This window comes from Flagellimonas hadalis, assembly GCF_007785775.2.
In the GTDB taxonomy this organism is placed as follows: domain Bacteria; phylum Bacteroidota; class Bacteroidia; order Flavobacteriales; family Flavobacteriaceae; genus Flagellimonas; species Flagellimonas hadalis.
This window is the reverse complement of record NZ_VNIK02000011.1, coordinates 1-56,980: the sequence shown is the minus strand read 5'-3', so window position 1 is coordinate 56,980 and position 56,980 is coordinate 1. Positions and strand designations below refer to the sequence as shown.

Sequence of the window (56,980 nt, the reverse complement as noted above, 5' to 3'; positions counted from 1 at the left end):
CACAATTTCCGTAATGACGATCCCGACAACGACCAGGGCAAATACCGCAATGACTATTTTCGATTTTCGGTCCATGCTATCTCGGGATTGAATTTTCTACGGCCTTGAAGCGCAAGTCCGTTTTGGCATAGCCAGATGCATCGATGGGCTGCTCCCCATACCAGATGTTCTCGTACAGGTAAGAAGCCTTTTTGAACTCCAGTTGCAATTGGGTTTGGGCAATTTCCCGTTCATAGTCCACATTGGTCTTTTCAAAATGCCAATCGATGATGTTCTTTTGGGAAAGCAGTTTCAAGATCTTTAGGAACTGATAACGGACGGCAAGCCGATAATCCCCGTTCTTGAGGGCCTCTTCCATCAACGAATCCAAGTCGATGCTCTCAATGTGCTGCTCGGAAAGGTCCAGGTCGATGATGGAACGGGCTTTTTTGGTGAAAATGGCACTGAACCTTTCGTTTACGAACATCCGCACCAACAGATAAATGACCAGGACGCCCATGAGGGCATAAATAATGTATTCCAGGATCAAGAGGGTTTTGGGAGAAATGTCAAACCCAAAGGTGCTACTGATGGCATTCAGGAACCATCGGACAAAGCGGCTGAGCAAGTTGGCGGATTCCCCCGTTTTTACATCATAGTCAAAATCCTCCCCGGTGTATTTTTTGCCAAGGTCTTCCGTGATTTGGCGTTCCGTGAGTACCGAACTGCTGTCTATGGGCAGGGCAATGGAATCCTTCTGTGCAAGACCCAGGTTTGCCCACAACAAAAGGATAAGGATGTAGCTCTGTTTGATCACTGATCGGTCTGTCCTATTTGATCTATTTTACTTCTGGTGTTGATGTTGTATGTTTTCTCGTGCAGGGCATAAAAGAGGATGCCGTTCACGAACTGGGACAGGCATTGGGCATATACCATCAAGATGAGCAATAGGCACAGACCTAGGGTGTAAATGACGGTGGAAATGACAGAGCCGCCCACATCCACATTGTTTTCCACCACATGGAAGGTATAGATCCCAATGATTATGGAAGGGACAATAAGGATGATGAAGAACAACAAGCCATTGAGCAGTCCAAGGATAAAATTGACTCCTACCGATCTCCAAAAATTGTTGATGACCAAGTTCCAGCCTTCCCCGAAACTATCGATCACGCCCTTGGATTGGCTCATCATGCTAAAAAAGGAAACCCCAATCCAAGCAGTCATGGCGAATTGCACAATATATTGTGCGAACATGCCCAGCAACGGGATGAACGCAAAAACGAGTGCCACGATGAAAAACAGGATATAAATGGGGATAAGCAAAATAATGAACAAGAAGGTATTGCCGAAATTGCCCTTCGTGTGTTCCCAGACCTCCTTTTTGTCAAATCCTTGGCCCTTGTGTTCATCATATTTGACCAAATAGGAAGAGCTCAGGCTAAAGTTGAAACCTGCCACCAAAATGAATATGATGAAAAAAATGATGCTGCCCACGATTATATAGGTCCAATAGGTGCCTTCGTTGCTTTCTCCCGAACCCATTCCGTACACATTGGTTCCCTCCGAGATCATGCCCACGAACCCGGATACCATCAAGTAGCTGGTGATTAAAAGACCTACCAAAAAAATGCCATTATAGCTCAGGAACACATTGGTGAACTTTTTGATGTTCTGGCGTAAAAATTCAAAATAAACGGAGAGGATATCGCCAAAATCGCGGTTGATCCTAAGCTCGATGTATTTGTCCTTCATGTAGTCTTCGGTTTAGTAAGATGGGGTATATGATGTAATAAAAAACGATCAGCAACAATGAGCCTCCAATGATGGAGAAGGCCAACCAATCGGGCATATTGGCGTACCGGGTGATGAACCCTTCGATAAAGCCCGCAATGATGAAAAAAGGAATGGTGCTCACCACCACTTTCAATCCGTCCTTGGCCCCTTTCATGAAGGAGACCCGTCTGGAAAAAGTCTTGGGAAAAAGGATGCTGTTGCCCATGATCAATCCGGCGCAGCCCGCCACGATGATCACGGAAATCTCTATGGTGCCGTGCAGCCAGATCTGCCGGTTCGCTTCAAAAAACACCCCTTTGGTATAGAAAAAAGTAATGAAAGCCCCCAGCATCACCCCATTGCTAAAGAGGATATAGGCCGTCCCGATGCTGGTAATCACCCCAAAGGCGAAGGCCAAAAAGCCCACACGGATATTGTTGATGGTGATCCCCAGAAAGGTACCTATCTCACTTCCGCTTTTATAAATGGCCGTGGGTTCCCCATTGGCAATATTGTTCAGGGTCTCGTTCACATAGGCATCGCCCAGGATCAACCTTACAAAGGAGGTGTCGTTCAGTGCGGAAATGGCACCGATGGCCGTGGCCGTGATAAAGATCAGGAACGTGATCCACAACGTTTTGTGGTATTGCCTGAAAAAAAGCGGGAACTCATGCGCCCAGAACTCAATGATCCGGTTGCCCGACTCCTTTTTGTTCCGATAGATTTTTTGATGTGCCTGGGAGGCGAGGGAATTCAGGTACAATAAAGTCTTGCTTTCTGCGTAATAGGTCTGTGCGTAAGCGAGGTCATTGGTAAGCTGGATGTAGCCGTCCACAAGCGCATCCGGGTCAGTATGTGAACCTGATGCGACCGCTTTTTCAAAAGCGATCCATTTTTCCTTATTTTGCTTCACAAAAGCAGCTTCGCGCATAGGTGGAATTTATTTTTCCAAGTTTAAAAATACGTTTATATGGGCAACCTCCAAATCAATACAACGCAAAATGTCAACTTAGATTATAAGATCGTGGGCCTTGGGGAACGGATTGTCGCCTTTCTCATCGATGGCCTCATTTTGTACATGTATGCCTATTTGGTAAGCCTTATCAGCAATGCCATCGGTTTCATTTATGAAGATACTTGGACACAGCGTGGGCTGGCAGCTCTTATTTTTCTGCCGGCCATGTTCTATTCCCTTTTGATGCACAGCCTTTTTAACGGGCAGACGGTGGGCAAGATGTTGATGAAGATGCGCGTGGTGCGTTTGGATGGCGCCCCGGTACATTGGAGCAATCTTTTGGTCCGATGGATGTTGCGCTTGGTGGACATCTGGATATTTTTGGGCTCCATAGGCATCTTGAGCATCCTTTTTTCGGATAAACGGCAACGGGTGGGGGATGCGGCGGCCGGAACCGTGGTGATCAGCACCAAACGAAAGACCAAAGTGTCCCATACCATTTTGGAAGAAGTGGAGGAGGCCTACGAGCCACAGTTCACCAATGTGACCCTGCTCACGGACAAAGATGTCCGATTGATCAAGGAGACCTACCTCATTGCCAAAAAGAGTGGGGATTTCAAGACCCTGACTGCACTCCGCATCAAAGTGGACAGCATTTTAAAGACCAATTCCAATCTGTATGATGTGCAGTACATCGATACCGTGTTGAAAGATTACAACTACTACACCCAAAAAATGTAAGCATGCTCTACCAGACCATTGACATATTGGGGACCATTGCCTTCGCCATTTCCGGGGTATTGGTGGCCATGGAAAAGCGGTTGGACCTTTTCGGCGTACTCATCATCGCCTTTGTCACGGCCATTGGGGGCGGTACCTTGAGGGATTTGCTCATAGGGAACACGCCAGTGGTCTGGATGCGGGACCTTACCTATGTGCTCACCATTTTCATAGCCGTGGTCTTTGCCATTATTTTTGTGAAGCAGTTGAAGTATTTGAGAAAATCCCTTTTCCTGTTCGATACCATCGGGATTGGCCTTTACACCATGATCGGAGTGGAAAAAGGTTTGGAAGCAGAGCTTTTGCCCATCATGTGCATTTTTCTGGGCACCATGACGGCCTGTTTTGGAGGTGTTATCCGGGATATGTTGTGCAATGAGATCCCCATCATTTTCAGAAGAAAGGAAATCTATGCCACCACTTGTATTGTAGGTGGTGCTAGCTACTTTCTTTTTGTTGAACTTCCCATCAAGGAGGGTTATGCCTACATCGCGGCCATAGTTGTGGTGATCACCTTAAGGTTATTGGCTGTAAAATACGATATCCGTTTGCCCAGTGTCTATGAAAAAGAGGGGGAATAGGTCGGTCAACGGCTTTTCCGTTAATTGTTGCTTAGCATGATTAATCCTTGCTTAATCTTTTTTACTCTTTTGTTAGCTTTCCCGTGCCAAGGATAGCACTACTTTGGTCTGTAGTTTTGTAATCTTCATTAAAAATAAGGGCCGTCCCAGTAGTGTCGGCCTTTTTATCAACCAAACGGGACCATTTTATGAAAACACCAAAAATCGTTTTACTGACCTTTTTTCTCTCGGCTTCCTTTCTTGGCATGGATAGCATCAATGCCCAAGGATGTGTCGCTATCCGACATTTTTCATCCTGTGTGGGGAATACCTTGGAGAGTAATCTGTTGGGGGAGGGAGATATCCAGATAGGGAGCAACTATCGCTATTTCAAGTCTTTTCGCCATTTCAGGGGGACGCATGAAGAGCCGGATAGGGTTTCCAACGAGACGGAAGTGATCAACCATTCCCATTCCTGGGATTTTTTCCTCACTTATGGGATCACTGACAGGCTATACACGAGCATAACCATCCCAACCGTGATCAACACGCGCTCTTCTTTATATGAACATGGTCGGGAAGAACGAAATACCACCTATTCAAGGGGACTTGCCGATATCAGGGTAGGTGTGGGTTACTGGCTGTTCGACCTTGAAAAGCACCAAAATGGAAACCTTGCATTGGGATTGGGCATCAAATTGCCCACCGGAAATTTCAATGCTTCTGATATTTTTTATAATGTTGGCCCCGAAGGAGGTCCGGAGACCAGACCTGTTGACCAAAGTATCCAACCGGGTGATGGTGGCTTTGGGGTTACCGTGGATTTCCAATTTTATCAAAAAATCGCCGACAAACTGTTTGCCTATGGTGGCGGATTCTATTTGATCAACCCAAGGGAGACCAACGGAACACGGACGTTTCGGGAAACCTTGAGCCCTCTTCTGGAAAATGAGGCCATCATGGCCGTTCCCGATCAGTTTTCGGTACGAGCTGGGGCCAGTTATGCCATTAGCAATACCATTTCCACTTCATTGGGTGCCCGATATGAAGGCGTTCCCGTGAAAGACCTTATTGGGGGGAACGAAGGTTTTAGAAGACCTGGCAATGTACTTTCCATAGACCCGGGCATCGCCTTTGTGAAGAACAATTTTTCCCTGAACCTCAATGTTCCTTTTGCCGTAAGAAGGGACCGTCCCCAAAGTGTCACCGACCTAGAGACCCAGGAACTTACCGGAGAACCTAGGGCAGGGGATGCCGCCTTCGCCGATTATTTGATCAACGTAGGGGTTTCCTATCGTTTTTCAAACAAAAAGGTGAAAGTAGCCCCAGAATTGATGGGTGAATTCAAGAGCTGATTTTCTTGGACACGGTGTAGGATATTTTAGGTTGCCTTTGGGAACAGTCGCAAAACAGTAATAAAATTTTAAAAATAAATGTACAGGAACGGTAAAGGGCCGTTGGTCCTTTGGGGCTTTATGCTCTTTTTTTTGACAGGGGCATTGGCCCAAGCACAGGACAGAATTAGCGGAAAAATTGTGGACGCGGACAACGGTCAGCCCTTGTTGGGTGCCCAAGTCCTGTTGGTTCCCAGCGACAAGGGAACGGTGACGGATGACTTTGGGAGGTTCTCCATCCTGAAGAATGGGGGGGACCATGCCCTCATCATAAAATATTTGGGGTATGAGGATAAACAGGTTTCGCTTTCTACTCCGGATGTGGATATGGGGGTCATAGGACTCACCCGCTCCAATACCACTTTGGATGAAGTCATTGTGAGTGCATCGGCCAAAAATTTCAAAAGTGAATTTGTGGGGAGCAATTATAGGATCAATCCCGTGGCTTTAAAAAACATGAACCCATTGAATACCGAAGAAGTGCTGCGCACCGTCCCCGGTGTGAACATTGTGGGAGACATGGGTCTGTCCAACCGTCCAAACATCAGTATACGGGGTTCTTGGGGAAGAAGGTCCAAAAAAGTGCTGCTCATGGAAGACGGCACACCTTCGGCACCGGCACCCTACATCGCTCCTGGCGCATACTACAACCCGGTGAGCGACCGAATCACTTCCGTTGAGGTGTACAAAGGGGCCGATCTATTAAAATATGGTCCCAATAATATGTATGGCGCGGTCAACTACATCACAGCACTGCCTCCGCAAAAACCCACACTGCGACTGAAATTGACAGGCGGTCAGCGCAATTATACCTCGGGACTCTTTTCCTACGGGGGGACTTGGAAAAATATTGGTGGTCTGGTGGAAGGGGTGTACAAGAAGTTTGATGGCTTTATCGACAATTCATCCGTTGAGATCTTGAACCTGAATGCGAAGATCTTTGCCCAGTTGTCCGAAGACCAGTCCCTATATTTCAAAGTAAGTGGGCAGTTCGAGGACAATCAGGCCTCATTGAGTTCCCAGACACCCTTCACTTTTGAAGGAGACCCCACCCAAAATCCTTTGGATGCCGATCAGTTCACCATGAGACGGTATGGGGTCGATATCATCCATAAATGGCTGCCGAATGAAGATTTGAGCTTTACCACAAAGGTGTATGCCTCCGATTTTGAAAGGGATTGGTGGCGGCAGGTGACCGCAAAGGTGAGGGCATCCGAAGTCCAGGATTATGTGGGGGACGAAATCTTTGCGGACCGATACCGGTATCTGCAAGGCCGGTCGTTTGATGACGAGGATTATGTGATCGTGGGCAGGATTTTGAACGGACGCGAAAGCACTACGGACAGCAGGTGGATCTATAGGGTTTCGGGCATCAAGGAAACCATAAAGGCCAAATGGGAGGCTTTCAATGCTCCCAGCGAATTTGAAGCGGGCATCAACCTGCACAGGGAAACCTTCAAGGATGTGTTTTTGGAGGCCGATAGTTCCCGATGGGCGAGGAGTGGAAGGACCACCACAGATCTATGGTACCGACTTTGGTCCGCGAACGGCTATGTTCGCAACGAATTCCATTTGGGCGGTTTGGGTCTTGTACCCATCCTGCGCTTTGAGCATGTGGACATGTACCGTCAGAATTTGTTGGTATTGGCACAGGACCCAGACCTTCAGGGCACTTCCGAAGGAAGGGAGCCCAGTGTGTACAATCAGTTTTTGCCAGGAATCACCTTGGATTATCCTTTAGGGTCGGGTGAATTGTACGGTAGCGTTTATCAGGGAATGATAGCGCCTTCCAAAGTATTCGGGTTTTTGGTGGAGCAGGATGGCGTGGTGACCAATCCCTTGGCCGGGCAGAGCATCAATATGGAACCGGAGTTGAGTTGGAACAAGGAGTTGGGCTGGCGGGGAAGTTTACTGGCCAATCGTGTCCAAGGACAATTGACGTATTTCCACAATGCCAGCAGAAACTTTTATGCAGGGGGACGCAATGAGGTCTTTAACGAATTGGGCAAGATCAATGTACAGGGAGTAGAGATGGCCCTCGACGCCGAATTGTTCAACGGGAATGGCCATCAGCTCCATTTCTTGGCCAATGCCACCTATATGCATTCCAAAGTGATGGAAGGAAAATTGGAGGATAAGGACCTGTTTTCCCAAGTGATCCATGGCGTGGATACGCAAAACGAATACATAGAAAAGGTGAATGCCAATCGCAATGCCTATGAGGTGTATATGGATACTGGAAGCGGGGAAACTTTGCTCACCGATACCACCATCGACGCTGCTGATTTTCCAAACATCACCAAAAGTGTGATCAAATTTGGGGATGATGGGCTTTCAGATGCCGAAGCACCCTATACCCCAAAAGTGAACTTGAGCTTGGGGCTGAACTACGATTGGAAGGGACTTTCAAGTGGGTTCAATGTACACCATGTGGGAAAACAGTTCACGGAGTTCCACAATTTTGTGAGCGAATCGGCTGATGGGGCCATTGGGCAATTGCCCTCCTTCACCACCATCGATGCTTTTGTGAACTATGATTTTACCATTGGAAACTCGGTCGAGGCCACGGTATTTGTCAACGGCAAGAACATCACCGACGAAGTGTACAGGGCATCCCGCCTGAACCGGGCCACCTCCGGGGTCTTTGCCGGAGGTTTCCGCCAGATCATATTTGGGGTCAACCTGAAAATGTAAGGTCGACCGTTATTTGGTTCCGAACACCTCTTCAAAAAAGTGTGTCATGCGTTGCCAAGATCGGTCACTGGCCAGCGCATTGTATTCCATGCCCTGGTCGGGGGATTTGGCATTGGGATTGGTAAAGGCATGCCCGGTATGGCCAAAGATGTCCATTTCCCAGACCGCATTCCGTTCGGTGAGCTCGTAGCCCAAGGCAACAATATCTTTAGGGAAGGCAAAGGGATCCTCCCAGCCATGGAGCACCAATACCTTGGCCTTGATGTCCTCTTCTTGCTCCAATCCTGGTGGATCGAATATGCCATGGAAACAAACCGAAGCTTGGATGTCCACCCCGGAACGTGCCAGGTCCAGAGCACATTTTCCGCCGAAGCAAAAACCGATGATTCCTACTTTTTTCGAGTCTGCCAACTCATGCTCCTTTACTTTTTCCAGGGCCAATAGTAATCGATCCAACAATTCTTGGCGGTCTGCCAAGGCCTCGTTCATCAATTCTTCGGCCTGACCGGCATCTTTTGCCCGTTTTCCCTTACCAAAAACATCTATGGCAAAGGCCAGATAGCCCATCTTGGCCAGTTCGGTAGCCTTGTCCTCTTCGAATTTGGACTGTCCCATCCAGGTGTGGGAAACCATCACCACGGGGCGTTTGCCCTTTAAATCGGTGTCATGGGCAATGACCCCCTCAAAGGTCTGTCCATTGCCGGAGTACGTAAATTTGTCTGTTTTGATCATAATGAGTTAGTTGTTCCTTGTTCAACCTAAATTAGGGTATTTTTTGATTGGTTTACAACACTTCCGCCTTCAGGATGTAAACACTTTTCCAGGGCCAGTCGCCATCACCCACGGGAACCTTGTTGATGGCATCCACGACGTCCATACCCTCTATGACACGGCCAAAAGGGGTGTAGGAACCATCCAGGTGATAGGAGCCGGGATTGGTCACCACAATGAAGAATTCATAGGGGGAGGCCAGTTTGTGCGGATTGTCCGTTTCGCTACTGGGCATGGAAATGGTACCTCTGTGGTGTTTGTGGCCTTTTTTCGTATCGGGCGGAAGCAGGTACCTCCCTATATCGGCCCGTTTTTTTGCGGTCCTTCGGTCATCGGAATTGCCCCCTTGGATGATGAAATCCTTTACGACTCTATGGAACTGGGTGCTGTCAAAATAGTTCTTTCGGGCCAGATAGATGAAATTGGCCTTGTGGTAGGGCACATCGTCGTACAATTCAAGGGTGAAACTGCCCATGTTCGTAGTGAGCCTTACCTTGTTCTTTTTGAGTTCTTTCTGATAATTGAAAAAGAAGTCAATGGCATTCTCCTCTGTCAGTACAAAAGCCTGTTCTTCTTCAAGTTCTTCCGGTGAGGGGTCGTTTTCGGTTTTGGGGAGGGTATCCGTCTTTACGATTTTTTCCTCAACTTTGTCCGTGTTCTTTTTTGGGGATTCTCCGCAGGAGATGCATACAATGAGCAATAATGTCGTAAAATCCGATGGTCTCAACAGCATGAAATTTGATGAATTTAGTCAACTAGCCTTAAAAATAAAAAATCTCCCACTTCCCGGGGAGGCATCGCATTATAAAATGTCGCCCGAATTACGGATTCAGTGGTTGAAGGCGCATAAAATTGAGGATTTCCAACCAAAGCGGGCAGGGGTGATGGCCTTGTTCTACCCAGATGATGGGAACGAGACCCGGTTGTTGCTCATTCTGCGAAAGGTGTATGAGGGCATACACTCTAACCAGATCGGATTTCCAGGTGGTAAAGTGGAACAAGGGGACAAGGATCTCTTACATACGGCCCTGCGGGAAACCCATGAGGAAGTGGGCGTTCCTCCCCACGCCGTGGAAGTGATCAGGGAACTTAGCGAAGTCTATATTCCCCCAAGCAATTTTTTGGTGCGACCATATATGGGGATGTACCCGGACCCACGGCCGTTTGTGAAGGAAGAGAGCGAAGTGGAACGCATTGTAGAGGTCTTTCTGAAGGATTTTTTGGATGATTCCAACCATATCGAAGAAATATTGAGCACTTCCTACGCAAAAAATATTAACGTACCAGCTTATAAATTAAACGGTTACACAGTTTGGGGTGCAACGGCCATGATGCTGAGCGAGATCAAGGAACTTTTGCTGGAAGCGTTTTGACGGCTATTTTGTAAATTTGTGTCCAATTTATTGATTCATGGGTCTGTTCAAGAGAAATCCTTTTGGCCATATTTTATTTTTAAAACGGTGGTTGATCCGTATCGCAGGAATGATGACGCATGCGCGATACAAGCGTTTCAATACCCTGGAAATCGAGGGATCACAGATTATCCGGGACCTACCGGAGACCAATGTCCTTTTTGTCAGCAACCACCAGACCTATTTTGCCGATGTGGTGGCCATGTTCCATGTGTTCAACGCAAGTTTGAAGGGAAGGGACGACAACATCAAGAACTTGGGATACCTTTGGAACCCCAAACTGAATATCTACTATGTAGCGGCCAAGGAAACCATGAAGAAGAGCTTGCTCACCAAAATATTGGCCTATGCCGGTTCCATAAGCATTGAAAGAACGTGGAGGGCCGATGGACAGGATGTGAACAGACAGGTAAAGTTCAGCGACATCAGCAATATTGCCAAGGCCCTTGACGATGGTTGGGTGATCACCTTTCCACAAGGGACCACCACACCATGGAAGCCCCTGCGCAAGGGGACGGCACACATCATCAAGCGTTACAAACCGGTGGTGGTTCCCGTGGTGATCGATGGTTTTAGGCGTTCTTTTGATAAAAAGGGACTCCGCGTGAAAAAGAAGGGCATCCTTCAATCCATGCAGATCAAACAGCCTTTGGATATTGACTATGACAATGAATCCATTGATGCGATATTGGAAAAATTGGAGTATGCCATCGAGCAGCATCCTTCTTTCCTTAAGGTGATTCCCAAAGAAGAGTTATTGGCCTACGAGGCCGAAAACGAGAAAAGGCGATACAGTTATAAAGGCAAAATAGGTGGTTAAACCTCCAGCTTCTTCAATTCATTGTAGTTTTCCCGAAGTCTTTTCAGCAGAATTCCATAGAGTAATTTGTAGAACAGCCATATCAGTAACAGCACAAGGGCGGTAAAGATCACTGAAATGGTGATCACCATCGCCCAAAATGAAAAACTGTTGCCATCTTCCGAAGCGGCCTGCACAATTTTTTGGCCCTCAGGGGCATACAGCAATACCCCATACATGTTGATGATGAGGTAGGTGGTGAAGATGATCAGGTTGAACCAGACGTATTGGGTCACCGTTCTTTTCACTTTGAGGATGGCCTTCATCAATTTTCTGGAAGAATCGGTAAAGGATATTTTTCTGTAATTGATATAGAATTTATAGATGAAGTACAGGATGATGCCATAGTTGACGATGTTGAGCACCATGATCACTTTGTGAATGTGGAGGGCCTTCAGTTCTTCCATGGTTTCGGAATCACTGAAGATGATGTTGATCGCCGCCCAAAATACCAGTTCAATGAGACTGATATAAAATATCCATTTGACTATGGAGGACGATTTTTTCCAGGTCATTCCATAGATTTGGTCATACGACAATTTGGGAAGGTCGGCTTCCCTTTTTTGCCAGTCTTTTTTCAAGAGCTCCAGTTCATCCACCATGATCTACGGATTTAATATGGTCCTTAATTTATTTTTCACCCTGTTCATTTTTACCCTTGCATTTACCTCAGTGATACCCAATGTTTCGGCTATTTCCGAATAATCCTTGTCCTCCAGATAAAGAAATACCAATGCCTTGTCAATATCGCCCAACTGCCGCACCGCATCGTACATCAGTTTCAATTGCTTTTCCTCTGTGTCATCATAGTCGCTGGCCTTTATCTTATGTACGACAGAATCATAGTCTTGGGTCTGCACCCTTTTCTTGGATTTCCTGTACAATGTAATGGCAGTGTTCAAGGCGACCCGGTACATCCATGTGCTGAACTTGGCGTCTCCGCGAAACTTTGGATAGGCCTTCCACAGTTGGATCGTGATCTCCTGAAAGAGATCGTTGTGTGAGTCCTTGTCGTTGGTATATAGGCTGCACACCTTATGAACAATGTTCTGATTGTTCTCAAGCTCCGTCACAAAACGATGTTCCAGTTCTTTGTTCACTAAGGTTGGTAAGTTTGCCCTATTGGTATATGAAAAGTAGTTTTTGTTACGATCTGTCCCCAAAAAAACCATTTCAGGTATTCCAGAACAGGGTATCCATTGTCCAGTTATCCTTAGTTTTGGAGTTTTTAGATCAGGCACTAAAGATATCAAAAAACAGGACCAAAATGATATGCCCTGTTTTTGGAATACTTACATTTGCTGCCATGTCAAGCATGAATATCCCACAATCCAGTTTTCCAAGGATCATCATCATCGGTGGTGGGTTTGGAGGCATAGCGTTGGCTAAAAAATTGAGCAAAAAGGAGGCCCAGGTGGTCTTGTTGGACAAGCACAACTACCACAACTTCCAACCTTTGCTCTATCAGGTGTCCACAGGTGGACTTGAGCCCGATTCCATAGCCTATCCCATCCGAAAAGTGTTGCAGGGGTATCCCAATTTCTATTTTAGGCTGGCCAATGTGCTGGAAATAGATACCCAAGGAAAACGGGTGTTGACCAATATAGGGGATATCCGCTACGATTATCTGGTGGTCGCCACAGGTTCCGAGACCAATTATTTTGGGAACATGGGCATCCAGAACAAGGGCATGGCCATGAAGACCATTCCCCAATCCTTGAACTTGAGAAGCTTGATCCTCGAAAATTTCGAACAGGCCCTTTTAACGGACGACCTTCACGAACGAGATGCACTGATGAACTTTGTGATCGTGGGAGGAGGACCGACAGGGGTGGAGCTTGCAGGTGCACTGGCGGAGATCAAAAAAGGGATCCTTCCCAAAGATTACCCCGATCTGGATACCCGAAGGGCACAAATTAATCTGGTGCAGAGCGGGGACAGGTTGCTTCCTGCCATGAGCGAGGTGGCCTCCCGAAAAGCCGAGCGCTTTCTGGAAGGTCTTGGGGTGAATGTGTGGAAAAATATCAGGGTGGCCGATTATGATGGAAAATGCGTCACCACAAACACCGATACCGTTTTTGAAACGGCTACATTGGTATGGGCGGCAGGAGTACAGGCCGTGGGCATAAAAGGTCTGGATGCAAAGGAAATTCTCGCTAGGGGCAATCGGTTGAAGGTGAACCATTTTCACCAAGTCGAAGGATTTGAGGAGATTTTTGCCATTGGCGATGTGGCCCAAATGCAGTCCGATGACTTTCCCGAAGGACACCCCATGATGGCGCAGCCTGCCATTCAGCAAGGACGCAGTCTCGGGGAAAACATGGTGAGGTTGATCGATGGAAAGCCCATGAAACCTTTCGTGTATAGGGACAAGGGCAGCATGGCCACCGTGGGAAGGAACAAGGCCGTGGTGGACCTGCCCAAGTTCAAGTTCCAAGGCGTGTTCGCTTGGTTTGTGTGGATGTTCGTCCACCTCTATTTTTTGATAGGATTCAGGAACAGGGTCGTGGTCTTCATCAATTGGGTCTACAATTACATCCGTTTTGATAGGGAGGCACGATTGATCATTCGCCCCTTCAAGAAACAGAACCAAGCGGACCGTAGTAAGTTGATGCAGGATTAACTCCCTCAATTTTTATTTCCGCGGATGGAACTCGTGCAGGACCTTGGCGAGATGTTTTCGGTTCACATGCATATAGACTTCCGTGGTGGTGATGCTCTCGTGTCCCAACATTTGCTGTATGGCCCTGAGATCGGCCCCGTTTTCCAATAGATGGGTGGCAAAGGAATGCCGAAATGTATGCGGGCTGATGCTCTTTTTCAGTCCGATTTTTGCAGCCAATTGTTTGATCACCGTAAAAATCATGGCCCTGGTCAATTGTTTTCCCCTTCTGTTGAGAAAAACCACATCCTCATGTTCTTTTTGGATGGGGAGATGCACCCGAATTCCATCATGGTAAAGTTGTATGTATTTGATATTGATGTCGCTTATGGGCACAAAACGCTGCTTGTTTCCCTTTCCCGTGACCTTTATGAACCCTTCGTCAAAATATAGATCGGACAGTTTCAGGTTCACCAGCTCGGAAACCCTTAGCCCGCATCCATAAAGCGTTTCCAAAATGGCCCTGTTGCGTTCGCCTTCGGGTTTGGAGAGGTCAATGGCAGAAATAAGATCATTGATTTCATCCACGGAAAGGGTATCGGGCAGTTTCCGGCCAATTTTTGGGGTCTCTATCAAGTCCATCGGATTGTCCACCCTATAATCCTCAAAAATCAGATAGTTGAAGAACCCCTTCAGTCCGGAAATGATGCGCGCCTGCGATCGGGGATTGAGGTTTTTTGCCACATCATACACAAATTGTTGGACAATTTCCCTTGAAATCTTGGTTGGACTTTCATTGATTTCATGCCCATCCAAGTAGCCGATCAGTTTTTGAAGGTCCAGGACATAGTTGGCGATCGAATTCTTGGAAAGCCCCCGTTCGATCTTCAAATAATTTTGATAATCCGCTATTGCCTGATTCCAGTTCATGGACTAAATATAGATACAAAAATGATCAAATATGGCTTCACAAGGCACATCGGTCAATTGAAAAGGCACATTGGTCAAATGGGATGGCATCAGTACAAGTTGTTTCAATATTTTCGGAAAGATTTTTTGAACGGGCTTTCAGTGTTCGATAAATCCTGAATGTCTTTATTAAGATTTTTAGTACAAATGTGCACTATATCCATGAAGAATACGTTTTGTTCTTGACAAAATTTTAACATATGAGGAAAAAGACATTTGTATTGGTGATCATTGCCTTGGTTGCCATAAGTTTCACATCCACGGCCCAAAAGGTCGACAGGACTAGTTTTAAAGGAGGTGTTCATGCAGGCCTTCCCGTAGGTGATGCATCGGATTTTTCAAGTTTTAGCCTTGGAGTGGACCTTGGGTACCACTGGGGCGTTTCCGAACTGATAGATGCCGGTATTGTAACGGGTTTCATCAATGCGTTTGGCAGCGAAGTTGAATATACCGAAGGACCAATTACAGTGTCCGGCGATTTCGGTGACATACAGTTCATACCCGTTGCCGGGGCTTTGCGACTATACCCTAGCTATGATTTTAAATTGGGTGCAGATGTTGGTTATGCCGTGGGTATCAATGAAGGTAATGATGGAGGACTTTATTTACGTCCTATGATGGGATATAATATAACCGGTAACACGGAACTCAATGTATCGTACATCAATGTCAGCAACGATGGGAATTTTTCCATGGTGGCATTGGGAGTTCTGTTCTTGTTCTAAATATTGAAAAACAACTGTTCATAGCCCCAAAAAGCAGTTGATAACCATGAATATTAACCAATTTAACACGAAAAAAAAATGAAAAAATTACTTTTTGCTATTGCTATTGCGGCCCTGGGTTCAACAGCCCTTAAGGCACAGACCAACTACAAGGCGGCCTTGGGTCTGGGTATCGATCTTTATGATGAAGCCACTTTTTTTGGGGCAACAGGGAAGTATTTCTTCTCAGACAACCATGTGGGCCAGGCCGATCTGGGTTTTGAGGACAATGCCACCATTGCCACTTTTCTGTATTCCTTCCACAAGGAGTTTGTGGGGGCGAAGGGACTGCGCTGGTATGCCGGTGTGGGGCCCAGCATCATCTTTTTAAAATACACAGACAATATTTTTGCCCTCCGTCCACATGTGGGCATGGATTTTAAAGTGGATGGTATTCCCTTTGTGATCAATTTTGATTGGAGACCCTCCGTGGTGCTCAGTGAAGTGGGCGAAAATGAAGTGGGTGCCTTTGGTTTTGGGCTACAGTTTGCCATAAATTGATGAACGGCATTCCAAAACAATATCAAGCAGGTGAAAACCTGCTTTTTTTATGTCTGGGAAAATTGACCCATAACAAAACATTTTAATTTTCCCACAAAAGATTAAAGAAGGACATTGTTATATTTGTACATTAACTAAAACTATATTATCGTGAAAAAACAATTTGTTCTATCGGTATTTTTTGTGTTTGTTTTGACCATCAGCACATATGGCCAAGAAGGTTTTGCTGCCAAGGCCGGTTTCAACAATGTATCTGTCAGCGTTGACACTGGCGATGACTTTTTTGGGGATGCAAGTGACAGTGAACTAGGGTTTTATCTAGGAGGGGGCTATAATTTTGAGCTTTCGGAGGATTTTGACATTGAGCCCTCTTTGCTCTTCAGCTTTGTGGACGATCTAACCTCGTTGTACATTCCTGTGATGTTCAAATATAAGGTTGCCGATAAGTTCAACATCCAAGGAGGACCACAGATCAACTACTTGTTGGAAGATCTTCCTGATGGTGAGTTTGGTCTTGACCTCGCCATTGGTGGTGGTTACCAAATCGATTCCAACTGGTTTGTGGAGGCAAGATATGGCTTCCAAGTATCCAGAGGCGGAGATTTTGGAGATTTTGTGGATATCAATACCCTTACCGTTGGTGCTGGGTATAGGTTCAATTAAACCCGTACCATTACATGAAATAAAAAGCGGAAGTGATCACTTCCGCTTTTTTTGTGCTTTAAAAATATCCTACTTTTACCAGTATGAAACTGATCATCATCAACGGCCCCAATCTGAACCTCTTGGGCAAACGGGAACCTGAAGTGTACGGGAGTACCACTTTTGAAGACTATTTTAAACAGTTACAGCAGCAATTTCCACAAGTGGAACTGGAGTACTTCCAATCCAATATTGAAGGGGAAATTATCAGTAAAATCCAGAAAGTGGGTTTTGATTATGACGGCATCATCTTGAACGCCGCTGCCTATACCCATACTTCGGTGGGTATTGGGGATGCGGTAAAGGCCGTGACGACGCCTGTTGTTGAGGTCCATATCTCCAACACCCATAAGCGGGAGGAATACAGGCATGTCTCGTACATATCGCCTGGGGCGAAAGGAGTGATCTTGGGATTTGGCCTACAGAGTTATGATCTGGCCATCCAGAGTTTTTTAGGCTAGCTCCTTCAAATATTTTTTATCTGCATAGAAGGTCCCGAAGGGAAGCAGGGATGCCACAAATAGGATAATGTACCGTTTGATGCCCCACTTGCGCTCCCAACAAAAAATCAAGGCCACGACCACATAGAGGATAAATAGAATCCCATGGGCATAGCCCACAAATTTGTTGGGTTCGGGAATGTCCGCCCAATGTTTCAAGGGCATGGTCATACCAAAAAGCAACAAATAGGAAATTCCCTCTAAAATGGCGGTGGCCCTAAATAGCTTCAACATATTGCCTTCTTATAGGTGGATCACTTCATCATAGGCATCTGCGACTGCTTCCATCACCGCCTCGCTCATGGTAGGGTGGGGGTGTACGGCTTTCAATACTTCGTGTCCTGTGGTTTCCAGCTTACGCGCCACAACGGCCTCGGCGATCATATCGGTAACGCCTACCCCGATCATGTGGCAGCCCAACCATTCTCCATATTTGGCATCGAAAATGACCTTGACAAAACCATCAGGATTTCCGGATGCCTTTGCTTTTCCACTGGCGGAGAAGGGAAACTTACCTACTTTGATGTCGTAACCTTTTTCCTTGGCCTGTTTTTCGGTCAATCCCACAGAGGCGACTTCGGGAATGCAATAGGTACATCCGGGGATGTTTCCGTAATCAAGGGCTTCCACATGCATACCCGCTATTTTTTCCACACAGAGGATACCTTCGGCAGAGGCAACGTGTGCCAGGGCCTGGCCTGGGGTCACATCGCCAATGGCATAATATCCCGGGATATTGGTCTGATAGTAATCGTTCACCAAGATCTTATCGCGATCTACGGCGATGCCCACATCTTCCAAACCGATGTTTTCAATATTGGTCTTGATCCCGACAGCGGACAATACAATGTCGGCCTCAAGCACTTCTTCACCTTTGGAGGTCTTTACAGTGGCCTTTACACCATCTCCCGAAGTGTCCACTTTGGTGACCTCGGCCGATGTCATGATCTTGACCCCTGCTTTTTTGAAGCTACGTTCCAATTGCTTGGACACGTCCTCGTCCTCTACAGGGACAATGTTGGGCATAAATTCCACCACGGTCACCTCGGTACCCATGGAATTGTAGAAGTAGGCAAACTCGATACCTATGGCACCACTTCCCACAACGATCATCTTATTGGGCTGTTTGTCAAGGGACATGGCCTCCCTGTATCCGATCACTTTTTTACCATCCTGCGGAAGACTGGGCAATTCACGGCTTCGCGCCCCTGTGGCAATGATGATATGGTCTGCGGAATATTCAGTGGTTCCACTATCGGATTTTACCTCGATTTTTTTTCCTTTTTTTAGTGTTCCAAAACCATTGATGACTTCGATTTTGTTCTTTTTCATCAGGAATTGGACGCCTTTGCTCATCCCATCGGCTACCCCGCGGCTTCGCTTGACCACGGCACCAAAATCGTGTCCCACGTTTTCGGCGTTCAATCCGTAATCACCGGCATGCTTCAAATATTCAAAGACCTGAGCGGATTTTAGTAGGGCCTTGGTAGGGATACATCCCCAATTGAGACAGACACCGCCCAAATTTTCCTTTTCAACAATGGCTGTTTTGAAACCCAATTGAGAGGCCCTGATAGCCGTAACATATCCACCGGGACCACTGCCCAAAACAATTATATCAAACTTGCTCATTAGATCGTGATTTTTAGTTGTTAGATTTGAAGCCGGCCTAAAAGCGGCAGGTGCAAAAGTACGGAAAACCATCCCCAAATCCCAAGTTGAAAAAAGGCAAAAATGGCTTTGTTTGTGAAATCAGCTTTTTGGAATGCCGAACCTACTTAGTCCAAGAATGTAAAGGGCCTCTATTCAGCAGAGTCAAAATCGATGCTCACGGAATTGATGCAGTATCGTTGTCCCGTGGTCTCCCGTGGTCCATCGTTGAAAACATGGCCCAAATGGCTGCCACAATTGGCGCAAAGGGTCTCAGTGCGGATCATGCCGTGGGAAGTGTCCCGGATGTATTCGATGGCCCCTTCCACAGCTTGGTCGAAAGAGGGCCATCCACAACCACTCTCAAATTTGTGGTCGCTCTTGAAAAGTAGTGCATTGCAGGCCTTGCAATGATAGTCACCGTTTTCAAAATGGAGATTGTACTGGCCCGTATGGGGGCGTTCTGTGCCTTTTTGGCGCAAAACGTAATATTCTTCAGCGGAAAGTTGCTCTTCCCACTCTTGCTCGGTTTTCTGTACTCCGTATTTTTTTTCCATGGTTTTGGTTTAGATCAATTTCCTTCGGGAATAAAATCGAGTGCCGCCCCGTTGATACAGTGCCTTTTCCCGGTGGTATTCCTGGGTCCGTCGTCAAAAACATGTCCCAAGTGTCCGCCGCATGTTGCGCAATGTTCTTCCGAACGGGCCACCCCGATATTGTAATCCACGTCATAGGCTACATTGCCCTTGATTTCCCTGTCAAAACTGGGCCATCCCGTTCCGGAATCAAATTTGTGCTCACTCTTGAAAAGGGGCGTGCCGCAACCGGCACATACATAGGTACCTTTTTGTTTGTTGTCCAACAGGTCGCTCGAAAAGGCCCGTTCAGTGGCTGCCTTTCTCAAAACTTGATATTCCATGTCCGTCAATTCGGCACGCCATTCGGCATCGGTCTTGTTCACCTTGAAGGTGGTCTCTTTTTCGGTTTTCTTTTTATTTTCTTTCTCCTGCGTATGGCCCTTGCATCCCGAAAGGACGACCAGTACGATCAATAGCAATCTTTTTCCCATGTATGCGACTTTTTAAGTTATTAGACGTAGCAGGACTTTTTTCCTTTCAGTTTTATTGAGGAGAAAAATAAAAAAATCCCACTGGAAACTCCAATGGGACTTCAAGGTAAACATTTATGTCAAAATCAGTTCAAGTCCAATTTCTTTACCTGATTTTCTTGTATGCCCAATGCGGACATCACATTTTCGATGTTTGAGGTATCCATTTTGGATGCTTCGGCATATACGCTGGGCACAAATACGATCCTGAAAATTTGGTCGTCCGTAAAGTCGGTGCTCAATGTAGAAAGATCAAAGTTACCATCGATGAACAGTTCCAGGTCCACAAAAGTGTGTTCAAAAACATATTGGATGGTCCCTTCGGGCAGAAAATAGTTCTGTGGGATTTGGCTCCATAAGTCGGCCATACTGCCATCGTCCAAAGAGATGGAACCGGCATACCTGTAAACCAAAACGGCATCTGCTTCAAAAACTTCAAAGTCGGTCACATCGCTAAAGTTGATCAGGGTGCTGAAAATATTGCCTTCCGCATCGTAACCAAAATTGACGTTTTCCACTTCCACTACCTGACCTTGTATGCCATCAAGTCCATCTTGGCCGGGTGCACCGTCGAAACCGGGAGGTCCTGGAGGGCCTTCGGGTCCTTCACAAGATATGATAAAAAGTACTAAAAATGCCCCTAAAAAAGTGTTGAGTCTATTCATGATTTTTGGATTTTGGATTTCTCTTCATTCTTTGTTTGTCATGACAAGAAAATCAAAAAGCGTTCCAATTTTTTAAAAATGTTGTTTTCTTTCCGATATAAGTGGTCAAAGTCGTATTCTTGGACAAAGATGCTTAATATTGTAAATGTCAAATCCTCAAGTATGTCCAAGGTAATCCCACATAGTTTTTTCACAGAGTTCGATATTGATCTTTTCAAGGCAGGGAAACATTTCCGCCTGTATGACAAATTGGGTTCCCACCTGACGGAAGTGGATGGGGTGAAGGGAACTTATTTTGCCGTTTGGGCGCCATCGGCCAAATCCGTCTGTGTCATTGGTGATTTCAACTACTGGACCACTGGGGAGCATGAACTGTATGTGCGATGGGATGGTAGTGGTATCTGGGAAGGGTTTATTCCGGGTGTGGACAAGGGGACCAAGTACAAATACAAGATCCATTCCCACAACAACGATATTTGGACAGAGAAGGCGGACCCGTTCGCGAGGTATTGTGAGCAGCCCCCGAATACCGCTTCCTTGGTCTGGGATGCGCCACACAAATGGCAGGACAGCAAATGGATGGATACCCGTGAGGAAAAAAATGGGCTGGACAGGCCCTATTCCGTCTATGAGGTACATTTGGCCTCCTGGAAGAAAAAAAATGGTTGGGAATCCCTTTCCTATCTTGAAATGGCGGACGAATTGGTGGACTATGTGGATGAAATGGGTTTTACCCACGTGGAGTTCATGCCTGTTATGGAGTATCCTTACGATCCTTCTTGGGGGTATCAACTGACCGGTTATTTTGCGCCGACCTCCCGTTTTGGCAAACCTGAGGACTTTAAGGTGCTGGTGGATAAGTTCCACCAACGGGGCATCGGGGTGATCTTGGATTGGGTGCCGTCCCATTTTCCCGAAGATGCCCACGGACTTGGTTTTTTTGATGGATCCCACCTCTATGAGCACCCGGATAGGCGAAGGGGCTATCACCCCGATTGGAAGAGCCTCATCTTCAATTATGGAAGAAATGAGGTAAGGGCCTTTTTGATCAGTAATGCCGTGTTTTGGCTGGACCAATACCATGTGGACGGACTTCGGGTAGATGCCGTGGCATCCATGCTATACCTGGACTATTCACGGGAAGATGGCGAATGGGAACCCAATATGTACGGCAACAATGAAAATCTGGAAGCCATGTCCTTCCTTCGGGAGATGAACCAAGAGGTCTATGCAAGTTTTAAAGGGGTCCAGACCATTGCCGAGGAATCCACGGCCTTTTCGGGCGTGACCAAGCCCGTGCACTATGGTGGACTGGGTTTTGGTATGAAATGGATGATGGGCTGGATGCACGATACCTTGGAATTCTTTAAAAAAGAACCTATCCACCGATCATATGACCTCAATGCGATTACCTTCAGTATGACCTATGCCTTTACGGAAAACTTCATGCTACCGTTCTCCCATGATGAGGTGGTCTATGGAAAAAAATCCCTCTTGTATCGAATGCCAGGGGACGAATGGCAGCGTTTTGCCAATTTGAGGCTCATGTTCGGTTACATGTTTACACACCCAGGGGGCAATTTGCTGTTCATGGGAGGGGAATTTGGGCAATCATCCGAGTGGAATTTCCAGGAAAGCCTGGAGTGGCACCTCACACAATATGATTTTCACTCAGGTATCCAAGAAGTTATCAAGGATCTGAACAAGCTGTACAGGACCAGTCCGGCCCTATACGAAAAACAGTTCAGTCCCGATGGTTTCCAATGGATCGAGTACAACGACAGGGAAAACTCGGTCGTCACCTATATCAGAAAAGGAAATGATCCAAAGGACAACCTGATCGTGGCCTGTAACTTTACCCCTGTGCCCCGTGAAGACTATAGGGTAGGGGTGCCAAAGCATACACAGCTCAAGTTGGTGTTCAACAGTGATGATGCCAAGTATTCGGGCAGTGGCATGGGCAAAAAGACCCTGAAGCCATCAAAAACAACATGGAACGGCCATGAGCAATCAGTTTTGATGACATTGCCCCCATTGTCTGTTGTGGTCTATAAATAACGGCCGAACTATAACGATATAGTGGATTTATGTTCAAAACATCGTTTTAATTATTCGGTCCAATGTATTTCTTTTGTGGATGTCAATTGACCAAAGATGATAACCAATACAGAAATTGAAAAGCGGGGCAATCAATACCCCGACCATATAGTCGACTTTAAACAGGAAGGCGACAAGATCTATTTTACCACCCAAAACGGCGTCATTCTGCAGGTCACCATTTTGCGTGACAGCGTCGTTCGGTTCAGGTATGCCACGGAATATGTTTTCGAGCCCGACTTCTCCTATGCCATCAACGATGGGGTAAACTTGGGGTACAATGAGCTCAGCGTGAAGGAAGAGATCCCGGAGTATGTCATCACCACTTCCAAGATCAAGATCTATGTCAACAAAGCGGACCTAAAGGTCCAGATCGTGGATTTGGAAGAAGTGATCCTTTGCGAGGATGAGCTTGGATTCCACTGGGAAGAAAACTTTGATTACGGGGGCAACATCGTGAAGATGAGCAAAATATGTCATTCCGGGGAGAGTTACTACGGAATGGGGGACAAAGCTTCGCACACCAACCTCAAAGGGAAAAGGATCAACAATTGGGTAACGGATTCCTATGCCTATGGCAAGGACCAGGAACCCCTTTACAAGTCCATCCCTTTTTATGTGGGACTTAAGGAAAGTGTGGCCTATGGCGTGTTTTTCGACAATTCGTTCAGTACCTATTTTGATTTTGCCAACGAAAAAAGGAATGTCACCAGTTTTTGGGCCGATGGCGGGGAAATGAACTACTACTTTTTCTACGGTCCCAAAATGGGCCAAGTGGTAGAAGCCTATACTGACCTTACTGGGGTTCCCGAACTGCCACCTTTATGGGCCTTGGGCTTCCATCAATCCAAATGGAGCTACTACCCGGAACGCAAGGTGAAGAAAATTGCCTCCACCTTCAGAAAACTGAACATTCCCTGCGATGCCATTTATCTGGACATCGATTACATGGAAGGGTTCAGATGCTTCACTTGGAACAACCGCTATTTTCCCAATCCAAAGAAAATGATCGAGGAAATGGAGGCCGATGGTTTCAAGGTCATCACCATGATTGACCCGGGAATCAAGATAGATAGGGATTATTGGGTGTACCAACAGGCCATGGACAATGGATTTTTTTGCCGAAGGGCCGATGGTCCCCATTTTAAAGGCAAAGTATGGCCCGGGGAGTGCAAGTTCCCCGATTTTACAGATCCTGATGTCCGCGAATGGTGGGCAGGTCTCTACAAGGAAATGATCGCTGAAATGGGCGTAAGGGGTGTCTGGAACGATATGAACGAACCGGCCGTCATGGAAGTGCCCTCAAAAACGGCCAACTTGGACGTGCGCCATGATTATGATGGTCATCCATGCAGCCACAGAAAGGCACACAATGTCTACGGAATGCAAATGGTGAGGGCCACATACGAAGGGGTGAAAAAATTCACCTTCCCAAGAAGACCTTTTGTCCTTACCCGTGCCGCGTATTCAGGTACACAACGGTATTGTGCCACATGGACAGGGGACAATGTGGCCACTTGGGAACACCTTTGGATCGCCAATGTGCAGATGCAGCGCATGTGCATGAGCGGATACTCCTTTGTGGGGTCCGATATTGGCGGGTTTGCAGAGCAACCCAATGGCGAACTCTTTGCCCGATGGATACAACTGGCCATTTTCCATCCCTTTTGCAGGGTGCATTCCAGCGGGGACCACGGCGATCAAGAGCCTTGGTCGTTCGGGGAAGAGATCACCGATATTGTCAGGCAATTTATAGAGATGCGCTACCAGTTGTTGCCCTATCTCTATACCATGTTCTACAAATACATCAAAGATGGGATGCCCATGCTGCAATCCTTGGTGTTCTATGATCAAGAGGATTCGCAGACCCACTTCAGGACCGATGAGTTCCTTTTTGGGGAGCAGATGCTGGTCTGCCCAGTCCAGGAGCCGAATGCCCAAGGCAGGAGAATGTATTTCCCACGGGGCAATTGGTACAACTACTGGACCGATGAGGTGGTTGCAGGAGGTATTGAAAGATGGGTGCCCGCGGAGATCCACAGGATTCCCCTCTATGTGAAGGAAGGGGCCATCATCCCCAAATATCCCGTACAGCAATATGTGGGAGAGAAAGAGATCACCGAGCTGTTCCTGGATGTCTATTACAAGGAGGGTACGGAGAATTCAATCGTGTATGAGGACCAACAGGATGGCTACGACTATAAAAAAGGACGTTTTAGCCTGCGTAGGTTCAGGTTGAGGGGCAAGGAGAACGAGCTCATCATCCAGCAGTTCAAGGACGGGAACTATGTTACGTCCTATGAGAAGTTCAAACTGACACTTCACGGACTTCCATTTACCATCGGGACAGTGGAAGTGGACAATGAGGAAGTGGACCTCAACGACATCAAGTTGAATGGGAACAATTCCATAGAAGTGAGCAAGGATTTCACGGAACTTCACATTATCGGAAAGTAATTTTTTGTAATTTACCTAAGACTTAACACTGATACTGTTATGAAAAAATTGATTTTGACAGCCACTGTTTTTCTGATGGTTGCTTCTTGTAAGACCAATCCGTTTACTGGGAAGAGCACGTTGAACTTTTATCCCAATAGCCAAATGTTCCCGATGGCTTTTGACCAGTATGATGAATTCTTGGGCGAGAACAAGGTGGTCAAGGGCACTACGGACGCCCAGATGATCACCAAGGTAGGACAGCGCATCGCCTCTGCGGCCGAACGCTGGCTGGATGCCAATGGATATCCAGGCTATCTCAAGGATTACCAGTGGGAATATAACCTCGTACAGGACGAGACCGTGAATGCTTGGTGTATGCCTGGCGGAAAAATCGTGTTCTACACAGGTATTCTGCCGATTACCCAAAACGAGACCGGAGTTGCCGTGGTCATGGGGCACGAGGTGGCCCATGCCCTCGCCGATCATGGGGCGCAGCGAATGAGTGCGGGCATGGTGCAGCAGATCGGAGCCGTGGCAGGCAACATCGCCATTCAGGATCCACAAAAAAGAAATATGTTCAACCAGGCCTACGGAATTGGTTCCCAAGTGGGGGTCATGTTGCCCTTTAGCCGTGGACACGAGACCGAGGCGGACCGCATCGGATTGCAGATCATGGCCATTGCAGGCTACAACCCGGACGAAGCGGCCAAACTTTGGCAACGCATGAAGGCCAACTCTGGAGGGCAGGCACCACCAGAATTCTTGAGCACACACCCATCCAACGATACCAGGATCAGTAACCTGACCGCATGGGCACCTGCTGCAAAGCAGGAAGCACGAAAGTTTGGGGTGACCTCATTCAAATAAATTGAGATCGAACAACAACAAGCCATGTCATTTCGACCTAATGGACATCTTATCCTTTGGATAACCAATGTTCACTAAGTTTGAAATGACATTTATTTTTTACGAAAGTCTATGGAACAGGTACTGGCATTGAAGGGAAGCAAAAAACTGTTGAATGCCTGGGCGTTTTACGATTGGGCCAACTCGGTGTACAGCTTGGTGATATCCTCCGCTGTTTTCCCACTTTTCTATGGGTTGCTGTTCCGTACTGCCGGGATAGAGAAAGTCACCATCTTCGGGGGAGAGATTGCCCGGGCGCCCTTGATCAGTTATGTCACCTCATTGGCCTTTGTGTTCATCGCCATCGTCACCCCATTGATTTCGGGCATTGCGGACTATATGGGGAACAAGAGAATGTTCCTTAAGTTTTTTTGCTATTTGGGTGCGCTCTCCTGTATTGGACTCTACTGGTTTTCCTTGGAGAACATCTTTTTTGGATTGGTGTGCTATTTTTTCGGTCTGGTAGGGTTTTGGGTCAGTTTTGCCATCAACAACTCGTATTTGCCGGACATTGCCTACCCGGAACAGCAGGATCGCATCAGTGCGAAGGGCTTCTCTTTGGGATACATCGGGAGTGTGATATTGCTGGTCTTCAATCTGATCATGGTGATGAAACCAGGTCTTTTTGGGATAACGGACGGCGGTGGAGAGATTGCCGAGATAAAGGCCATGAAATATTCCTTCATTTCCGTAGGGATTTGGTGGATCGTCTTTAGCCAATATACATTTGCACATTTGCCCAAAGGCTATAAAAGGGAAGGGGAGCGGCAGCACATCATTCTCAATGGGTTTCGGGAATTGAAGGGCGTTTGGCACCAATTGGGGGAGAATACACGTCTGAAACGCTATTTAGGCGCCTTTTTTGTGTATAGCATGGGAGTACAGACCATCATGCTCATCGCCACCTATTTTGGGGAGGAAGAAATTGCTTGGGGAACTGATAATGAACGAACTACGGGTCTCATTACCAGTATTTTGGTGATACAGCTTGTGGCCATTCTCGGGGCCACGGCCACTGCATGGGCCTCAAAGGCCTATGGAAACATCAGGACTTTGGTGTTCATCAATATTGTTTGGGCCTTACTGTGCGTGTATGCCTATTTCTTGCAGACACCCATGGACTTTTACATCGCTGCCGGTCTGGTCGGGATCGTTATGGGGGGCATCCAGGCACTTTCCCGCTCCACCTATTCCAAATTTTTGCCAGAGACCACGGACACCACATCGTTTTTTAGCTTTTATGACGTGGCCGAAAAAATAGGTATCATCATCGGTACTTTCCTATATGGCATCGTTGCACAACTTACCGGTAGCATGCGTAACAGTACCATCTTTTTGGGGCTTTTCTTTGTGGTGGGCATCCTTTTGTTGATGCGGGTCAACAAGGAAAGGAAAACAACCTGAAGCAAAAAGGTCCTGACTGTTCGTCAAGACCTTTTTGCTTTTTTGATTGGTGGTAAACTCCTGTTATCCTCTGGAGATATCCCCGGAGCCTGATGATTTTGAATTGATTTTTTTAGGGTTTCCGCGGTAATGGATGTCCCCCGATCCAGAAACCTTGGCATCGATGGACTGATTTGCAGTAACCTTGATATCGGCCGAACCGGAAACGGTGGCTTTCACAAATTCTGCTTCCAGTTCATACGCCTTGATGTCACCGGAACCGGATACCATTACATCAAAATCCGTGGTCCTTCCGGATAGGTTGATGTCACCCGAACCAAAGAGCGAAGCCTCGACCTCTTTTGCCTGGACTGTTACGCTGATGTCGCCAGACCCGGCAATCCGAGTACTGAAACTTTCAGCTTCGATGGTGGTCTTGCCCACGATGTCGCCAGAACCTGATAGACTCACGGAACTGATGGACTCCACAGGAACGGTGATCAGGATCCCTGAATTCCAATTGGAAGGTTTCAGTTCCACGCCTTTTTCGGTCTTGATGACCAAAACCCCGTTCTTGATCTCGGTTATGATGTGCTCCAAAAGATTGGATTCCCCTTTCAGGGTGATCTCCCCTTCGTTGCCCGCCACAAGGTCCACATCGAACCAACCAGCGAGTGATACACCGTCATAGTCCCCTACGGAGCGTTCGATGGTGACCACATTGCCGTCCCCCTTTACTTTTCTTCCCCATTGGGCGTTGGTGATGGCCACGGTGGTCAATGCCAGTGCGAGTGTGATGATTTTTTTCATGATCTTGTGTTTAAAATGGTTTTTTGATATGATGTTTTAGTTTTGATAAAATGTAATGCCTCCATAATCGCTGGTGATGCTCACTGTCCTCCCGGAGTTTTCCCGTCCGTAGTATCCTTTGTAATACTTCTCGCTTGATTTTTCCTTGCTGATGTTGATCTCAAAATCATCCTTTCCGCTCACGTCGGCATATTCAGTGGTGATCTCAAAGTCAAAGTAATACTCCGGATGGTACCCTATTTTGATGCCGGTATAATCTGTCCGTATTTGGATGTTGCCCGCATCTGGGGTCATTTGGTCGATTTTCAAGGAACCGTAGTCCCCGGAGATGCCCACATTGCCATGTACGGTACCCAGTTTTATCCCGATGTAGTCGCCATTACCACTAACATTCTTCACGTTTTTTGCTTCTAACGATCCGTAATCGCAGGAATATTCGAGGTTTTCCATTTCTTCGATCACGGCATTGGTATAATCGGCCTTGATGATCAGGTTGCCCGCTTTTCCGATGGTGAACCCGGAATAATCGGCCACGATCTCGGCACTGTTGATATAGTCGAAAGTGGACCGTGAGGTGTAATCGAATCGGAGTTCATTGTTTCTCCCGCGCAGTTCGCCCACTTCTATTTTGCCATAGTCGCACTTGATCTTGGCGTGTCCGTCGATACGGTCCAAGAAAATGCTGCCATAATCGTTGCTCAGGCTCACGTTGTTCTTCACGGGCAGTTTGATGGTGTAGTTCACCTGTACGCTGACACTGTTGCGCTTGCCCCAGCTCCACCCCCAGTTGTTGTTCCTGTTGCCAAAAAGGGTCCTGGCAGAAACCAAGCTGGAACTGTTCTCAAAATCCACGTTGATCTCGTCCAATCGTTCCTGTACCCGTTCCTCGTTGTTGCCGTTGGTCTTGATCTGGACCTCTATCACCACCCGGTTTTCGTTCCAAGAGGTAATGTTGAGGTTGCCATAGCTGTTGTCCACTTTGAAAAGTGCATCGGCATTGACATTGAACTCCTTTTTAATGGTCTTTTCCTTGGTGTACCTGCCGTTCAAGTTGTCATTGTCCACATGTGCGCTTATGGCCATGGGAATCAAAGCCAAGGTGAAAAGAATCTTTTTAAATGGTAAAGCTTTCATCATTTTGTGATTTTAAATTCTTGATATTTTCTATTTGGCTCAAAACTTCTCTTAAAAGGTCAATGCGGGTCTGGAAATTGATGATCATGGCGTTCATGATGATCTTGCTGTCCCCACCGTTGACCAAGTCCTGTTCCAGCGATCGGTAATCTTTTTGCAACCGTTGCAACTGGGACAAGGTATCATCGACCAACTGTGCCGTTTCGGGTGATTTCTCGTCCTTCAACTGCTGCACTTGCTGTTCAATGAGGTTGGCAAAGTAAAACTCTGTACGGCCTGCTTCGGGAGCGATCTCCACCACCTGTTGTTTGATGCTGGGCGTTGGCCCGAAGGCCTGATATCCCAGTATGGCCACCACTGTCACGGAGGCAGCGATGGAGAGGGGCTTCCACCATGAGTTTTTCTTCCTGTGGATGGAAACCGTACCCTTGGCACGGTTCAGTTTGTCCAAAAACCGTTCTTGATGCCCACTTTGTGGCTCCTCTACATCAAACTCTCCTTGGAGCCTCCCAAACAAATTGTCTAAACTATCCTTGCTCATCTTCTACATATTTACGGTCAACTTCTTTCTCAAACTTTCTTTGGCCCTTGAGATCGTGGTCCTACAATTAGCATAGCTAATGTTCATTATTTCACTGATTTCTTCGTAATCGTATCCTTCAATCAAATGTAAGGTCAAAGAAACTCTGTAATTGTCTTTCAAACTTTTCATGGTTTCCATCACTTTTTGAGCCTTCAGTTCAGTATAACCATTCTGGTCTGAAGCAACTCCATCATTATCTTCGACCTTGTACATGATATCATCCAAATCCGCAGTCCTGTTTTTTTGCTGCTTTTTGTACTGATAGATGCTGTTGTTGATCACGATCCGCTTCAGCCATGCCCCAAAGGTGACGTCTCCTTTGAATGTATGCATCTTGGTGAATGCGCTCAGGAACGATTCCTGCATCACATCCTCCGCCTCGGCGGGATCTTTTACAATCCTATAGGCAGTGTTGTACATGGCCTTATAGTAGCGATTGTAGATCTCCATTTGTGCACTTTGTTTTCCCTGCATGCACAATTGGAGCAGTGCATCAATATGTTCATTTTGGTGGCTCAAAAAATGAATGGTTTGTCTTATAGATTAGGGAATTTACCAATTGTTACACTTTTTTCTTAAAATTTATTTTCCAATGGCACAGGAATTGCCTTTTAGGAGTGGCCATAAGCTTCGATTTCACCATAACCATTGATTTATAAGGTGTTCCAGAAGCTTTGTTACTGAATAAAAAAGTTGGATTTTTGTCGATTATGACAAAATGACCGAAAAGAAGAGATGGGAGAGATGAAAATATCAAGATTTGACAATATTGACCTTCAGGGATTGGATGAGGATGCGGAATTGATTCCGCTGCTCACCCCTGAGGATGAAGAACAGATGAACAAGGAGGAACTGCCGGATACCTTGCCCGTGCTTCCCCTACGAAATACCGTTTTGTTCCCAGGGGTGGTGATTCCGATTACTGCGGGAAGGGACAAGTCCATCAACCTGATCAAGGATGCCAACAATGGCTCCAAAACGATAGGTGTGGTGTCCCAAAAGGACGAGCAGACCGAAAACCCAGGGGTTAACGATATCAATACCTTGGGTACTGTGGCCCGCATCCTAAGGGTGCTCCAAATGCCGGATGGCAACACCACCGTCATCATCCAAGGAAAAAAGAGGTTCCAGATAGAGAGCATTGTCACCGAAAAACCCTATTTGACCGCCAAGGTAAAGGAGGCCGAAGAGATACGGCCCGATGAGAAAAGCAAGGAATTTGAGGCCATCATCGATTCCATCAAGGAACTGGCCTTTAGGATCATCAAGGACAACCCCAACATTCCCAGTGAGGCCACTTTTGCCATCAAGAACATCCAGAGCAATTCGTTCCTGATCAACTTTGTGTCCTCCAACCTGAACCTGAGCGTTGCGGAGAAGCAGCAGTTGCTGGAAATCCCGAACCTTCAGGAAAGGGCCTTGGCCACCTTGAAGTACATGAACATGGAACTTCAGAAACTGGAACTGCGCAACGATATCCAGAGCAAGGTGCGCAGCGATATGGACCAGCAGCAACGAGAGTACTTCCTGCACCAACAGATGAAGACCATCCAAGAGGAACTTGGTGGCCTATCTTATGAAGAAGAGGTGGAGGAAATGCGCATAAAGGCCAAAAAGAAAAAATGGAACAAGAACGTCCAGGAGCATTTTGAAAAGGAACTGGCCAAAATGCAGCGTATGAACCCCCAAGTGGCGGAGTATTCCATTCAGCGGAATTACCTAGATCTGATCCTCGACCTGCCCTGGAACGAATATTCCAAGGACAAGTTTGACCTGAAACGGGCACAGCAGATCTTGGACAGGGATCATTATGGTCTGGAAGATGTGAAGCGACGTATCATAGAATACCTCGCCGTGTTGAAACTCCGCAACGATATGAAATCGCCCATTCTTTGTCTGTACGGACCTCCGGGTGTGGGCAAGACCTCTTTGGGCAAATCCGTGGCAGAAGCCTTGGGTAGGGAATACGTGCGCATGTCATTGGGCGGCTTGCGTGATGAGGCCGAGATACGTGGTCATCGAAAAACCTATATCGGGGCCATGCCGGGACGTATCATCCAAAGTTTGAAGAAGGCTGGAACTTCCAACCCGGTCTTCATCTTGGACGAGATCGATAAATTGTCGAACAGCCATCAAGGCGATCCCTCCTCTGCCATGTTGGAGGTGTTGGACCCAGAACAGAATGCGGAGTTCCATGACAATTTCCTGGAAATGGGCTACGACCTTTCCAAAGTGATGTTCATCGCCACGGCGAATAACCTGTCCAGCATACAACCCGCTTTGCTGGACCGTATGGAAATCATCAATGTGACGGGATATACCATAGAGGAGAAGGTGGAGATTGCCAAGCGGCACCTGTTGCCCAAACAATTGAAGGAACATGGGCTTTCTGCCAAGGACCTGAAAATCGGCAAACGCCAATTGGAGAAGATAGTGGAGGGCTACACCCGCGAGTCCGGGGTACGTAACCTGGAGAAACAATTGGCCAAAATGGTGCGCTATGCCGCAAAATCCATCGCCATAGAGGAGGAGTACAGCGTGAAAGTATCCGATGCCGATGTGGAAAAGGTGTTGGGGCCTGCCCGATTGGAGCGCGACAAGTACGAGAACAATGAAGTGGCCGGTGTGGTCACAGGCTTGGCCTGGACCAGTGTGGGCGGCGACATCCTTTTTATCGAATCCATTCTTTCCAAAGGAAAGGGGATGCTGAACATCACTGGGAACTTGGGCAAAGTGATGAAGGAATCCGCGACCATAGCCATGGAATACATCAAGTCCAACGCAGATACCTTTGGTATCGACCCCGATGTGTTCGATAGATATAATGTGCACATCCACGTGCCCGAGGGTGCCACACCCAAGGACGGACCCAGTGCAGGGATCACGATGTTGACCTCCTTGGTGTCGCTCTTTACCCAACGCAAGGTAAAAAAGAGCCTTGCCATGACCGGCGAGATCACCCTTCGCGGCAAAGTATTGCCCGTTGGGGGGATCAAGGAAAAGATTTTGGCCGCAAAAAGGGCCAGGATCAATGAGATCATCCTGTGCAAGGACAATAGAAAGGACATTGAGGAAATCAAGGAAGAATATCTGAAAGGGCTCACCTTCCATTATGTCACGGATATGAGCGAGGTCATCGACATTGCCATTACGGGACAGAAGGTGAAAAATGCGAAGACCCTATAATTCAATGACGGTCGTCATATGATCATAAGGGCGTTTCTGCCTATTTTTGGCGCATGGGAAAAATTACGATTGCGATAGACGGACATTCGTCCACAGGGAAGAGCACCATTGCCAAACGTTTGGCCAAGACCCTTGGCTATATTTATGTGGACACGGGAGCCATGTACAGGGCCGTGTCCCTCTATGCGCTCAACCATGGACTTATTGATGCCGAAGGGGAGATAGAGGTAGCTGCATTGGTCCAAAAATTACCAGAGATAAAGCTCAAGTTTGTCCCGAATACGGATTTGGGGATTTCGGAAATGCACCTGAACGGCGAAAATGTGGAAAGGGAGATCCGGTCCATGAAAGTTTCCGGATATGTAAGCAAAGTGGCCGCCATCAAGGAAGTGCGTGAAATGCTCGTCGGGATCCAACAGGAGATGGGCAAGGACAAGGGCATTGTGATGGACGGAAGGGACATCGGCACTGTGGTTTTCCCCGATGCGGAGCTCAAATTGTTCATGACGGCATCCCCAGAGACGAGGGCAGCAAGACGCTATAAGGAATTGTTGGACAAAGGGGAGGAGGTCACCTATGAAGAAGTGCTCAAAAATGTGCAGGAACGGGACCGGATTGACTCCACCCGCACTGTTTCCCCCTTAAAAAAGGCCAAGGATGCCATTGAGTTCGATAATGGCGATATGGGGTTGGAAGAACAGTTTGAACGCATTTACGATTTTTCGCAACGGGTGATTGCGAAGCAAAAGTGAGGGGTCGACACCGTGGCGTTTTTAAAGTTTCCCCTTTCTTAAAGAAGCAAAGATGTTCTCACAACTTAATGGACATCTAGACCATCAAAATAGATTTCCGAAATTACGGTATCATCATATTTTAATCCTTTATATACATCAAGTATTTCAAATTTTAAGGTCCAGTCGGGTTTTGCCAGAAGGGCATCAGTGTCTTCCCGGTCGCCATTTCCAATGGGATCTACTCTAAAATGCTGTGAACTTCGGCTATCTTGAAGGTGTAAAATGACGTACGGTTTGTCATTGACATACACTTTTAATTTTTTTACTCTCGAGTTGTTTTCCCAGGCAGTTTTGCTTTTGACATATCCATTTACCACGATGATTTCATTGATCCGTGGTGAGGCTCCACTAAAAGTATACAATATATATTCCCCAATGCCGTCACCGTCCACTCCTTCGGCCCACACATGCTTATAGTCTGAATCATGTATATTCAGAGGTGTGTAGTCCATGCCGCCTTGCTGCTTTAAATAACTTGAGGCTGTGATGTCCTTTGGGCCGCCACCGCAATACCAGCTACATCCTCCGCCAAGAATGTCCCAATAACTCCCCATTGTCTCTGGATCTTTCATGTATATCTGCTGATCTTCTTGCGATAATTCACCAAATTCCACCCCTAGTCTTCTCATCTTGGCCAGCACTTGCTGCGCCGCCGCCCGATTTTTGTTAAACTCTTCTTCCCCTTGAAAAGTCAAGTCCAGAAGTTTTATGGTAGACGGCCCAATCTCGCTGATTTGTGAAATCCCCATTTGCGGTATCAGTATCAATCCAAGTATGAAAATCAGTTTCATGTTCGTTTGTTTTTTTGATATGTTGGTACGCATGGTTTGAATTTGCTTCGCTCTTTTTTGGGCAAAGGTTATCAAAACAGGCATCCCAAGAATTGAAATTAGCTTTTTCTGCCCTATGTGTCCTCGTGAATTTATGGAGACCCTATTTGGATTGATAAATGGTTGTTTTGGGTTGACGGATCAGATTTTGGACGGAAAGAAAATCACTCCAAGCCTATGGGGGAAACCAGAAGTCAATCACGACTTTGTTCAAGGGACAATGGTGAAGAGGAGCAAGGCAATGTTGAAAATTTAATTTTCTTCATTTATATGTACAGTTTTGAAAAAGGGTCCACGATCACAGCCATTAAGATTATGGATAATTCCATATTCAAGCAGGATTATTCTGAAACGGGCATCTGCCCAAATAGCCCTGATTTCAGGAAGTATCTTGCAAACATAGTTTTCCTCAATATATCCACCTTGACAACACCGGCTATTTTCATAGTCGATGGCTTCAATGTGAAAGGTGTCACTTTTATAGTTGATATTGTTCAGGTTGAACTTGATGGACAATGAAAGTCTTGAAGTGTTTTCCAAAGTATCGATAGTGTATGTGTGGATTGGCTGCATTTCTGCGAAACTTCTGGTGTTCAAAAGTCGATGGAGTTGGATATTGACAGAGTCAAAATTGGCATCCGACCAGCGGGTGTCTTCGGCCGGATAGGTCTGGATGGTCCACACTTCTTCATTTTGATGGTATAAACGAAAGAAATCGCCATAATCAATACAGCAGGAATAAATATAGAACTTGACCAATACATATTTTCCATCGGATGAAGCAACTGGGATTTCAAATTCAGAAGCGTTCATATTGGATATTTTGACATCCAAAGTGTCCAAATGTCCGTCCAATGATATTTGGGGCGGCATTGTATCGGTTGGAACGATTTCCTTGGAAATTTCCTGTCCCTTTTCAATGGGTGCAGATTGGATTGTCTCGTTCTTTTTCTCCGACTTGTTCTTTTCACTTAAACATGAGGTCAAAACAAATAGCAGTACAACAAGTATATGGATGTGTTTCATTTTTCCATTCAATGCCCGATTGGTCCGTGGTGCATTGTTTATGAAATATTGAAAGTAAGGATAGTTATGGGGAAAAATAATAGGGAATTGATGGATGCGCCTTTTGATCTGATGGAACACAAGCTGAAATTGATGGAGAATCTTCCAAAAAGTAAAAAGACGCCTTTGGGCGCCTTTCTTTAAATGTCAGTTCGAGCGCAGTCGAGAACCAAAAGACATCTCGACTGCGCTCGATGTGACAATACTCTATAAGTTAGGGATCACCAACACCTGATCGGGATGGATCACATCCGGGTTTTTCAGGATGTTTGTGTTCGCTTCAAAGATTTTGTTGTACTTCATGGCATCCCCATAATAGTGCTTCGCGATCTTGCTCAACGATTCCCCACTTTTCACGGTATGCCTGTGGTAGACCGAGTCGTCCGCCACAGTGATGTTGGCCTTGATGTCCAAAGGTTTCTCGCCCCCAATCTCCTTTATCTTGTCCCACAGGATGTTCTTTTCATAAGGTGTGGCGGCCACTCCCTTGATTTTTAGGACACCACCGTCCTCGGTGACATCACCATCCTTTATGTTCAGTTTGAGACCGAGGTCCAGAACAGGCTGATACTTTGCTTTTGCGCTCATGTTTTTCTTATTTTATAGTTAACAATTAGAACCCTCAATATAACCATAATGCCCTTATTTTACCATTAAATTATGGTAATACTTTCTTTACGTCAACCTTCGGTGCCATAGGCTTTGTGAATCAATAAATTAATTGTATTTTTGCACACCTTTTTGGCAAGGAAGCAAGAGGAAAAGGGAACAGGAACATTTTTAAAAACCACTTTCGCGGTGATTGTCCAACTCTTGTAAAGCGCGGAATACAAATTTGAATCAGCACATGGCTGAAGAAAAAACAACCGTTGAGGCAACAGAAACTGCCGCAGCACCAGAAGTAAAAGAAACACAGCCCAAACAAGATCCACAGGAATTCCTGGCCAATTTTGATTGGGACAAGTATGAAGAAGGAATTGAGCGCGTAGATGACAAGAAGCTCAAGGAATTCGAGACCCTTGTGGAGGAAAATTTTGTGGACACTGCCGATGAGGAAGTAGTCGAAGGAAAAGTGGTGCACATGACCGACCGTGAGGCCATCATCGACATCAATGCAAAATCCGAAGGGGTGATCTCCTTGAACGAGTTCCGTTACAACCCCAACCTAAAGGTTGGTGACAAGGTTGAGGTACTCATAGATATCCGTGAGGACAAGACCGGTCAATTGGTGCTTTCCCACCGAAAGGCAAGGACCATCATGGCTTGGGATCGCGTCAATGCCGCCCATGACAAGGAAGAAATCGTACAAGGTTTCGTAAAATGTAGGACCAAAGGTGGTATGATCGTTGACGTTTTCGGAATCGAGGCGTTCTTGCCAGGTTCCCAAATCGATGTGAAGCCTATCCGTGACTACGATCAATACGTAGGGAAGACCATGGAGTTCAAGGTAGTGAAGATCAACCACGAGTTCAAGAACGTAGTGGTTTCCCACAAAGCCCTGATCGAAGCGGACATCGAAGAACAGAAGAAAGAGATCATCGGCCAATTGGAGAAAGGTCAAGTATTGGAAGGTGTCGTGAAGAACATCACTTCGTATGGTGTGTTCATCGACCTAGGTGGCGTGGACGGTTTGATCCACATTACCGACCTTTCCTGGAGTAGGATCAACCACCCCAACGAAGTTGTTGAGTTGGATCAGAAACTGAACGTGGTTATCCTTGACTTCGATGACAACAAGTCAAGAATCCAATTGGGTCTTAAGCAGTTGGAGAAACACCCATGGGATGCCCTTGGGGATGAGATCAAAGTAGGTGACAAAGTAAAAGGTAAAGTAGTGGTGATTGCCGACTACGGTGCCTTTATCGAAGTTGCTGAAGGTGTTGAAGGTCTGATCCACGTTTCCGAAATGTCCTGGTCAACGCACTTGCGTTCTGCCCAAGACTTCGTGAACGTTGGTGACGAGGTAGAGGCCGTTGTCCTTACCTTGGACAGGGAAGATCGTAAAATGTCTTTGGGTATCAAGCAATTGACCCCAGACCCATGGACCGATATCACTTCCAAATATCCAGTGGGATCCAAGCACAAAGGGATCGTTCGTAACTTCACCAACTTTGGCGTATTCGTAGAGTTGGAAGAAGGAATTGACGGGTTGATCTATATCTCCGACCTTTCTTGGACCAAAAAGATCAAGCATCCATCCGAGTTCGTTACCGTTGGTGACACCTTGGAAGTGGAAGTTCTTGAGTTGGATGTGGAAGGACGCAAGTTGAGCTTAGGCCACAAGCAGACCACAGAGAACCCTTGGGACAAGTACTCCGAGGAGTTTGCTGAAGGAACCATCCACAAAGCTGCCATTGCAGAAGTAGTGGACAAGGGAGCTACCATCAACTTCAATGAGGATATTGTTGGATTTGTTCCACAACGCCACATGGAAAAAGAAGATGGCAAGAAATTGGTGAAAGGTGAAGAAGTAGAGTTCAAGATCATCGAGTTCAACAAAGATTTCAAACGAGTTGTGGCCAGCCACACCGCTATCTTTAGAGAGCAAGAAGAGAACAATGTAAAAGCGGCCAAGAAGAGGTCTTCCTCTTCCGATGAGGCGGCACCCACCCTTGGTGATGCCAACTCCCAGTTGCAAGCATTGAAGGATAAAATGGAGGCCGATTCCAAGAAAAAGTAATCCGGTTTTCCTTAAAACAAAAGCCCCACTGGAAACAGTGGGGCTTTTTTTGTGTCGTTGCCATTCTAAAGAATTGTTTACTTTTGCATACAACAGAGTCGGTCGCACAACCTATGAGCCAAAAAGTACTTCTCACTTCAAAGGAAATCAACATCATACTGCACCGGCTGGCCTGTCAGCTATTGGAAAACCATTTGGACTTCACGGATACGGCACTCATAGGCATTCAGCCAAGGGGCGTATTTTTGGCCGAAAGGTTGGCCAAGATCCTGAAACAGGAGTACGAGGTGAAGGACATTTCCCTAGGTTTTTTGGACATTACCTTTTTTAGGGACGATTTTGGACGCGGGGAGATCCTAAAGGCCAATACCACTAAAATGGACTTTCTGGTCGAGGACAAAAAAGTGGTTTTCATTGATGATGTGCTGTACACGGGAAGGAGCATAAGGTCTGCCCTCACGGCAATACAATCCTTTGGAAGACCGAAGAGCATCGAACTGCTCACCTTGATCGATAGACGTTTCAGCAGACATTTGCCCATACAGCCCAATTACAGGGGCAGGCAGGTGGACGCCATCAACGAAGAAAAAGTGAAGGTGATGTGGGAAGAAAATGACGGGGAAGATATTGTATATTTAGTAAGCAAATAGAACAATGAGCGAATTGAGTGTAGATCACTTGCTGGGAATCAAATATCTGAACAAGAAGGATATAGAGCTCATTTTTGAAACAGCGGACCATTTCAAGGAGGTCATCAACCGATCCATAAAAAAAGTGCCCACCCTTAGGGACATCACCATTGCCAACATCTTTTTTGAGAACAGCACGCGGACACGGCTTTCCTTCGAGCTGGCCGAAAAACGTTTGTCCGCCGATGTGGTCAATTTTTCCGCGGCCCAGTCCTCAGTGAAAAAAGGGGAGACCCTCATCGACACGGTGAACAATATCCTCTCCATGAAAGTGGACATGGTAGTGATGCGGCATCCCAATCCCGGAGCGGGCATATTCCTTTCAAAGCACGTCAAGGCAGCCATAGTGAATGCAGGCGACGGGGCACACGAGCACCCTACCCAGGCCCTTTTGGACTCTTTTTCCATACGGGAAAAACTGGGCGATGTCGGTGGGAAGAACGTGGTCATTGTCGGGGACATACTGCACTCCAGGGTGGCCCTTTCCAATATCTTCGCATTGAAACTGCAAGGGGCCAATGTCAAGGTCTGTGGCCCTAGGACCCTTATCCCCAAGCATATTGAATCTTTGGGTGTCACTGTGGAAACGGATTTGAGAAAGGCCCTGCAATGGTGTGATGTGGCCAATATGCTCCGTGTCCAGAACGAACGGATGGACATCAGTTATTTTCCCTCTACCCGCGAATATACCCAGCAATTTGGGGTGAACAAGGAGCTGCTGGACAGCTTGGACAAACAGATTGTGATCATGCACCCGGGGCCCATCAACCGTGGGGTGGAGATCACAAGTGATGTTGCGGATTCCGACCAGTCCATCATTCTCCACCAAGTGGAGAACGGAGTGGCCGTCCGCATGGCAGTACTCTATTTATTGGCATCAAAAATTAAGTAAGATGATTTTCGACAAAGAAGGAACTACCACCATTGTTTTTCAGGAGAAAACCTCGCTTTCCACCTTTATGGCAAACCTGAAGAACGCCTACCCCAAATTGAAACACGACAATATTGTCGTCAACCTGTTTTCTTTCAATAAACTCACGGCCAATGACATCTTGGAGTTTTTGGACATTTCGAATACGCATAAGAATTCCGGAAAATCCTTTGTTTTAGTTACGGACAAGGTTTCCTATGACGAGACCCCCGATGAGATAAGCTTGGTGCCCACCTTACAGGAGGCCAAGGACCTCATTGAAATGGAGGAAATAGAAAGGGATCTGGATCTATGAGGTTGACCATTCTAGGTTGTTATGCAGCGACACCAAGAACGTTTACCAATCCCACCTCCCAGGTGCTCGAAATACAGAACCATCTTTTTTTGATCGATTGTGGCGAAGGCACCCAGGTGCAATTGCGAAAGTATCGGGTCAAGTTTTCCAGGATCAAGCACATTTTTATATCCCATCTCCATGGCGATCACTTTTTTGGCTTGCCCGGGATGATATCTACCTTCAGGCTTTTGGGACGGGAAACAGAACTGCATGTTTACGGACCCAAGGGCATCAAGGAAGCCATTACTCTTTTTTTGAAATTGGGCGATTCATGGACCAATTTTCCCTTGATTTTCCATGAGATCGAATCAAAGGAAACAGCACTTTTGTTTGAGGATGATAAAGTGAGTGTGCATACCATCCCGCTGGACCATAGAATCTACACCAATGGGTTCCTGTTCCGGGAAAAAGAGGCCCCCCGCACTTTGGATGTGGAGGCCGCCAAACTTTTTGGAGTCGATAGGAGCCAATACATCAAAATTAAGGAGGGTGCCGATGGGATTTCCAAGAACGGCAATATAGTTCCCAACGTGAAACTCACCTTGGACCCACCAAAACCGAAAAGCTATGCCTATTGTAGTGATACGGCCTACAAGGAAAGTATACTACCGTTGATAACTAACGTCGACGTGCTCTATCACGAGTCCACTTTTTTGGAGACCGAGGCCCATCTCTGCGAAAAGACCAAACATTCCACGGCCAAACAAGCGGCCCAGATTGCCCAGCAGGCCCAAGTGGGATGTCTGGTTTTGGGACATTATTCCACAAGGTACAAATCCATCGAACTTTTTAAGGAGGAAGCGCAAGAGGTATTTTCAGAGGTGGAATTGGCAGACGATGGAAAGGTTTTTGAATTCTGATACATACAGCCTGTAAAGCAACCATTCCCAGATATTTGCATCTTAGGGTAAAATCTGTTGCTCATGAAAAAAACCTTCCTTGCAAGTATTTGCACCCTATTTGTCTTAATGGTATCCTGTAATGACAATGATGATGATTATGGAAAAAGTTCAGTGGCCGATCTGTTGGGCCAATGGAGCGACACTTTCGATCAAGGTGATGGAAAAAGAATTTCTTCCTATACATTTATGGAAGACTCAACTTATGAATTCAGATCGGATTCCTTTGGGTTTAATGGAAAACCCTTAACAGAGCTCACTGGTTTTTCAGAAATTTCAGGTGTTTTTGAAGTTGAAGGGGACAGTTTGATTTTACGGGCAACACAATCCGAAGGATTCTTCAAAAGTAAGTTTTGGATAAAGGGCGATGTGCTCCATTTGGAATATATTTCATACCCAGCCGATGCTCCCGTGCTTACCCAGATGGAGTACGATAGGGTGGATTGACCATTGCCATTCCTACTTTCCATTGATTGAAATAAAAGTATTCTTTTTTACCGTTCTATCTTTTGTTGAGATTTGAATTTTGCCGAAATTCACATCATGCAAAAAGACCTTGGCAATTACAGGAAATCCTACGAAAAAAGCGAGCTGACCGAAGGTTCCATCAAAGAGAACCCTTTAGAGCAGTTCCAAAAATGGTTTTATGAAGTGGAAGCTTCTGATGGGGTGGACGAACCCAATGCCATGACCGTTTCCACAATAGGTATGGACGGGTTTCCCAAGAGCAGGGTCGTGCTAATGAAAAAATATACCCACGAAGGGTTCATTTTCTATACCAACTACAACAGCGAAAAGGGGCGTGCCATTGCGGCCGATCCTTCGGTGTGCCTATCCTTTTTCTGGCCCAACATGGAGCGGCAGGTCATCATCAAGGGAAATGCGGAAAAAATAGCCGAAAACCTCTCGGACGGTTATTTCGAGTCCAGGCCACTGGGCAGTCAGTTGGGGGCCGTGGTCTCCAACCAAAGTGACGTGATCGGTTCCAGGGAAGTCTTGGAAAAGGAACTTGAAGCTTTGGAAAAGCAGTATGAGGGCAAACAGATTGAAAGACCCGAACATTGGGGAGGTTATTTAGTAAGGCCCATTTCCATTGAATTTTGGCAGGGAAGGCCCAATAGGCTACACGATAGGATCAGATATACCCTTCAGGAAGACCATGACTGGAAAATAGAACGTTTGGCACCCTAAGTTTTACTAAGCCAAATCGCTCTGGATTGAAAAATCCATAGGCTTAAAAATAATTCTGTCTACCAGCAGATCGGGAAATTGTAAACCGTTGTTAAGTTACTTAGTTATTTGGAGCATAGTTTTAATAACTCGATAATATATAACTTAACAACTTTTGTGATGATACTATTGGTGGCAACTGGGAATTTTGCAACAAAGTGTATGGTTTTTAATTAATGATTTTGACCAATGAAACAATTGATATTGATGAGGCATGCAAAATCCTCATGGGACTACGAGGTCTCCGATAAGGACAGACCTTTGCTGCAAAGGGGCATCAACGATGCACATTTGGTGTCCAAAACATTCAAGGCCCATGCTCCGAAACTGGATTTTATCTATTCGAGCCCGGCCATCAGGGCGCTCCATACCAGTATGATTTTTGTTCGCAACTTTGATTATGACCTGGCCCATTTCAGGGTGGACAAATCGTTGTATGACTTTTCCGGGGACAGTGTGCAGCGTTTTGTGGAACAATTGGACAATGGCTTGGAGACAGTGGCCCTATTTGGCCATAATTATGCCTTCACTTCACTTGCAAATGCTTGGGGAGATCAGTATATTGACAACGTTCCCACTGCTGGACTGGTACACATTACATTTGGTGTGGACGATTGGTCCAAAATTTCCAAGGGCACCACAAAACAAATGGTCTTTCCAAAACAGTTGAGATAATAGATGATAAAAACAAAGAACGAATATATAAACAGGGAAATCAGTTGGTTGCGTTTTAATGCCAGGGTGCTCCAGGAGAGCAATGACAAAAGGGTGCCACTGATTGACCGGCTGCGGTTCCTGGGAATTTTCAGCAACAACTTGGATGAGTTTTTCAAGGTAAGGTATGCCACCGTGAAGCGAATTGTGGATGCAGGGAAGACCGGAAAAAGTGTACTGGGAGGGGAAAGGGCCAATGACCTTTTGGAAGAGATCACCAAAATAGTGATAGACCAACAGGCACGCAGCCTTGAAATTTTCAATGCCATTGAAAAGGAGCTACGATCGGAAAATATCTTCATCATCAACGAAAAAGAGGTAAGCGAGAGCCAAGCAGAGTTCATACGCGACTATTATTTCAAAAAGGTGAACCAAGAACTCATGACGATTATTCTCAATGATCTTACGGAATTTCCATTGCTCAAGGACACGGCGGCCTATTTGGCGGTCAAGATCGTCATGAAGAACGGTTCCGGGCAGGGCAGGCACAACAGATATGCCCTGATCGAGATCCCGAAGGGAATCGATCGTTTTGTGGTCCTTCCCAAAGAAGGGGAAAAGAACTACATCATCATTTTGGACGACCTTATCCGCTTCTGTCTGGACAATGTCTTCACCATGTTCGAGTTTGAGTCCATATCTGCCCACATGATCAAGATCACCAGGGATGCCGAGCTGGATATCGACAACGATCTGAGCAAGAGTTTCATCGAGAAGATTTCCTCCAGTGTGGAGCACAGAAAAATTAGCGACCCCGTCCGTTTCGTTTATGACAAAAAAATAGACAAGGATACCCTCCAGTTCCTGAAGGAGAAAATGGACATCATGGGCACGGATAGCGTGATCCCAGGGGGACGCTACCACAACAGGCGTGATTATATGGGCTTTCCCAGCTTGGGCAGACACGATCTCATGTATGAGAAAATCGAGCCGCTGCCCGTCAAAGGACTGAGCATGAAAGGGAGCCTTTTGGAAATGATTGCCCACAAGGACTACATGATCTATGCCCCGTACCATACGTTCAGCTACGTGACCAAGTTTTTGCGGGAAGCCGCCTTGGATCCAAAGGTCCGCAATATCAAGATCACCATATACCGATTGGCCAGCGATAGCCAGATTGCATCGGCCTTGATCAATGCGGCAAAGAACGGTAAGCACGTGACCGTCCAGATTGAGCTACAGGCAAGGTTCGATGAACAGAACAACATCGAGTATGCCAACTACCTTCAAGCTGAGGGCGTACACCTAATTTTCGGGGTGCCCGGATTGAAGGTGCACAGCAAGATCTGTATGATAGAACGCGAAGAGGGGCATGGCATCAAGCGGTATGGATTTATCAGTACTGGGAATTTTAATGAGTCCACGGCCAAAATCTATACGGATTATACCCTTTTCACGGCCCACGAAGGCATTTTGAAGGATATGGGCAAGGTTTTTGATTTTTTTGAAACCAATTACAAGATCAACAAGTACAAGCACCTTATCGTTTCCCCACACTATACCAAGTCCACCTTCATCAAACTCATCGATAAGGAGATCAACAATGCCAAGCAGGGAAAGGAGGCCTACATCAAAATAAAGATGAACAGCCTTACCTCCTATAAAATGGTGGACAAACTCTATGAGGCGAGTAGGGCAGGGGTGAAGATCCAGATGATCATCAGGGGCATTTGTTGTCTTATTCCCGGTATAGAGGGCATGAGCGAGAACATTGAGGCCATCAGCGTGGTGGACAAGTTCTTGGAACACCCAAGGTCGTTCATTTTTGCCAATGGTGGTAATCCCAAGGTCTATATCTCCTCTGCGGACTGGATGACCCGGAACCTTGATTTCAGGGTCGAAGTGGGCTGTCCCATCTATGATGAGGACATCAAACAGGAGTTGTTGGATACCTTTGATATTTCTTGGAGGGACAATATGAAGGCCCGTGTGCTATCGGCCAAGCAGGACAATGCCTACCGCCAAAAAGCGAAGGGAGAACCTGGATTTCGGTCACAGATAGAGATGTACCATTACTATCAAAAAAAGTTGGAATCCTAATACCGTTTGAATTTGGTCATACGCAAATTTGCCGCAATAGACATTGGATCCAACGCCATAAGGTTATTGATCAACAATGTCATTGAACAGGAGAACAAGCCCCCTGCCTTCAAAAAAAGTGAACTCGTACGCGTGCCTGTACGTTTGGGCGAGGATGCCTTTCTTAGGGGAAAGATTTCTGAAAAGAACCAGAACCGATTGATCAGTACCATGAAATCCTTTGACCTGTTGATGCAGGTATATGGCGTGGAAAAATACATGGCCTGTGCCACTTCTGCCCTTCGGGAGGCAAAGAACGGACGTGAAGTCGTGGAGCGGGTCAGGAAAGAGGCTGGAATGAAAATAGAGGTGATCGACGGGAAAAAGGAAGCTCTCATCATAGCATCCACCGATTTAAAGGACATTATCAAGAGCGACAGGATGTACCTCTATGTCGATGTGGGCGGGGGCAGTACCGAGTTCACCATTTTTGATAAAGGGAAACCAGTGATGTCCCATTCCTTTAAGATCGGTACCGTACGTATTTTGAGCAATCTGGTGGATGACACCGTTTGGGAGGAAATCAAAACGTGGATCAAGACAAACCTGCCCATTGATGGAAGGGTGGAGATCATCGGTTCTGGAGGAAACATCAATAAGCTCCATAAAATGTCCGGCCGGAAAATAGGCCAGCCCTTATCCTACATCTGGCTGAACGCGCAATACCACTTTCTGAACAGTATGGCCTATGAGGATCGTATTTCCGAATTGGGCCTTAACCAGGATAGGGCGGATGTGATCATCCCCGCGACCAAAATATTCCTGAATGCCGCAAAGTGGAGCAAGGCCAAAAAAATCCATGTGCCCAAAATCGGGCTGGCCGATGGGATGATCAAAACGCTATACTACCAATAGTGCGGGAGCTACCCGTGCATGGTCTCTTTTTTTCCGAGGTTTTTCATGAGTTCCGCTTCATGCTCCAACAGGGCCTGCCATTTTTGGTCCACTTCCTTTTTGTCCCCATATTTTCGGGCAAAGGCCAGGAACATGGTGTAATGATTGGCTTCGCTGACCATTAGGTTTCGGTAAAAATCAGCAAGCTCTTTGTCCTGGATCTCTTCGGAAAGTAAACGGAAACGTTCACAGCTTCTGGCCTCGATAAGGGCCGCGTAAAGCAGTTTGTGAACCAGATGGGTCTCCCGGCTTCCACCTTTGGGGAAGAATTTCATCAGCTCGATCACATATTCATCCTTCCGCTCACGGCCCAACACCCAGCCTCGGTTGAGGATTTTGTCATGGACCATGTTGAAATGCCCCATTTCCTCCCTGGCCAAAGCCGTCATTTCCTTTACCAGTTCCGATTTTTCCGGAAAACCGATGATCAGTGAAATGGCAGTGCTCGCCGCTTTTTGTTCGCAGTAAGCGTGGTCGGTAAGGATTTCTTCAATGTTTTTTTCAACGATGTTCACCCATCTTGGGTCAGTCGGTAGCTTAAGGCCTAGCATGCGTATATGTTTGAAATTTTGAGCTATAAAGATACGAGTATTGCGGCAGTATGCTTAGAAATCCAGGTCGAACTCTTTGCGGAGCAGGTCAATGGCGGGATTCTTCTCCCTTAATTTTTCATACTTCTCCTCTGGGGTGAAGGCAAACTTTTTGGCGACCTCCTCGTTTACCGTAATGTGTAGGGTGATGGAATAATTGTTGAGTTTTTGCTTCAGATAATCCATCATCAAGCTTTGTTCCCGTTCCACCTCTTTTTTCATGGTGCTGTTGGGAAGCTCTATCCAAATGGTATTCTCGTTTTTAAGCTTGGGGACATCGGCATTCAGGTTGCTTGCCAATATTTTTCGTCCTTGATTTTCCAACTCGTGGACGAAATCATCCCAATGTTGCTGCATGTCCTCTTCAGAAAAGGGATCCTTTGGAAGGTCTTCCTCGGAGATTTCCGAGGTTTTATTGCCCTCATGTGCCTTTTTGACCTTGATGCTAGAGAGGGAAAGGCCAGAAACCCTTTTCTCTGGACCCTTGATCTGGATTTTTTTTGTAGGTTCATAGGCCTCCTGGGGTTCGGCAACAGCTTCTTCTTTTACTGGTTCACTTACCGGCTTTGGTGTGGCATCTAATGTATTCTGGGCTGTCCCGTTGTTCTGTGGGATAGGCGTTCCTTTTTTTTGAGGGGCAACATTTGAAAAATGCGAGGCCGGAATTATGAAATCAGCGTTTTTTTTTTCTCCATCGAAAGTGATGGAGGCCAATTTCATTAAGGTAAGTTCTACCAACAACCGCTGGTTTTTGCTCACCTTGTACTGAAGGTCGCAATCATTTGCCATTTCGATGGCCTTGAGCAGAAAATCCTTTGGTGCTTTTCGAGCTTGTTCCTGATACTGTTTTTTTACATCGTCCCCAACTTCCAAAAGATTGAGGGTATCAGGGTGCTGGCAGACCATCAGATCCCTAAAATGCGAGGCAAGGCCCGTTATGAAATGGTGCCCATCAAATCCAAGGGACAGTGTCTTGTTGAACAGGAGCAATAGTTCTGGAATGTTGTTTTCCAAGATCAGGTCCGTAGCTGAAAAATAAATATCATAGTCCAGCACGTTCAGGTTCTCGGTGACCGCTTTCCGTGTCAATTGTTTACCGGAAAAACTTACTACCCGATCAAAAATGGAAAGGGCATCGCGCATGGCGCCATCCGCCTTTTGGGCGATGATGTGAAGTGCACTTTCTTCGGCCTCCACACCTTGTTGCTCTGCAATGTACTTGAGGTATTCCGAAGCATCTTTTACTGTGATCCGTTTAAAATCAAAGATTTGACATCGGGAAAGGATGGTAGGGATGATCTTGTGCTTTTCTGTGGTGGCCAAAATGAAAATGGCATGCTTTGGGGGTTCTTCCAAGGTCTTCAAAAAGGCATTGAAGGCCGATTGGGAGAGCATATGCACCTCGTCAATGATATACACCTTGTATTTGCCCACTTGTGGGGGTATGCGGACTTGGTCTATCAGGCTTCGGATGTCATCCACGGAATTGTTGGAAGCGGCATCCAGTTCAAAAATATTGAAGGCAAAGTCTTCGTCCTCCCGTTCCGTACCATCTTGGTTGATTTTTTTGGCCAAAATACGGGCACAGGTGGTCTTCCCGACCCCCCTTGGTCCGCAGAACAACAGGGCCTGGGCCAGATGGTTGTTCTCAATGGCGTTCAGCAGGGTATTGGTGATGGCCTCTTGGCCTACCACATCCTTGAATGTCTGGGGACGGTATTTTCTAGCGGATACTATAAAAGGTTCCAAAGCGGGAAAATTGAGATACTACAAATATAAAAATAGGAACGGGCAAAGCCATTGGTATGTGAGTTGGATACCCTTTTTTTATTAACAATTGGATTACCTTTGCGGGAGCAGGCCACCTTATCGTCCCGATTGTATCGGGGAGGAAAGTCCGGACACCATAGTGCAGCATAGCGGGTAACGCCCGTCCGTCGAGAGGCGAGGACAAGTGCAACAGAAAGCAAGTACAGTTCGGCTGTAGTGAAATCAGGTAAACTCTATGCGGTGAAACGCCATGTAAACCAATGTTCGAGGGCTGCACGCCCGAGTTGGAGGGTAGGCGGTTGGAGCCTTTGGGCAACCAAAGACCTAGATAAATGATAAGGGGTCCCGAAAGGGATTACAGAATCCGGCTTATGGCCTGCTTTTTTCTTCAAAAAAGCTAAAAATACTCCCTCCGTATTTCCGTTGCTCGGAAAAATTAGGGTGCGATGAAAGGTTTGTTTGGTCCGAATGTTCCACAATCAGCAAACCGTCTTCCAACAACAGTTCCCTTTCCAGTACCAAATCGACAATCTTTACAAATTGGGCTTGGTCAAAGCTATAGGGAGGGTCCGCAAAAATGATGTTGAAGTTTTCAGGGGTCCGTTCCAAATACTTGAACACATCGGATTTTATGGTATCGATGGGAAAGTCCAGTTCTTTTGCGGTCTTGGAGATGTATTGCACGCAACCGGGAAAGCTGTCCACGGCAATGATTTCCCCGACATCCCTGGAAGCAAACTCAAAACTGATATTGCCCGTGCCCGAAAATAGATCAAGGACCTTGAGCCCTTCAAAATAATAACGATTGTTCAATATATTGAACAAGCCTTCTTTGGCCATGTCCGTGGTGGGCCTGACCGGTAGCTTTTTTGGGGCAATCAATCTCTTGCCTTTGTGTTTTCCTGAAATGATCCGCATCAAAGGGCACTTAATATGGAAAAATCGATGACCTCGTTTTCCAGTTCTTCCAAAGGAAAGGAAGGGCTATTGGGCACAAAAACGGACACCTGCCCAATATATTGATGGCAAAGTTCATAAATGGGGTCACCTTCTTCAACAGCTCCGAACATTTTTAGCTGTACCTTTCCAAGGTCCATCTGCAATTGTTCCAGGCTGAACAGGAGGTAATACAGAAAATCATTGGGTATCTTGTATTCAAATTGGTTGTAAAAGAGAAGTTTTTTATCGGAAACGACCATGACCTCCATCTCCTTTTCCGAAACCTGTACATAGCATACGGGACCGGCTACGGTCCTGCCTTCATTCAGTAGCGCAGAGATAAGTACGGTACCACTATGCTTGAACTCAAACTCACCAAAAAGGTCAAAAATATAGTTGTTGATGTTGGTGTAGGGGATATAGACGTTGACAATGTCCTGATTGGGGATTTCGTCATAGGCTATAAGGTCGTTTGCCATGATTTTGGCATTGAACTTCAGGTAGTTCGGAAGTTCTTCTTTATTGAAAAAAGGTTTTGGGACCAGCCCGAACATATTGTTTTTATGGATGACCAACACCTCGGAAAAGTTGTTCCCCACATCGCCGCTCTGACCTAGTTTCGCCTTGAGTTCCTTGAGCATCAGATAAGGGGTGGACTGCGCTTTGAAGGTTGTTTTCTCGAAGGCGAGTATTTTGTGGGTAATGGTGTCCGTTACACAAAAAGAAAGTCCATTCAAGCCAGCTTGAATGGACAATTTTCTATGTGTGTTATTTTCTTTTGACTGTTCTATATCAATTGTCTTTTCTGTCATAGATAGGTGGCCAGTTACCATTGGTGCTCACATCGTTCAATGACCCTACCTTGATCTCGGTGCCGTTTACTTCCTCAACACTCTGTAGGGTATTTTCCCTAGCTACCAAATCCGCAGGTTGATCGTACAGCACAACATTTTTCTTGACTTTTGCCTCGAAAACAGGAGCTTTGTACCCACTCTTGTCAATGATTTTTGCTTCCATTTCAAACTTTTCGCCATTTTGGGCGTAAGGAACGTTCATCATGGTCTTGTATCGATCATCGGCACCAAAAAGGGAATCTTTTACTTTTACAGTTCCCAAAGTGTCGATGATGACGGTATCTTGTTGCATATCAATCTGATAGGCCTTGTCGTACCTCATGAATGAGGAGTCTCTTTGGGAGGTGATGGTATAATTGCCGGTATCGATGAACTGGATCAGGCTCTCAAAATTGTTGGCATATTTTCCATTGACCATTTTATAGGCTTCTTGCGAATCCCTGATGTCCTTTAGTTTGGCAATAATTTTGGAAAATCTTTCTTTTCTTACTTTGTTGAACTCGATGGGAGCATTAATGGATTGATAGATTTTGTAACCGAGAAAAATACTCAAAAGCGCAAATACGATGACCAGTACGGGCTTTATTTTTTGGGGTAAAAATCTGTCAATCAAGAATACAAGCCCTAGGGTCACAAGGCATATTAATACTACAATAAGAATTAAGTTTAACATATCTGATACTGTCTTTCAAAGTTAATTTAGTGGTTACTGACAAATCTACAATTTTTTTTTATTCAGGAAACTTTTTGCTTTAAAAAACCATGCTATCTTTAAAAGCGATGAAGGATATGAATGCACTCGAATTTCTAAGGATTTTAACTGAAAAATTTCCACATGAACCTACCCCAAAGCAGGCCTTGGCCTTGGAAAAACTATCCAGCTTTGTCCTAGAGGCAAAAAGGGACAGGGTGTTTCTTTTGAAGGGTTTCGCAGGTACGGGAAAGACGACCTTGGTGGCCACCTTGGTCAGCAGTCTCTGGAAAGTGAAGATGGGTTCCATATTGATGGCCCCGACCGGTCGAGCAGCAAAGGTGATGTCCGTGTATTCTGGAAATCAGGCTTTTACCATTCACAAGAAGATCTATTTCCCGAAGAAGCAATCTGGGGGAGGCATCCAATTTGTCCTGGCACCCAATAAACATCGGAACACTATATTTATTGTGGACGAGGCCTCTATGATTCCTGACACGCCTGCCGACTCCAAATTGTTTGAAAATGGTTCACTCTTGGACGACCTTATATATTATGTGCACTCGGGACATAATTGTAGATTGGTCCTGATAGGGGATACGGCACAGTTGCCACCAGTAAAACTGGACATGAGCCCAGCGTTGGATGAAGACCGTTTGTCCTTGAATTATGATAAGGAGGTCGAATGTCTCGAACTGGACGAAGTGATGAGGCAGGCAGATGGCTCCGGTATCCTCCATAATGCCACCAACCTCAGGGAACAGTTACAGTCCCATTTTTTTGAAGATTTCAAGTTTGAGTTGGGTGGGTACAAAGACATCATCAGACTTATTGACGGGTCGGAGATACAGGAGGCCATAGACTCGTCCTACAGCCAGAGCGGAAAGGAAGAGACGGCAATCATTGTACGGTCCAACAAAAGGGCCAACCTCTACAACCAGAACATTAGGGAGCGTATCCTTTTTTTGGACAATGAGCTCTCGGTGGGGGATTACATGATGGTGGTGAAGAACAACTATTTTTGGCTCAGCCCCAACTCCGAGGCAGGATTCATTGCCAATGGGGACATCATAGAGGTATTGGAACTTTTTGCCATAAAGGAACTGTACGGATTTTTGTTTGCCGAGGTCAAGGTGAAGATGGTGGACTATCCCAATCAAAAACCTTTTGAGACCGTTCTTTTGCTGGACACCATCAATGCAGAGAGCCCCTCACTTTCCTATGAGGACGGAAACAGGCTCTACCAAGAGGTCCTAAAGGACTATGCCCATGAGAAAACCAAGTACAGACAGTTCATGGGGGTGAAGAACAACAAGTATTTCAATGCCCTACAGGTGAAATTTTCCTATGCCATCACCTGTCACAAATCCCAAGGGGGGCAGTGGGATACGGTATTTGTGGAGCAGCCCTACCTTCCGAACGGGGTGGACAAGGATTATTTGCGATGGCTCTACACAGCGGTCACGAGGGCCAAGCGGCAATTGTACCTTATAGGTTTCAAAGATGATTTTTTTCTTGATTAGGAATATTCTATTTTAGACATCGCCATGAACATTGAACCGGATACCATTATAAGTATATTTTTGGGAATAGGACTTGCGGCATCCGTTGGGTTCCGGGTGTTCCTGCCCCTGTTTGCCCTTAGTTTTGCAGCGTATCTTGGTGCTTGGGACCTCAATGAAAATTGGCAGTGGATAGGAAGCTTGGCAGCATTGATCACCTTTGGGGTCGCCACCTTGGTGGAGATATTCGCCTATTTTATTCCATGGGTGGACAATGCACTCGATAGTCTGGCCATTCCCTTGGCCGCGATTGCGGGCACAGCGGTCATGGTTTCCACCGTAGCGAATTTGGACCCAGTGGTCACATGGTCCTTGGCCATTATAGCTGGGGGAGGAACGGCCACCGCCATCAAAGGTGCAAATGCAGCAGGAAGATTGACCTCTTCGGCCACCACAGGGGGGTTGGCAAATCCTTTGGTGTCCACCATTGAGACAGGGGCGGCCGTTACCGTTTCCACGGCATCCATTTTGGTGCCCCCCATTGCAGCCATTTTGGTCATCATCATATTGGTGGGCATTTTTAGGATCTATAGAAAACTTCGACCCAAAAAATAACCGTCACGCAAAAAATAAGAGAAGTGAAAGTAATCTCCATGATACCGGCCCGTTACCAGGCCTCAAGATTTCCTGCCAAACTGATGCAGGATCTATCGGGAAAACCCGTCATAGTGCGTACCTACGAAGCTGCAATCAGCACCGGCCTTTTTGATGAAGTATATGTGGTCACCGACAGCCCTGTGATTTCCGAGGCCATATCGGAAGTGGGCGGAAGTGTCATCATGAGCAAGAAAAAACATGAAAGCGGCAGTGACAGAATCGCAGAGGCCGTGGAGGACATGGATGTGGACATTGTGATCAATGTGCAAGGCGACGAACCTTTTATAGACAAGGTAAGTTTGGAAAAGGTCATCCAGGTGTTCAAAAACGACCCGGATAAAGAAATCGACCTTGCCTCATTGATGACCCCCATAACCGATTGGGACGAAATATCGAACCCCAACACGGTCAAGGTCATCGTGGACAATCAAAGTTGTGCGCTCTATTTTTCGCGATCGCCAATTCCCTATCCCAGGGACATGGATGTCAAGGCACCCTATTACAAGCATAAAGGAATCTATGCCTTTCGCAAAAAAGCCTTGTTGGATTTCCAGCAACTGCCCATGCTGCCCTTGGAGGCCAAGGAAAAGATAGAAGCCATCCGGTTTTTGGAATATGGTAAAAAGATAAAAATGGTGGAGACCCATATCACAGGGATAGAAATAGATACCCCTGAAGATCTGGAAAACGCCAGAAGAGTATGGAAGTGAATTTCAAGGAAATAAAGGTCATTGGTTTCGATGCCGATGATACCCTTTGGGTAAACGAGACCTATTTTAGGGAAACCGAGGAAAGGTTCGCTGACCTTTTGGGCGAATATGAGACCAAGAACAAGGTGGACCAGGAACTCTTCAAGATGGAGATGGCCAATCTGGAAATCTATGGATACGGCATCAAGGGTTTTATGCTCTCCATGATCGAATCCGCATTGGACCTGTCCAATAATAAGGTTCCGCAGGAAACCATTTCAAAAATTTTGGAGCTGGGCAAAGAAATGATTGCCCATCCCGTGGAACTGTTGGATGGCGTGGAAGAAGTCCTTTCCAAATTGGGGGACAAGTACCGATTGATCGTACTCACCAAAGGTGACCTTTTGGATCAGGAACGCAAACTGGAAAGATCGGGGCTCTCCAAATATTTCCACCATGTGGAGGTCTTGAGCGATAAAAAGGAAAACAATTACAGTAATCTGTTGGAACATCTGAACATAGATGTGAAAGAATTTTTGATGGTCGGCAATTCCCTCAAATCGGACATATTGCCTATCTTGAACATAGGAGCCAAGGCGGTGCACGTACCATTTCATACCACTTGGGTCCACGAAATGGTCCCAGAAGAACAAGTAAACGGACATTTGAAACTGAACAGTCTCAGGGACATCTTGAAGTATTTGGATAACTGATGAACATAGAAAGCAATTTGAAAAAACAGATTATAACCCCTTTGAACAAGACCACATATAGAAACTTTCCCATGGTGCCCAAGGTCGTCTTCGGACCGGGGTGTTTTTCCCAATTGGGGGACATATTGTTACCCATGCGGAAAAGCTCGGAGGCCCCTTTCATTTTTTTGGTGGATGATTTTTTTGAAAACAAGGATTTTGCTGCGAGGGTCCCATTGATGCTGAACGATGAGATCATATTCATATCGGCCGAAGAAGAACCCAAAACGGAACAAGTGGATGCACTGGTCACCCAGATCAGGGAAAAATACGATGAGATGCCATCCGGAGTCATCGGCATAGGAGGTGGAACCCTTTTGGATTTGGCCAAAGCCGTGGCCATCCTTTTGAACAATAAAGGCTCCGCCAAGGATTACCAAGGTTGGGATTTGGTGCACAGACCCTCCATTTACCATGTGGGAGTGCCCACTATTAGTGGCACAGGGGCAGAAGTGTCCCGAACGACGGTCTTGCTCGGTCCTGATAAAAAATTGGGGATAAATTCGGACTATACCACCTATGACCAAGTACTGCTAGATCCCGATCTGGCCAAGACCGTTCCAAAGGAACAATGGTTCTATACCGGGATGGATTGTTTCATCCATTGTGTGGAATCGCTCACAGGGACCTATCTCAATGCTTTCAGCCAGAGTTATGGGGAAAAGGCCATGGAGCTTTGCAAAGAGGTATTTTTGGGAGATATTTCGGAGAGTGACTCCCGCGAAAAATTGATGATGGCCTCTTGGCACGGGGGGATGAGCATTGCCTATTCCCAAGTGGGTGTGGCACATGCCATGAGCTACGGACTTTCTTATTTGTTGGGAGTCAAGCATGGGTTGGGCAACTGTCTGGTGTTCCAGCATCTTGGGGAATTTTACCCAGAAGGAGTGGCCATTTTTGATCAAATGATACAAAAGCACGGTATAGCATTGCCGCAAGGCATCTGTGCCGATCTTACACAAAACGATTTTGATGTGATGATCAATGTGTCGTTGGGATTGGAGGCCCTTTGGGAGAATGCCTTGGGAAAAGATTGGAAGAAAATCATGACCCCTGCACGATTGCAGGCCTTGTACCAAAAGATTTAACCTGTTCAAAAGGGCAGGACGATATAGACCATGCGTAGACTGGCCAAGTTTATTTATTTTAAGGTCTTGGGTTGGAAGTTGAACGGCTCCTTCCCCCAAGTGGACAAATGTGTGGTCATTGTAGTGCCCCATACCCATTGGCTGGATTTTTTCCTTGGACTCGTGGTGCGAAAAGTTGTAGGGGAGGAAATCAATTACATAGCCAAAAAAAGTCTGTTCGCACCGCCATTCGGATGGTTTTTCAGATGGACGGGCGGAGCTCCGGTAGACCGTTCCAAAAACTCCAATATGGTAGAGAACATTGTCGCTATTTTTAATGAAAAGAAGATTTTTAGGCTTGCCCTGGCTCCCGAAGGGACCCGAAAAAAGGTGGAAAAGCTCAAAACCGGGTTTTACCATATTGCCAAAAGAGCACAGGTGCCGATTGTAATGGTAGCCTTCGATTTTGGAAAAAAAGAGGTGAAGATTGCAGAGCCGTTCTATCCAACAGATAACCTGGAGGTAGATTTTGGACAGATATATGAATTTTATAAAGGGGTGTCGGGCAAGGTAAGGGAGTACAGTTTTTTATAGGAATGTCATAACGCTTTTATATGAAAAATGTAAATTGACGGTTTTTGATCCACAGGCGCCATTAATCTTTTTGTACCTGTTGTTGGTCTAAAAAGTAAGGTTTCTAGTATGAAAATTGGGAATATTAACCATTTGTCACCAAAATGAAGAGGCCATGCCGAATAGGATTTCGATAAGGGCGGAAAAAGGACAGTTTTTTTGGATGGCAAGGCTTACGTAAAAATCAGAATAGAAATACTTCGATAACATAAAAAAAAGGAACAATGCAGATAAAGGAGAACAGTACGTTGTACGATGCGATCGTTGTCGGGTCGGGCGCTGGCGGCGGCATGGCGACCAAGGTGCTCGCGGACGCCGGGCTGAAGGTGGCCGTGGTCGAGGCGGGCCCGTTTTTCGACCCGGCGGACCCCGATCAGAAGACCCAGTTGCGCTGGCCGTACGAGTCGCCCAGGCGCGGGGCCGGTACGGTACGTCCCTTCGGGGACTTCGATGCGGCGTACGGTGGCTGGGAGATAGAGGGCGAGCCCTACACGCACAAGGACGGCACCAAGTTC

59 protein-coding genes, 1 other RNA gene and 1 pseudogene (1 of these 61 cut by a window edge) are annotated in these 56,980 nt (G+C 46.4%); 35 read left to right on the top strand and 26 right to left on the bottom strand.

Features of this window, described 5'->3' with window-relative positions:
- The 4 genes in view from FOT42_RS14455 to FOT42_RS14440 are tightly spaced (at most 1 nt apart) and all read right to left on the bottom strand, a layout consistent with a single transcriptional unit that may run on beyond the window.
- Positions 1–75 carry the 5' portion of a DUF4350 domain-containing protein gene (locus FOT42_RS14455; RefSeq protein WP_151891247.1) on the bottom strand. The gene continues 1,137 nt to the left of window position 1, outside the view, so only the first 75 of its 1,212 coding nucleotides appear in the window; the start codon lies at positions 73–75; its stop codon lies beyond the left edge, outside the window.
- Between the two features lies 1 nt (position 76).
- A complete protein-coding gene (locus tag FOT42_RS14450) occupies positions 77–796 on the bottom strand; it encodes a DUF4129 domain-containing protein (protein ID WP_151891246.1) in 720 nt (239 codons plus the stop codon).
- Positions 793–1,734: a hypothetical protein gene (locus FOT42_RS14445; RefSeq protein ID WP_151891245.1), complete on the bottom strand. Its 942-nt coding sequence runs from the start codon at positions 1,732–1,734 to the stop codon at positions 793–795. Before FOT42_RS14445 ends, FOT42_RS14450 begins: the two co-directional genes overlap by 4 nt.
- The gene (locus FOT42_RS14440; protein ID WP_151891244.1) at positions 1,709–2,686 is read right to left on the bottom strand and encodes a stage II sporulation protein M; all 978 of its coding nucleotides are present in this window, start codon (positions 2,684–2,686) and stop codon (positions 1,709–1,711) included. Before FOT42_RS14440 ends, FOT42_RS14445 begins: the two co-directional genes overlap by 26 nt.
- Before the next feature lie 39 nt (positions 2,687–2,725).
- Between FOT42_RS14440 and FOT42_RS14435 the strand changes: the two genes are divergently transcribed.
- The 4 genes from FOT42_RS14435 (at position 2,726) to FOT42_RS14420 (ending at position 8,138) form a co-directional block, all read left to right on the top strand.
- Positions 2,726–3,451, top strand: a complete 726-nt coding sequence (locus FOT42_RS14435) for an RDD family protein (RefSeq protein ID WP_151891243.1) — start codon at positions 2,726–2,728, stop codon at positions 3,449–3,451.
- Positions 3,452–3,453: 2 nt separating this feature from the next.
- The gene (locus FOT42_RS14430) at positions 3,454–4,071 is read left to right on the top strand and encodes a trimeric intracellular cation channel family protein (protein WP_151891242.1); all 618 of its coding nucleotides are present in this window, start codon (positions 3,454–3,456) and stop codon (positions 4,069–4,071) included.
- A gap of 188 nt (positions 4,072–4,259) precedes the next feature.
- On the top strand, positions 4,260–5,405 hold the full coding sequence (locus FOT42_RS14425; RefSeq protein WP_151891241.1) for a hypothetical protein: 1,146 nt from the start codon (positions 4,260–4,262) through the stop codon (positions 5,403–5,405).
- Positions 5,406–5,483: 78 nt separating this feature from the next.
- The gene (locus tag FOT42_RS14420) at positions 5,484–8,138 is read left to right on the top strand and encodes a TonB-dependent receptor (protein WP_151891240.1); all 2,655 of its coding nucleotides are present in this window, start codon (positions 5,484–5,486) and stop codon (positions 8,136–8,138) included.
- A gap of 9 nt (positions 8,139–8,147) precedes the next feature.
- Here FOT42_RS14420 and FOT42_RS14415 read toward each other — a convergent pair whose 3' ends face one another.
- Positions 8,148–8,870, bottom strand: coding sequence for a dienelactone hydrolase family protein (locus FOT42_RS14415; RefSeq protein WP_151891239.1), 723 nt, complete (start codon positions 8,868–8,870; stop codon positions 8,148–8,150).
- Between the two features lie 52 nt (positions 8,871–8,922).
- Positions 8,923–9,642: a peptidylprolyl isomerase gene (locus tag FOT42_RS14410; protein ID WP_151891238.1), complete on the bottom strand. Its 720-nt coding sequence runs from the start codon at positions 9,640–9,642 to the stop codon at positions 8,923–8,925.
- On the opposite strand from FOT42_RS14410, the gene FOT42_RS14405 reads away from it, so the two are divergent.
- Both FOT42_RS14405 and FOT42_RS14400 read left to right on the top strand, forming a co-directional pair.
- The gene (locus FOT42_RS14405; protein WP_151891301.1) at positions 9,641–10,282 is read left to right on the top strand and encodes an NUDIX hydrolase; all 642 of its coding nucleotides are present in this window, start codon (positions 9,641–9,643) and stop codon (positions 10,280–10,282) included. The two genes, FOT42_RS14410 and FOT42_RS14405, sit on opposite strands and share 2 nt — an antisense overlap.
- A 37-nt stretch (positions 10,283–10,319) precedes the next feature.
- Positions 10,320–11,141: a lysophospholipid acyltransferase family protein gene (locus FOT42_RS14400; protein ID WP_151891237.1), complete on the top strand. Its 822-nt coding sequence runs from the start codon at positions 10,320–10,322 to the stop codon at positions 11,139–11,141.
- Here FOT42_RS14400 and FOT42_RS14395 read toward each other — a convergent pair.
- Positions 11,138–11,782 (bottom strand): hypothetical protein, encoded by a 645-nt coding sequence (locus FOT42_RS14395; protein WP_151891236.1) that lies wholly within the window; start codon positions 11,780–11,782, stop codon positions 11,138–11,140. The two genes, FOT42_RS14400 and FOT42_RS14395, sit on opposite strands and share 4 nt — an antisense overlap.
- Before the next feature lie 3 nt (positions 11,783–11,785).
- The gene (locus FOT42_RS14390) at positions 11,786–12,280 is read right to left on the bottom strand and encodes an RNA polymerase sigma factor (RefSeq protein WP_151891235.1); all 495 of its coding nucleotides are present in this window, start codon (positions 12,278–12,280) and stop codon (positions 11,786–11,788) included.
- 215 nt (positions 12,281–12,495) lie between these two features.
- Here FOT42_RS14390 and FOT42_RS14385 point away from each other — a divergent pair, with 215 nt between their 5' ends.
- Entirely contained in the window at positions 12,496–13,803 is a 1,308-nt protein-coding gene (locus tag FOT42_RS14385; protein WP_151891300.1) for an NAD(P)/FAD-dependent oxidoreductase, read from the top strand.
- A gap of 12 nt (positions 13,804–13,815) precedes the next feature.
- On the opposite strand, the gene xerD is transcribed toward FOT42_RS14385, so the two are convergent.
- Positions 13,816–14,712 carry a site-specific tyrosine recombinase XerD gene (xerD, locus tag FOT42_RS14380; RefSeq protein ID WP_151891234.1) on the bottom strand — a complete coding sequence of 299 codons (897 nt, stop codon included), beginning with the start codon at positions 14,710–14,712 and terminating at the stop codon, positions 13,816–13,818.
- Between the two features lie 239 nt (positions 14,713–14,951).
- Between xerD and FOT42_RS14375 the strand changes: the two genes are divergently transcribed.
- The 4 genes from FOT42_RS14375 (at position 14,952) to aroQ (ending at position 17,179) form a co-directional block, all read left to right on the top strand.
- Entirely contained in the window at positions 14,952–15,476 is a 525-nt protein-coding gene (locus FOT42_RS14375) for a hypothetical protein (protein ID WP_151891233.1), read from the top strand.
- A gap of 78 nt (positions 15,477–15,554) precedes the next feature.
- Positions 15,555–16,016, top strand: a complete 462-nt coding sequence (locus FOT42_RS14370) for a hypothetical protein (protein WP_151891232.1) — start codon at positions 15,555–15,557, stop codon at positions 16,014–16,016.
- Positions 16,017–16,166: 150 nt separating this feature from the next.
- Complete coding sequence (locus FOT42_RS14365) at positions 16,167–16,679, top strand: outer membrane beta-barrel protein (protein WP_151891231.1); 513 nt, start codon at positions 16,167–16,169, stop codon at positions 16,677–16,679.
- 83 nt (positions 16,680–16,762) lie between these two features.
- Positions 16,763–17,179, top strand: coding sequence for a type II 3-dehydroquinate dehydratase (gene aroQ, locus FOT42_RS14360; protein ID WP_151891230.1), 417 nt, complete (start codon positions 16,763–16,765; stop codon positions 17,177–17,179).
- Here aroQ and FOT42_RS14355 read toward each other — a convergent pair.
- From FOT42_RS14355 to FOT42_RS14335, 5 genes are all read right to left on the bottom strand, one after another.
- Entirely contained in the window at positions 17,171–17,452 is a 282-nt protein-coding gene (locus FOT42_RS14355) for a DUF3817 domain-containing protein (RefSeq protein ID WP_151891229.1), read from the bottom strand. The two genes, aroQ and FOT42_RS14355, sit on opposite strands and share 9 nt — an antisense overlap.
- A gap of 9 nt (positions 17,453–17,461) precedes the next feature.
- On the bottom strand, positions 17,462–18,850 hold the full coding sequence (gene lpdA, locus FOT42_RS14350) for a dihydrolipoyl dehydrogenase (RefSeq protein WP_151891228.1): 1,389 nt from the start codon (positions 18,848–18,850) through the stop codon (positions 17,462–17,464).
- A gap of 170 nt (positions 18,851–19,020) precedes the next feature.
- Positions 19,021–19,425 (bottom strand): peptide-methionine (R)-S-oxide reductase MsrB, encoded by a 405-nt coding sequence (gene msrB / locus FOT42_RS14345; protein WP_151891227.1) that lies wholly within the window; start codon positions 19,423–19,425, stop codon positions 19,021–19,023.
- 14 nt (positions 19,426–19,439) lie between these two features.
- Positions 19,440–19,937, bottom strand: coding sequence for a peptide-methionine (R)-S-oxide reductase MsrB (msrB, locus tag FOT42_RS14340; protein WP_151891226.1), 498 nt, complete (start codon positions 19,935–19,937; stop codon positions 19,440–19,442).
- A 125-nt stretch (positions 19,938–20,062) separates the two neighbouring features.
- Entirely contained in the window at positions 20,063–20,641 is a 579-nt protein-coding gene (locus tag FOT42_RS14335) for a collagen-like protein (protein WP_151891225.1), read from the bottom strand.
- A 162-nt stretch (positions 20,642–20,803) separates the two neighbouring features.
- On the opposite strand from FOT42_RS14335, the gene glgB reads away from it, so the two are divergent.
- From glgB to FOT42_RS14315, 4 genes are all read left to right on the top strand, one after another.
- Positions 20,804–22,699, top strand: a complete 1,896-nt coding sequence (gene glgB / locus FOT42_RS14330) for a 1,4-alpha-glucan branching protein GlgB (RefSeq protein ID WP_151891224.1) — start codon at positions 20,804–20,806, stop codon at positions 22,697–22,699.
- 96 nt (positions 22,700–22,795) lie between these two features.
- Positions 22,796–25,195 (top strand): glycoside hydrolase family 31 protein, encoded by a 2,400-nt coding sequence (locus tag FOT42_RS14325; protein ID WP_151891223.1) that lies wholly within the window; start codon positions 22,796–22,798, stop codon positions 25,193–25,195.
- A 39-nt stretch (positions 25,196–25,234) separates the two neighbouring features.
- Positions 25,235–26,044: a M48 family metallopeptidase gene (locus FOT42_RS14320; RefSeq protein WP_151891222.1), complete on the top strand. Its 810-nt coding sequence runs from the start codon at positions 25,235–25,237 to the stop codon at positions 26,042–26,044.
- Positions 26,045–26,155: 111 nt separating this feature from the next.
- Complete coding sequence (locus tag FOT42_RS14315) at positions 26,156–27,487, top strand: MFS transporter (protein WP_151891221.1); 1,332 nt, start codon at positions 26,156–26,158, stop codon at positions 27,485–27,487.
- A 63-nt stretch (positions 27,488–27,550) separates the two neighbouring features.
- Here FOT42_RS14315 and FOT42_RS14310 read toward each other — a convergent pair whose 3' ends face one another.
- The 4 genes from FOT42_RS14310 to FOT42_RS14295 are packed head-to-tail and all read right to left on the bottom strand — an operon-like array spanning position 27,551 to position 30,512.
- Positions 27,551–28,276 (bottom strand): head GIN domain-containing protein, encoded by a 726-nt coding sequence (locus tag FOT42_RS14310; RefSeq protein ID WP_151891220.1) that lies wholly within the window; start codon positions 28,274–28,276, stop codon positions 27,551–27,553.
- 36 nt (positions 28,277–28,312) lie between these two features.
- Positions 28,313–29,410 (bottom strand): DUF4097 family beta strand repeat-containing protein, encoded by a 1,098-nt coding sequence (locus tag FOT42_RS14305; protein WP_151891299.1) that lies wholly within the window; start codon positions 29,408–29,410, stop codon positions 28,313–28,315.
- On the bottom strand, positions 29,391–29,951 hold the full coding sequence (locus FOT42_RS14300) for a hypothetical protein (RefSeq protein ID WP_151891219.1): 561 nt from the start codon (positions 29,949–29,951) through the stop codon (positions 29,391–29,393). The genes FOT42_RS14305 and FOT42_RS14300 overlap by 20 nt, the downstream gene beginning before the upstream one ends.
- A gap of 3 nt (positions 29,952–29,954) precedes the next feature.
- Positions 29,955–30,512: an RNA polymerase sigma factor gene (locus FOT42_RS14295; RefSeq protein ID WP_151891218.1), complete on the bottom strand. Its 558-nt coding sequence runs from the start codon at positions 30,510–30,512 to the stop codon at positions 29,955–29,957.
- Between the two features lie 216 nt (positions 30,513–30,728).
- Between FOT42_RS14295 and lon the strand changes: the two genes are divergently transcribed.
- Together lon and cmk are read left to right on the top strand one after the other, a co-directional pair.
- Positions 30,729–33,179: an endopeptidase La gene (gene lon, locus FOT42_RS14290; protein ID WP_151891217.1), complete on the top strand. Its 2,451-nt coding sequence runs from the start codon at positions 30,729–30,731 to the stop codon at positions 33,177–33,179.
- A 53-nt stretch (positions 33,180–33,232) separates the two neighbouring features.
- Entirely contained in the window at positions 33,233–33,931 is a 699-nt protein-coding gene (gene cmk, locus FOT42_RS14285; RefSeq protein WP_151891216.1) for a (d)CMP kinase, read from the top strand.
- A 65-nt stretch (positions 33,932–33,996) separates the two neighbouring features.
- On the opposite strand, the gene FOT42_RS14280 is transcribed toward cmk, so the two are convergent.
- The 3 genes from FOT42_RS14280 to FOT42_RS14270 form a co-directional block, all read right to left on the bottom strand.
- Entirely contained in the window at positions 33,997–34,764 is a 768-nt protein-coding gene (locus tag FOT42_RS14280) for an NADase-type glycan-binding domain-containing protein (protein ID WP_151891215.1), read from the bottom strand.
- 291 nt (positions 34,765–35,055) lie between these two features.
- Positions 35,056–35,829: a hypothetical protein gene (locus FOT42_RS14275; RefSeq protein ID WP_151891214.1), complete on the bottom strand. Its 774-nt coding sequence runs from the start codon at positions 35,827–35,829 to the stop codon at positions 35,056–35,058.
- Between the two features lie 246 nt (positions 35,830–36,075).
- Positions 36,076–36,456, bottom strand: a complete 381-nt coding sequence (locus tag FOT42_RS14270) for a LysM peptidoglycan-binding domain-containing protein (RefSeq protein WP_151891213.1) — start codon at positions 36,454–36,456, stop codon at positions 36,076–36,078.
- Positions 36,457–36,715: 259 nt separating this feature from the next.
- Here FOT42_RS14270 and rpsA point away from each other — a divergent pair, with 259 nt between their 5' ends.
- From rpsA to FOT42_RS14220, 10 genes are all read left to right on the top strand, one after another.
- Positions 36,716–38,548, top strand: a complete 1,833-nt coding sequence (rpsA, locus tag FOT42_RS14265; protein WP_151891212.1) for a 30S ribosomal protein S1 — start codon at positions 36,716–36,718, stop codon at positions 38,546–38,548.
- Between the two features lie 113 nt (positions 38,549–38,661).
- Positions 38,662–39,198 (top strand): bifunctional pyr operon transcriptional regulator/uracil phosphoribosyltransferase PyrR, encoded by a 537-nt coding sequence (gene pyrR, locus FOT42_RS14260; RefSeq protein WP_151891211.1) that lies wholly within the window; start codon positions 38,662–38,664, stop codon positions 39,196–39,198.
- 4 nt (positions 39,199–39,202) lie between these two features.
- Positions 39,203–40,129: an aspartate carbamoyltransferase catalytic subunit gene (locus FOT42_RS14255; RefSeq protein WP_151891210.1), complete on the top strand. Its 927-nt coding sequence runs from the start codon at positions 39,203–39,205 to the stop codon at positions 40,127–40,129.
- A 1-nt stretch (position 40,130) separates the two neighbouring features.
- Positions 40,131–40,463, top strand: a complete 333-nt coding sequence (locus FOT42_RS14250; protein ID WP_151891209.1) for a ribonuclease Z — start codon at positions 40,131–40,133, stop codon at positions 40,461–40,463.
- The gene (locus tag FOT42_RS14245; RefSeq protein WP_151891208.1) at positions 40,460–41,365 is read left to right on the top strand and encodes a ribonuclease Z; all 906 of its coding nucleotides are present in this window, start codon (positions 40,460–40,462) and stop codon (positions 41,363–41,365) included. The genes FOT42_RS14250 and FOT42_RS14245 overlap by 4 nt, the downstream gene beginning before the upstream one ends.
- 63 nt (positions 41,366–41,428) lie before the next feature.
- On the top strand, positions 41,429–41,851 hold the full coding sequence (locus tag FOT42_RS14240) for a hypothetical protein (protein WP_151891207.1): 423 nt from the start codon (positions 41,429–41,431) through the stop codon (positions 41,849–41,851).
- A 96-nt stretch (positions 41,852–41,947) separates the two neighbouring features.
- The gene (gene pdxH / locus FOT42_RS14235) at positions 41,948–42,595 is read left to right on the top strand and encodes a pyridoxamine 5'-phosphate oxidase (RefSeq protein ID WP_151891206.1); all 648 of its coding nucleotides are present in this window, start codon (positions 41,948–41,950) and stop codon (positions 42,593–42,595) included.
- A gap of 228 nt (positions 42,596–42,823) precedes the next feature.
- Positions 42,824–43,309, top strand: a complete 486-nt coding sequence (locus FOT42_RS14230) for a SixA phosphatase family protein (RefSeq protein WP_151891205.1) — start codon at positions 42,824–42,826, stop codon at positions 43,307–43,309.
- Between the two features lie 3 nt (positions 43,310–43,312).
- Positions 43,313–45,388, top strand: a complete 2,076-nt coding sequence (gene ppk1, locus FOT42_RS14225) for a polyphosphate kinase 1 (RefSeq protein WP_151891204.1) — start codon at positions 43,313–43,315, stop codon at positions 45,386–45,388.
- Positions 45,389–45,400: 12 nt separating this feature from the next.
- The gene (locus FOT42_RS14220) at positions 45,401–46,282 is read left to right on the top strand and encodes a Ppx/GppA phosphatase family protein (protein ID WP_151891203.1); all 882 of its coding nucleotides are present in this window, start codon (positions 45,401–45,403) and stop codon (positions 46,280–46,282) included.
- A gap of 8 nt (positions 46,283–46,290) precedes the next feature.
- Here the strand turns inward: FOT42_RS14220 and FOT42_RS14215 are convergent, their stop codons facing one another.
- Both FOT42_RS14215 and FOT42_RS14210 read right to left on the bottom strand, forming a co-directional pair.
- Complete coding sequence (locus FOT42_RS14215; RefSeq protein ID WP_119619368.1) at positions 46,291–46,872, bottom strand: MiaE family protein; 582 nt, start codon at positions 46,870–46,872, stop codon at positions 46,291–46,293.
- A 54-nt stretch (positions 46,873–46,926) separates the two neighbouring features.
- Positions 46,927–48,660 (bottom strand): DNA polymerase III subunit gamma/tau, encoded by a 1,734-nt coding sequence (locus tag FOT42_RS14210; protein WP_151891202.1) that lies wholly within the window; start codon positions 48,658–48,660, stop codon positions 46,927–46,929.
- 104 nt (positions 48,661–48,764) lie between these two features.
- On the opposite strand from FOT42_RS14210, the gene rnpB reads away from it, so the two are divergent.
- An RNA gene (gene rnpB / locus FOT42_RS14205) (RNase P RNA component class A) lies at positions 48,765–49,068 on the top strand.
- Here the strand turns inward: rnpB and FOT42_RS14200 are convergent.
- The 3 genes and pseudogenes from FOT42_RS14200 to FOT42_RS14190 all read right to left on the bottom strand — a co-directional run.
- A pseudogene (locus tag FOT42_RS14200) lies at positions 49,063–49,599 on the bottom strand (RsmD family RNA methyltransferase); the annotation flags it as partial. The gene rnpB and the pseudogene FOT42_RS14200 overlap by 6 nt on opposite strands.
- Positions 49,599–50,432, bottom strand: coding sequence for a DUF3822 family protein (locus FOT42_RS14195; RefSeq protein ID WP_226789911.1), 834 nt, complete (start codon positions 50,430–50,432; stop codon positions 49,599–49,601). The pseudogene FOT42_RS14200 and the gene FOT42_RS14195, both read right to left, overlap by 1 nt.
- Positions 50,413–51,060: a calponin homology domain-containing protein gene (locus tag FOT42_RS14190; RefSeq protein WP_192938414.1), complete on the bottom strand. Its 648-nt coding sequence runs from the start codon at positions 51,058–51,060 to the stop codon at positions 50,413–50,415. The genes FOT42_RS14195 and FOT42_RS14190 overlap by 20 nt, the downstream gene beginning before the upstream one ends.
- A 203-nt stretch (positions 51,061–51,263) precedes the next feature.
- Here FOT42_RS14190 and FOT42_RS14185 point away from each other — a divergent pair, with 203 nt between their 5' ends.
- The 7 genes from FOT42_RS14185 to FOT42_RS14155 all read left to right on the top strand — a co-directional run.
- Positions 51,264–52,688: an ATP-dependent DNA helicase gene (locus FOT42_RS14185; protein ID WP_417938400.1), complete on the top strand. Its 1,425-nt coding sequence runs from the start codon at positions 51,264–51,266 to the stop codon at positions 52,686–52,688.
- A gap of 30 nt (positions 52,689–52,718) precedes the next feature.
- Positions 52,719–53,282 carry a DUF4126 domain-containing protein gene (locus tag FOT42_RS14180; RefSeq protein ID WP_151891297.1) on the top strand — a complete coding sequence of 188 codons (564 nt, stop codon included), beginning with the start codon at positions 52,719–52,721 and terminating at the stop codon, positions 53,280–53,282.
- Between the two features lie 38 nt (positions 53,283–53,320).
- Positions 53,321–54,034, top strand: a complete 714-nt coding sequence (gene kdsB, locus FOT42_RS14175) for a 3-deoxy-manno-octulosonate cytidylyltransferase (protein WP_192938413.1) — start codon at positions 53,321–53,323, stop codon at positions 54,032–54,034.
- Positions 54,025–54,726 (top strand): HAD family hydrolase, encoded by a 702-nt coding sequence (locus FOT42_RS14170; RefSeq protein WP_151891198.1) that lies wholly within the window; start codon positions 54,025–54,027, stop codon positions 54,724–54,726. The genes kdsB and FOT42_RS14170 overlap by 10 nt, the downstream gene beginning before the upstream one ends.
- Positions 54,726–55,853 carry an iron-containing alcohol dehydrogenase family protein gene (locus FOT42_RS14165; protein ID WP_151891197.1) on the top strand — a complete coding sequence of 376 codons (1,128 nt, stop codon included), beginning with the start codon at positions 54,726–54,728 and terminating at the stop codon, positions 55,851–55,853. The genes FOT42_RS14170 and FOT42_RS14165 overlap by 1 nt, the downstream gene beginning before the upstream one ends.
- Positions 55,854–55,883: 30 nt before the next feature.
- Positions 55,884–56,426: a 1-acyl-sn-glycerol-3-phosphate acyltransferase gene (locus FOT42_RS14160; protein ID WP_151891196.1), complete on the top strand. Its 543-nt coding sequence runs from the start codon at positions 55,884–55,886 to the stop codon at positions 56,424–56,426.
- 263 nt (positions 56,427–56,689) lie between these two features.
- Positions 56,690–56,980 (top strand): FAD-binding protein (locus FOT42_RS14155; RefSeq protein WP_151891195.1); only part of this gene is annotated, 291 nt, incomplete at its 3' end.

Excerpts from the sequence above, each read along its gene's own strand:
- FOT42_RS14445 (WP_151891245.1), bottom strand. The coding sequence starts at position 1,734 with ATGAAGGACAAATACATCGAGCTTAGGATCAACCGCGATTTTGGCGAT.
- FOT42_RS14440 (WP_151891244.1), bottom strand. The coding sequence starts at position 2,686 with ATGCGCGAAGCTGCTTTTGTGAAGCAAAATAAGGAAAAATGGATCGCT.
- FOT42_RS14435 (WP_151891243.1), top strand. The coding sequence starts at position 2,726 with ATGGGCAACCTCCAAATCAATACAACGCAAAATGTCAACTTAGATTAT.
- FOT42_RS14430 (WP_151891242.1), top strand. The coding sequence starts at position 3,454 with ATGCTCTACCAGACCATTGACATATTGGGGACCATTGCCTTCGCCATT.
- FOT42_RS14425 (WP_151891241.1), top strand. The coding sequence starts at position 4,260 with ATGAAAACACCAAAAATCGTTTTACTGACCTTTTTTCTCTCGGCTTCC.
- FOT42_RS14420 (WP_151891240.1), top strand. The coding sequence starts at position 5,484 with ATGTACAGGAACGGTAAAGGGCCGTTGGTCCTTTGGGGCTTTATGCTC.
- FOT42_RS14415 (WP_151891239.1), bottom strand. The coding sequence starts at position 8,870 with ATGATCAAAACAGACAAATTTACGTACTCCGGCAATGGACAGACCTTT.
- FOT42_RS14405 (WP_151891301.1), top strand. The coding sequence starts at position 9,641 with ATGAAATTTGATGAATTTAGTCAACTAGCCTTAAAAATAAAAAATCTC.
- FOT42_RS14410 (WP_151891238.1), bottom strand. The coding sequence starts at position 9,642 with ATGCTGTTGAGACCATCGGATTTTACGACATTATTGCTCATTGTATGC.
- FOT42_RS14400 (WP_151891237.1), top strand. The coding sequence starts at position 10,320 with ATGGGTCTGTTCAAGAGAAATCCTTTTGGCCATATTTTATTTTTAAAA.
- FOT42_RS14395 (WP_151891236.1), bottom strand. The coding sequence starts at position 11,782 with ATGGTGGATGAACTGGAGCTCTTGAAAAAAGACTGGCAAAAAAGGGAA.
- FOT42_RS14385 (WP_151891300.1), top strand. The coding sequence starts at position 12,496 with ATGAATATCCCACAATCCAGTTTTCCAAGGATCATCATCATCGGTGGT.
- xerD (WP_151891234.1), bottom strand. The coding sequence starts at position 14,712 with ATGAACTGGAATCAGGCAATAGCGGATTATCAAAATTATTTGAAGATC.
- FOT42_RS14375 (WP_151891233.1), top strand. The coding sequence starts at position 14,952 with ATGAGGAAAAAGACATTTGTATTGGTGATCATTGCCTTGGTTGCCATA.
- FOT42_RS14370 (WP_151891232.1), top strand. The coding sequence starts at position 15,555 with ATGAAAAAATTACTTTTTGCTATTGCTATTGCGGCCCTGGGTTCAACA.
- aroQ (WP_151891230.1), top strand. The coding sequence starts at position 16,763 with ATGAAACTGATCATCATCAACGGCCCCAATCTGAACCTCTTGGGCAAA.
- FOT42_RS14355 (WP_151891229.1), bottom strand. The coding sequence starts at position 17,452 with ATGTTGAAGCTATTTAGGGCCACCGCCATTTTAGAGGGAATTTCCTAT.
- lpdA (WP_151891228.1), bottom strand. The coding sequence starts at position 18,850 with ATGAGCAAGTTTGATATAATTGTTTTGGGCAGTGGTCCCGGTGGATAT.
- msrB (WP_151891227.1), bottom strand. The coding sequence starts at position 19,425 with ATGGAAAAAAAATACGGAGTACAGAAAACCGAGCAAGAGTGGGAAGAG.
- msrB (WP_151891226.1), bottom strand. The coding sequence starts at position 19,937 with ATGGGAAAAAGATTGCTATTGATCGTACTGGTCGTCCTTTCGGGATGC.
- FOT42_RS14335 (WP_151891225.1), bottom strand. The coding sequence starts at position 20,641 with ATGAATAGACTCAACACTTTTTTAGGGGCATTTTTAGTACTTTTTATC.
- glgB (WP_151891224.1), top strand. The coding sequence starts at position 20,804 with ATGTCCAAGGTAATCCCACATAGTTTTTTCACAGAGTTCGATATTGAT.
- FOT42_RS14325 (WP_151891223.1), top strand. The coding sequence starts at position 22,796 with ATGATAACCAATACAGAAATTGAAAAGCGGGGCAATCAATACCCCGAC.
- FOT42_RS14320 (WP_151891222.1), top strand. The coding sequence starts at position 25,235 with ATGAAAAAATTGATTTTGACAGCCACTGTTTTTCTGATGGTTGCTTCT.
- FOT42_RS14315 (WP_151891221.1), top strand. The coding sequence starts at position 26,156 with ATGGAACAGGTACTGGCATTGAAGGGAAGCAAAAAACTGTTGAATGCC.
- FOT42_RS14310 (WP_151891220.1), bottom strand. The coding sequence starts at position 28,276 with ATGAAAAAAATCATCACACTCGCACTGGCATTGACCACCGTGGCCATC.
- FOT42_RS14305 (WP_151891299.1), bottom strand. The coding sequence starts at position 29,410 with ATGAAAGCTTTACCATTTAAAAAGATTCTTTTCACCTTGGCTTTGATT.
- FOT42_RS14300 (WP_151891219.1), bottom strand. The coding sequence starts at position 29,951 with ATGAGCAAGGATAGTTTAGACAATTTGTTTGGGAGGCTCCAAGGAGAG.
- lon (WP_151891217.1), top strand. The coding sequence starts at position 30,729 with ATGGGAGAGATGAAAATATCAAGATTTGACAATATTGACCTTCAGGGA.
- cmk (WP_151891216.1), top strand. The coding sequence starts at position 33,233 with ATGGGAAAAATTACGATTGCGATAGACGGACATTCGTCCACAGGGAAG.
- FOT42_RS14280 (WP_151891215.1), bottom strand. The coding sequence starts at position 34,764 with ATGAAACTGATTTTCATACTTGGATTGATACTGATACCGCAAATGGGG.
- FOT42_RS14275 (WP_151891214.1), bottom strand. The coding sequence starts at position 35,829 with ATGAAACACATCCATATACTTGTTGTACTGCTATTTGTTTTGACCTCA.
- FOT42_RS14270 (WP_151891213.1), bottom strand. The coding sequence starts at position 36,456 with ATGAGCGCAAAAGCAAAGTATCAGCCTGTTCTGGACCTCGGTCTCAAA.
- rpsA (WP_151891212.1), top strand. The coding sequence starts at position 36,716 with ATGGCTGAAGAAAAAACAACCGTTGAGGCAACAGAAACTGCCGCAGCA.
- pyrR (WP_151891211.1), top strand. The coding sequence starts at position 38,662 with ATGAGCCAAAAAGTACTTCTCACTTCAAAGGAAATCAACATCATACTG.
- FOT42_RS14255 (WP_151891210.1), top strand. The coding sequence starts at position 39,203 with ATGAGCGAATTGAGTGTAGATCACTTGCTGGGAATCAAATATCTGAAC.
- FOT42_RS14250 (WP_151891209.1), top strand. The coding sequence starts at position 40,131 with ATGATTTTCGACAAAGAAGGAACTACCACCATTGTTTTTCAGGAGAAA.
- FOT42_RS14245 (WP_151891208.1), top strand. The coding sequence starts at position 40,460 with ATGAGGTTGACCATTCTAGGTTGTTATGCAGCGACACCAAGAACGTTT.
- FOT42_RS14240 (WP_151891207.1), top strand. The coding sequence starts at position 41,429 with ATGAAAAAAACCTTCCTTGCAAGTATTTGCACCCTATTTGTCTTAATG.
- pdxH (WP_151891206.1), top strand. The coding sequence starts at position 41,948 with ATGCAAAAAGACCTTGGCAATTACAGGAAATCCTACGAAAAAAGCGAG.
- FOT42_RS14230 (WP_151891205.1), top strand. The coding sequence starts at position 42,824 with ATGAAACAATTGATATTGATGAGGCATGCAAAATCCTCATGGGACTAC.
- ppk1 (WP_151891204.1), top strand. The coding sequence starts at position 43,313 with ATGATAAAAACAAAGAACGAATATATAAACAGGGAAATCAGTTGGTTG.
- FOT42_RS14215 (WP_119619368.1), bottom strand. The coding sequence starts at position 46,872 with ATGCTAGGCCTTAAGCTACCGACTGACCCAAGATGGGTGAACATCGTT.
- FOT42_RS14195 (WP_226789911.1), bottom strand. The coding sequence starts at position 50,432 with ATGACAGAAAAGACAATTGATATAGAACAGTCAAAAGAAAATAACACA.
- FOT42_RS14185 (WP_417938400.1), top strand. The coding sequence starts at position 51,264 with ATGAATGCACTCGAATTTCTAAGGATTTTAACTGAAAAATTTCCACAT.
- kdsB (WP_192938413.1), top strand. The coding sequence starts at position 53,321 with ATGATACCGGCCCGTTACCAGGCCTCAAGATTTCCTGCCAAACTGATG.
- FOT42_RS14170 (WP_151891198.1), top strand. The coding sequence starts at position 54,025 with ATGGAAGTGAATTTCAAGGAAATAAAGGTCATTGGTTTCGATGCCGAT.
- FOT42_RS14165 (WP_151891197.1), top strand. The coding sequence starts at position 54,726 with ATGAACATAGAAAGCAATTTGAAAAAACAGATTATAACCCCTTTGAAC.
- FOT42_RS14160 (WP_151891196.1), top strand. The coding sequence starts at position 55,884 with ATGCGTAGACTGGCCAAGTTTATTTATTTTAAGGTCTTGGGTTGGAAG.